The sequence below is a fragment of the Sphaerotilus sp. FB-3 genome, assembly GCF_023706025.1.
GTDB classification, from domain to species: domain Bacteria; phylum Pseudomonadota; class Gammaproteobacteria; order Burkholderiales; family Burkholderiaceae_C; genus Sphaerotilus; species Sphaerotilus sulfidivorans.
Genome location: NZ_BQWE01000006.1, coordinates 229,242 through 284,021, shown reverse-complemented (window position 1 = coordinate 284,021; position 54,780 = coordinate 229,242). Strand labels below are relative to the sequence as shown.

Below are 54,780 nucleotides of genomic sequence, written 5' to 3'. Positions count from 1 at the left end.
CACGCGAGAGTGCGGCAGCAATGCGCCCATCCTCTTCGATCAGCCAGGCCTGCATCAGCCCTTCGTGCAGCGCCAGGCCGGCCACCAGCCGGCGCGCCTGTCCCATGTCGCCCTGGCCGGTCGCCAGCGTCAGCCGGCCCTGCTCGAGGGCCAGCCGCTCGCGCAGGCGCTGCTGCTCGGTCTGCAGCACGCTGGCATCGAGTTCGCTGACACGCAGGCGATGGCCCAGCAGGCTGACCGCCAGCGCAAAGAGCAGCATCAGCACCGGCAGCAGCAGCCGGGCCGGCCAGCGCAGCAGCCAGCTGCCGCGTCCCGGCGATTCCACGGACTTCTTCTTCTCGCCGTTCATGGCTGACCCTTCGTGGCCGCACCGGCCTGCCACAGGCGCAGCGCCCGGTCGTCGATCAGCGTCTTCCAGTCGACCGGCCGGCTCAGCAGCTGCAGGCGCTGCAGCGTGTGCTCCATCAGCCGGCCATGCGCGGCCAGCGGACTGTGTCCATGCTCGTCCTGCCGCAGCTCCTGCAGGCTGATGTCCAGCGGCAGCAGCTTCAGCCCCTTCAGCGTCTGCAGATAGTCCGTCTCCGACAGGTCGGTGCCGATGGCCAGCAGCGCGACCGCAGCCGCGGGATCATGCTCGAGCGCCTGACGCCCGCGCTCCCAGGCCTGCAGCAGCGGCAGCAGCCGCTGCGGCGCGATGCCGCGGCGCACCACCAGCACATCGATGATCTCGCCCGGCATCTGCCTGCTGTCGAAGATGCGGCGCATGCCGACCTGCTCGAGCTGGCTGGCCATCGGCTCGAAGGTGATGACCGCGTCGACGCGGCCCGCGCGCATCATGTCCGCATGCTGGGCCGCCTCGACATGCAGGGTGCTCACCTCGTTCGGGCGCAGCGATCCTTCCTGCAGCAGCTGCTCCAGCACCACCGCCCCCAGCGCGGTCTTCTCCAGGCCGATGACGCGCCCGCGCAGATCGCTGGCCTGCAGCACATCCGGGCGCGCCAGCACCGCGTCTGCCCCTTCCGACTGGTTGATCATCGCGATGATCACCACCGGCAGGCCGCCGTCGGCCAGACGCAGCGCCTCGTCGAGCGTCAGCGCCGCACCATCGAGCAGGCCGTTGCGCAGCGCGCGCAGGCTGTCGGTGTTGGAGAACATGTCGATGATGCGCAGCACCTGGGCATCGACGCCGCCCTGGTCACGCGCCAGCACCAGCGGGTCGTAGCCGACCCAGGCATTGATGCCGATGCGCAGCGGCGCCAGCGGCATCTCGACGCATCCGCCCAGCAGCGCTGCGGCCAGCGGCGCGGCAGGGACTCGGAACAGGAAACTGCGTCGGTTCAGGGTCATGGCGGTGAAGGCTGAAATTCATCTTAGAACGTGTTCACGATCTCCTGAGAAGCAAGGCCAGGAAGGCGAGATGGACGAACTGCAGGCTGGTGTTGAGCCAGCGCTCGCAGTTCTTCCACAGGCGTCGGTTCTTCTCCAGCCAGGCGAAGCTGCGCTCGACGATCCAGCGCTGGGGCATGACCGCAAAGGTGTGCAGTTCGCTGCGCCGAGCAACCTCCACCGTCACGGACTCGCCCAGGATCTCGCGCACGCCGCGCTCGAACGGCCGGCCCGTGTAGCCGCCATCGACGAGCACCCGGCGCACCCCCGCCAGGGCCGCCTTGCCGTGCTCGAGCGCCTGCAGCGCTCCCTTGCGATCGGTGACCTCGGCCGTGGTCACCGCCACCGCGTGCGGCCAGCCCTGCGTGTCGACCGCGATGTGGCGCTTGATCCCCGAGACCTTCTTGCCCGCGTCATGGCCCTTGAACCCGGCCGTGTCCGCGTTCTTCACGCTCTGCGCGTCCACGATCAACAGTGTCGGCGTGGCGCTGCGCCCCTGTCTCATGCGGGCCGCGCCAACCTGATTTTTTTAAAGCCCGCTCCAGCGTGCTCACACCATCCGCATCGGGCTCGCTCCACTTGCGCCACCACGCGTAGACCGTGCTCCACTTCGGAAAATCCGCCGGCAGGAAGCGCCACTGGCAGCCCGTGCGCAGCAGGTACAGCACGGCGCAGAACACCTCGTACAGGTCCACCGTCGTCGGCTTGGTGCGCCGGCGCACTCCCCTCAGCAGCGGTTCGATCTCCGCAAACCGCTCTCGGCTGATGTCACTCGCGTAGGCTTTTCTCGTCGGCATCCCGGTATTTTCAGGGCAGTCGGGATCGTGAACACGTTCTTAGCAGCGCCACCGCAGCGTTCTTGTCCGGGCAGGCCCGCAGCTGCGGGCTTCTCCGTAGAATCCGGGCCCTTCTTTCCGTCGTCCGTCATCCGTCACCGCGAGCCGCCGCCATGCCCCTGCGTCCCGACATCGAACTGCTCTCCCCCGCTCGCGACGCCGACATCGGCATCGAAGCGATCAACCACGGCGCGGACGCGGTCTACATCGGCGGCCCGGCCTTCGGCGCGCGGGCCTCGGCCGGCAACCCGGTGGCCGACATCGAGCGGCTGGTGAAGCATGCGCACCGCTTCGGCAGCCGCATCTTCGTGACGCTCAACACCATCCTGCGCGACGACGAGCTGGAGCCCGCACGCCGCATGATCCGCCAGGTGCACGAGGCCGGCGCCGACGCGCTGATCGTGCAGGACATGGGCCTGCTGGAACTCGACCTGCCGCCGATCGACCTGCACGCCTCGACGCAGACCGACATCCGCACGCCCGAGAAGGCGCGCTTCCTGCAGGACGCCGGCTTCTCGCAGATCGTGCTGGCACGCGAACTCGCGCTGGAACAGATCCGCGCGGTGGCGGCACAGGTCGACCGCGCGACGCTGGAGTTCTTCGTGCACGGCGCGCTGTGCGTGGCCTATTCCGGCCAGTGCTATGTCAGCCACGCCCAGACCGGCCGCAGCGCCAACCGCGGCGACTGCTCGCAGGCCTGCCGCCTGCCCTACACCGTGACCGACACGCTGGGGCGCATCGTCGCGCACGACAAGCATGTACTGTCGATGAAGGACAACAACCAGAGCGCCAACCTCGAGGCGCTGGTCGACGCCGGCATCCGCAGCTTCAAGATCGAGGGCCGCTACAAGGACATGGGCTACGTGAAGAACATCACCGCCCATTACCGCCAGCTGCTCGACAGCCTGTTCGAGCGCCGCCCGGAGCTGCACGCCGCGTCGGCCGGCCGCGCCAGCTTCACCTTCACGCCCGACCCGGACCGCAACTTCAACCGCGGCAGCACCGACTATTTCGTCAACGGCCGCCAGGACGACATCGGCGCCTTCGACACCCCGAAGCATGCCGGCCTGCCGCTGGGCTGGGTGGTGCGCGTCGGCAAGGACCATCTGGACGTGCAGCTCGACGCCGGGGTCGATCCGCTCAACAACAACGACGCCCTGACCTACTACACGCTGCAGAAGGAGCTGACCGGCCTGCCGATCGACACCGCACAGCAGCTCGACGCGAAGCAGCGCCTCTGGCGCGTGGTCCCGAAGGAGCCGCTGGACACCTATCCCGACCTGCGCCGCGACACCCAGCTCAGCCGCAACCGCGACATGAACTGGGTGCGGCTGCTGGAGAAGAAGTCGGCCGAGCGGCGCATCGGCGTGACGATGCGGCTCGACGACACGCCGGACGGGCTGGCGCTGACGGTGAGCGACGAGACCGGGGTGACGGTCTGCGCCGAGATCGCGCTGCCGAAGAAGGAGCCTGCACGCGATCCCATCAAGGGCGAGGCCGCGCTGCGCGAGCACCTGGGCAAGCTGGGCGCGACGATCTTCCGCGCCGACGCCGCCGACATCGTGCTGGCGACGCGCCGGCCGTGGTTCGTGCCGCCGGGCGTGCTCAACGCGCTGCGCCGCGACGCCTTCGATCAGCTGGAAGCCGCACGCCTGGACGCCCATGTGCGCCAGACGCGCTGGCCCGAGGTCACGCCGCCCGTGCCCTATCCCGACGACACGCTCAGCTACCTGGCCAATGTCTACAACTCGAAGGCACGCGACTTCTACGCCCGCCACGGCGTCAAGGTCATCGAGTCCGCCTACGAGAGCCACGAGGCGCTCGGCGATGCCAGCCTGATGATCACCAAGCACTGCGTGCGCTTCTCGCTCAGCCTGTGCCCGAAGCAGGCCAAGGGCGTCACCGGCGTCCAGGGCACCATCCGCGCCGAGCCGCTGACCATCACGCACGGCGACGAGGTGCTGCAGCTGCGCTTCGACTGCAAGCCCTGCGAGATGCATGTCGTCGGGCGCATGAAGAAGAACGTGCTCAACCGCGCCGCGCGCGAGGAGAAGGCCAGCCTGGCCACCGGCGTGCCGATGCAGTTCTACCGGACGCGGCCGGCGGCGGCCGGGCGCTGAAGCGCCCCCCTCCCGGCATCCCCGCGCCCGGCTCAGCGTGTGCAGTCCAGCAGCAGCTTCACCAGCGCCTCGGGCGCGCTGATCATCGGATCGTGGCCAGTGGCCAGCTCGACCACTTGCCAGCCAGGCTCGCGGCGCACCCGCTCGCGCATCACCGCGATCGTCGGCAGGGCCGGCGCGGTGCAGTCGATGAAGGTGCGCGGCAGCGTGGCGATGCGCGCGGCGTCGAAGTCCAGTCGGTCCTGGTAGACGCCTGCCGGCTGCGGCGTCTGGCGGCGGTTGACCCAGTCGCGGTCGGCGCCGTCCAGGCCGAAGACGGCCGCATCCGGCGGCGGCATCGCGCCGTCGGGGCGCTGCGCGGCGGCCTCCAGGCGGGCCCGGACCGTTTCCGGCGCGTGCTGGCTGGACCAGGATTCGCCCGGATGCGGCGTCACCGCGTCCACATAGACCAGATGGCGCGGCTTCAGCCCGCGGGCCAGCAGCGCATCGGCCACGCCGGTCATCACCAGGCCGCCGTAGCTGTGGCCGACCAGCACCAGATCGTCGCCCAGCTCCTCGGCATCGATCAGGCCGAGCACGTCGGCGATGTGGTCGCGCAGGCGCAGGTCGGGGCGCAGCAGATGTGCCCGCTCGCCCACGCCGGTGAGCGTGACCGCATGCGCCTCGTGCCCCGCCGCCCTCAGCCCCGGCAGCACCCGCCGCCAGCACCAGGCGCCGTGCCAGGCCCCGTGGATCAGCACCAGCGCGCTCATCGCGGGGCTCCGGTGCCGGCGCGGGCCATGTCCACGCCGCGGTTCGCCAGCTCGTCCGCCTTCTCGTTGCCCGGATCGCCTGCATGGCCCTTGACCCAGCGCCACTCGATCCTGTGCAGCTGCGACAGCGCGTCCATGCGCTGCCAGAGTTCGACGTTCTTCACCGGCTGCTTGGCGGCCGTCTTCCAGCCGCGCGCCTTCCAGCCGTGAATCCAGGTGGTGATGCCGTTCTTGACGTACTCGCTGTCGGTGTAGAGCACCACGTCGCAGGTGCGCTTCAGGCTGGCCAGCGCCTCGATCACCGCGGTCATCTCCATGCGGTTGTTGGTGGTGCCGTTCTCGCCGCCGCACAGCTCCTTCTCGTGGCCGTCGCTGCGCAGCCAGGCGCCCCAGCCGCCCGGGCCGGGGTTGCCCTTGCAGGCGCCGTCGGTGTAGATGATGACCTGGGGCCGGCGGATCGGCGCCCGCACCGGGGGCGCGCTGTCTTTGCTGTCGTTCATCGGTCCTCGCAACGCGGCACGGGTCGGCCGCGGGTGACGACGGCCGGAGCGGCCGCCCGGCGTCGTCGGTTGATCTTCCACTGCGGCCCGCCGAGCAGGCGCACCGCCCTCACCCGCTTGACCGCCACCATCAGGTACACCGAGCCCAGCACCGGCCACCAGCGCTCGCCCGCCGCATCGCACCAGGCGCTGCGCTCGAGCCAGCGCTGCGTGCTGAACGGCGGCCGGTAGCAGCCGAAGCGCCCCGATTCCACCTCCAGCCCCAGCAGCCGCAGCCAGTCGCGCAGCCGGCGCCAGCCGATGAGCTCGCCGGTGCCATGCGCCGGCAGTCCGGTGCGGCCGCGCCAGCCCGGCACGCCCAGCCGCTCCAGGCCATGCGCGGCGCCCCACAGGCTGAGCGGATTGAAGCCGACGATGACCACCCGGCCTTCGGGCATCAGCACCCGCTCGACCTCGCGCAGCGTCTGGTGCGCGTCGCCGCTCATCTCCAGCGTGTGCGGCAGCACCACCAGATCCAGGCTGCCGGACGGAAAGGGCAGCGTCTCGAAGGCGCTGAGCACGCTCACCGCCAGCGCGCCGCCGCCCTCGGGCGGACTGCCGCCCGCGCCCAGGCCGCCCGGCGGCAGCAGCGCCAGATCCGGCCCGGCCTCCAGCGTGCCGTCGTTGAGCAGCCAGCGGTGGCTGATGCGGCTGGCCCGCAGGGCCTGCACCATCGGCCAGCCCAGCTGCACTGCGTGATAGCCGAAGATGTCCGCCACCACATGGTCGAGCTGGCGCTGCTCCCAGGCCAGCAGATAGCGTCCGGCCGGAGATTCCAGCCAGGGGGCCATCTCTATAATCAGCGAATCCTGTGCCATGAATCTGATCGCGCTGCCCGCCTTTGCCGACAACTACATCTGGATGCTCCACGACGGCCGGCAGGCCCTGGTGGTGGATCCGGGGGATGCCACGCCGGTGCTCGAGACGCTCGAGCGGCTGGGGCTGCATCTGAGCGGCATTCTAGTGACTCACCATCATGGCGATCATGTCGGCGGTCTGCAGGCCCTGGCCGGCTCGGCGCACGGGTGCACCGCGCGCATCCTGGGGCCCTCCGACGAGCCGATGCCGGTGCCGGTCGAGCCGGTGCATGACGGTGACCGTTTCGAGATCGGCCCCTGGTCGATCACGGTCTTCGAGGTGCCCGGCCATACCCGCGGTCATCGGGCCTTCGTGATTCGCCCGATCTGCGAAAATCATGGCATGACTCCCGTGCTCTTCTGTGGCGACACCCTCTTCTCGGCCGGCTGCGGCCGGCTGTTCGAGGGCACGGCCGCGCAGATGCACCGCTCGCTCGTGCGGCTTTCGGCGCTGCCGGAGGACACGCAGGTATGCTGTGCGCACGAATACACGCTGGCCAACCTGCGCTTCGCACGCGCGGTCGAGCCTGACAATCTGGCCGTGGTCCGCCACGAGACGCAGTGCAAGAGCCTGCGCGAACGCGGTCTCCCGACGCTGCCGAGCACGCTCGGCCTCGAGCGGGAGATCAATCCCTTCCTGCGCTGCGAGCAGCCCGGGGTGATCGAGAGTGCGGCTGCGCAAGGTGCGGCCGCCCTGGATCCGGTCTCGGTCTTCGCTGCGATCCGACAGTGGAAAGACACCTACCGATGAACCGCTCTCCCCGCCGTGCCACCTTTGCCCTGTCGACGCTGATGATGGCGCTTGCCGGCTGCGCCACCGTCGACGACGGCGTGCAGCCGCCGCCCCAGATCACCACCGTCGGCTCGCGCGATCTGCCGGCCCAGGGCCGCAGTGCGGAAGGCCCGCTGGCCCCGCTGCCCGTACAGGTCGCGGCCGCGCCGGCCGCCGCACCGGTGCTCGAGGATCCTCGTGATGCCGCCGGCATGCCGGTCGATCCGCTGTCGCCGGATGGCCAGGGCGTGATCGATGCCGAGAAGGCACGCAAGGATCTCTGGGTGCGCGTGCGCACCGGCTTCGGCATGCCGGATCTGGACAACGAGCTGGTCCGCCAGCACGAGCGCTGGTATGCCAGCCGTCCGGACTATGTGCAGCGCATGACCGACCGCGGCTCGCGCTACCTCTACCACATCGTCGAGGAAGTCCAGCGCCGCGGCATGCCCACCGAGCTGGCGCTGCTGCCCTTCATCGAGAGCGCCTTCAATCCGCAGGCACTGTCCTCGGCCCGCGCCTCGGGCATGTGGCAGTTCATGCCGCTGACCGGCAAGGACTACGACCTCAAGCAGAACCTCTTCCGCGACGATCGTCGCGACGTGCTGGCCTCGACCCGCGCCGCGCTCGACTACCTGAGCCGGCTCAACAAGATGTTCAACGGCGACTGGCAGCTGGCGCTGGCCGCCTACAACTGGGGCGAAGGCAACGTCAAGCGCGCCATCGCCCGCAACGAGCGCGCCGGCCTGCCCACCGACTACGAGAGCCTGTCGATGCCGGCGGAGACGCGCCACTACGTGCCGAAGTTCCAGGCGGTCAAGAACATCGTGCTGGCACCGCAGAACTTCGGTCTGGCGCTGCCCAAGCTCGAGAACCATCCCTATTTCCTGAGCGTGCCGATCCGTCGCGACATCGACGTGGCGGTGGCGGCGCGACTGGCCGGACTGCCGCTCGAGGAGTTCAAGGCGCTCAATCCGCAGATGAACAAGCCGGTGATCCTGGCCGCCGGCACGCCGCAGATCCTGCTGCCCTACAGCAGCGCCGACACCTTCGTGAAGCGCCTGGCCTCGCACCAGGGGCCGCTGGCGAGCTGGACCGCCTGGGTCGCGCCGAGGACGATGAAGACCGCCCAGGCGGCCGAGCTGGTCGGCATGAGCGAGGCAGAGCTGCGCGAGATCAACCGGATCCCGCCGAAGATGCTGGTCAAGGCCGGCTCCGCGCTGCTGGTGCAGCGTGCCGAGACCCGTGCGGCCGATGTGCCCGAGCATGTCGCCGACAACGCCCACATGGCGCTGGCGCCGGACGTGCCGCCGCTGCGCAAGGTGGCCATCCAGGCCCGCAAGGGCGATACCGTGGCCGCGCTGGCCAAGCGCTACCGGGTGAGCGCGAACCAGATCGCTGCCTGGAACCGCATCGACGACGGCACCCGCTTCCGCAAGGCGCAGGCGCTGGTCATCTGGGTGCCGACCGGCAGCAGGATCGCACCGGTGGCCGAAGGCCGTGCGCTGGCCAAGGCCAAGGCGGGCAAGCCGGTGCGCATGGCGGCCGCCAGCCCGAACCGGGGCGGCGCCGCCAAGGGCATGAAGATCCGCCCGACCCGCCTGGCGCGCAAGTAAGCCGGAGCCTTCGCGTTCAGCGCCTTTCCGAGAAGGCGTGCGCGATGGTGCCGAGATCGACGTACTCGAGCTCGCTGCCGATCGGCACGCCACGCGCCAGGCGCGTCACCCGCACGCCTTCCAGCGGACGCAGCGCCTCGGCCACCGCATGGGCGGTGACCTCGCCCTCTGCAGTGAAATTGGTCGCGACGATCACTTCGCGCACCTCGCCCTCGCGCACCCGCGCCAGCAGCTCGGGCAGGCCGATGTCCTGCACGCCCACGCCGTCGAGCGGGCTGAGCCGCCCCATCAGCACGAAATAGAGCCCGCGGTAGGTGCCGGTGCGCTCGACCGCGGCCTGGTCGGCCGGGGTCTCGACCACGCACAGCAGCCGGGTGTCGCGCGCCGGATCGAGGCAGGTCGCGCAGACCGGCTGCTCGGTGAAGGTGTGGCAGCGCTCGCAGTGGCGGATGCCGTGCACCGCATGGTCGAGCGCCTGCGACAGCCGCAGCGCGCCGTCGCGGTCATGCTGCAGCAGGTGATAGGCCATGCGCTGCGCCGACTTGACGCCCACGCCGGGCAGCCGGCGCAGCGCCTCGACCAGCGCAAGCATCGCGTCGGGCGGTGCGGCGGAGCCTGTCATCGCGGAGCGCGCGGTGCGGTGCGGCTCAGAACGGCAGCTTCATGCCCGGGGGCAGCGGCATGCCGGCGGTCAGCTTGCCCATCTTTTCCTGGCTGAGTTCCTCGGCGCGGCGCACCGCGTCGTTGAAGGCCGCGGCCACCAGGTCTTCCAGCATGTCCTTGTCGTCGGCCAGCAGGCTCGGGTCGATGGTGACGCGCTTGACATCGTGCTTGCAGGTCATGACGACCTTGACCAGGCCGGCGCCGGACTGGCCCTCGACCTCGATCAGCGCGAGTTCCTCCTGGGCCTTCTTCAGGTTGTCCTGCATGGCCTGGGCCTGCTTCATCAGGCCGGCGATCTGTCCTTTGAACATGGATGTTCCTTTCTTGGAGGGAGCGAGAAAAAAGATCGGATCCGCAAGGATCGAAGCGTCGTTCAGTCGTGCTGGAGTCGATGCTGCCGGCCGGTTCAGTTCGGTCGGATCGAGCCGGGCACGATGCGCGCGCCGGGATAGCGCGCGAGCAGCTCCTGCACCATGGGGTCGTCGGTGATCGCCCCTTCGGCCTCATGCTGGGCACGCTCGCGGCGCTGGGTCTCGCGCCGCGACGGGCTGTCGGTGACCGCACCGGGCGTGATCTCCAGCATGACCGGCTGGCCGACCAGCTCGGTGATCGCCGCCTGCAGCCGGTCGCGGTGACCGCTCTGGCGCAGCGACTCGCGCTCGACCCGCAGCACGCAGCGCAGGCTGCCCGCACCGGGCTCGATGGCGATGCACTGCGCCTGCCAGGCCAGCTCGCGCACCAGGCCGTTGACCAGGGCACGCTCGCTCAGGCGCTGGAACAGATCGCACCAGCGGGTGACCAGCGGGTCGTCGAGCACCTCGTCCATCTGCACCGGGCGCGGGCGCAGCGACGCCGGCGCAGCCGTCGGCTCGGACGCCGGGCGCACGGGCTCGTCCTGAGACAGCACCGCCGCCGGTGCGTTCTCGTCGGCGGGCGGGATGTCGTCCCAGCCGGGCGGCTCGTCCTCCCACGGCGGCACCGAGGCGCGGGCCGCCGGGGCCCGGACGGGCGCCGGCGTGGCCTGCGGCTCGACCGGCATGCGGGCTCGCGCCTCCAGCGGCCGGCGCAGCTCGCGCGAGACACGCGGTGCTTCCTGCGCTGCGGGTTCAGGCGCAGAGACGGGCGCAGGTGCAGGCAGGGGGGCCGGTGCCGGCGCGGCCACAGGCGCAGGGCGAGCCACAGGCGCGGAAGGCGCGGCGGGCGCCGGTGCCACCTCGGCGGGCAGCTCGACCCGACGCGGCGCGGCGCCCTGCGGCCGGAAGGCCAGCAGGCGCAGCAGCACCATCATCAGGCCGCCGTATTCGTCGGGCGCCAGGGAGAGCTCGGCGCGGCCGTGCAGCGCGATGCTGTAGAGCAGCTGCGTCTCGTCCGGGTCGAGCAGCGGCGCCAGCGCATGCACGGTGGCGGTCTCGGGGTCGGCCGGATCGAGCGCGGCCGGCACCGCCTGCGCCAGCGCCATCTGCTGGGCCAGCGTGGCCAGATCCTCGAGCGTGCCGGCGGCCGACAGACCCAGGCCCCGCAGCTCGTCGACCGCACGCACCAGCGTCGCGCCGTCAGCGGCGCCCAGCGCCTGCACGATGCGCACGACATGGCTGCGATCGACCGAGCCCAGCATCTGCCGCACCGCCGCCTCCTGCAGCGCGCCGCCGCCAAAGGCGATGGCCTGGTCGGTCAGCGACAGCGCGTCGCGCATCGAGCCGCGCGCGGCGCGCGAGAGCTGGCGCAAGGCGCCGGCCTCGGCCTCGATGCCTTCGGCCTGCAGCACGGTGCCGAGGTGGCGCTGGACCGTCTCGGGCGCCATCGGGCGCAGGTTGAACTGCAGGCAGCGGCTCAGCACCGTGACCGGCACCTTCTGCGGATCGGTGGTGGCCAGCACGAACTTCAGGTACTCGGGCGGCTCCTCGAGCGTCTTCAGCATCGCGTTGAAGGCGGTCGTCGAGAGCATGTGCACCTCGTCGATCATGTAGACCTTGAAGCGCCCGGCCACCGGCTTGTAGACCGCCTGGTCGAGCAGCTGGCTGATCTCGTCGACGCCGCGGTTGGAGGCGGCGTCCAGCTCGACATAGTCGACATGGCGGCCGGCGTCGATGTCGCGGCAGGCGTTGCAGACGCCGCAGGGCTCGGCGGTGATGCCGCCCTGCCCGTCCGGACCGGTGCAGTTCAGGCTCTTGGCGAGGATGCGCGAGACGGTCGTCTTGCCGACGCCGCGGGTGCCGGTGAACAGGTAGGCATGGTGCAGTCGCTGGCGGGTCAGCGCGTTGCCCAGGGCCTGCACGACATGCTCCTGCCCCACCATCTCGGTGAAGCGGCGCGGCCGGTACTTGCGGGCAAGGACGATATAGGACATGGGGGCGGATTGTAGGCGGCCCGGCTGACCGATAATCCCGCCCCATGAATCAAAACGCCGCTCCCTCCCACGACCCGAACGGCACGCTCAGCTACGAGCAGGCCGGCGTCAACTACGACCTGATCGATCCGCTGAAGGTCACCGCGCAGCGCGCCGCTGCCGCCACCGCCCGCCATCTGGCCGCGCACGGCTTCACCGAAGTCGCGGCCTCGCGCGGCGAATCGGCCTATGTCGTCGACGTCGGCCCCTTCTACCTGGCCTCGATCGTCGAGTGCCTGGGCACAAAGACCCTCGTCGCCGACGAGATGGCGAAGCTCACCGGCCGCAGCTTCTACGACGGCATCGCGCAGGACACCATCGCGATGGCGATCAACGACCTGATCACCGTCGGCGCCACGCCGCTGGTGGTGCAGGCCTACTGGGCCGCCGGCGGCTCGGACTGGTTCGGCGACAACCAGCGCGCCCAGGCGCTGGTGGCCGGCTGGAAGCGCGCCTGCGAGGTCTGCAGCGTCGCCTGGGGCGGCGGCGAGACCCCGGCGCTGGCCGGCATCGTGGAAGAAGGCCGCATCGACCTGGCTGCCTCCTGCACCGGCCTGATCAACCCGAAGGAGCGCCTGTCGGTGGGCGACCAGCTCGGCGCCGGCGACGCGATCATCCTGCTGGAATCCAGCGGCATCCACGCCAACGGCCTGTCGCTGGCGCGCAAGCTGGTCGAGCGCCTGCCCCAGGGCTACCTGACCGAGATCGCCCCGGGCGTCACCTATGGCGAGGCGCTGCTGGCGCCGACCGTGCTGTACTCGCCGGTCACCGAAGCGCTGTGGAAGGCCGGCGTGGCGCCGCGCTACTGCGCCAACATCACCGGCCACGGCTGGCGCAAGCTGCTGCGCCACCCCAGCGAGCTGACCTACCGCATCCACACCGTGCCGCCGGTCACGCCGGTGCTGAAGTTCATCCAGGAGCAGGCCAAGCAGGACGACCGCGAAGCCTACTCGACGCTGAACATGGGCGCCGGCTTCGCGATCTTCGTGAAGCCTGAGGACGCCGAGCGCACCGTCGAGATCGCGCGCACCCAGGGCATCGCCGCCTGGCACGCCGGCACCGTCGAGGCCGGCCCGAAGCGCCTGCTGATCGAGCCGCTGGGCATCGAGTTCGGCAACGACGACCTGCAGCTGCGCTGAACCGACAGGCACGCGATCGATGATCGACTGGCTGCCCGACGACGACGACGGCAGCCTGCCGTTCCCGCCGCTCGAACGCGCGCTCGGCCCCGACAGCGAGGCGCCGGGCCTGCTGTGCGCGGGCGGGCGCCTGACGATCGCGCGGCTGCGCCAGGCCTACCGGCGCGGCATCTTCCCGTGGTACAGCCGCGGCGAGCCCATTCTCTGGTGGTGCACCGCGCCGCGCATGGTGCTGAAGACGGCCGACTTCCGGCTGCACCGTTCGCTGCGCAAGACGCTGCGGCGCTTCATCGCCACGCCGGGCTGCGAGATCCGCATCGACGCGGCCTTCGACCGGGTGATCGCCCATTGTGCAAGCACGCCCCGGGACGGCCAGGTCGGCACCTGGATCGTGCCGGAGTTGATGCGCGCCTACCGCCAGTGGCATGCCGCCGGCGAGGTGCATTCCTTCGAGACCTGGATCGACGGCGAGCTGGTCGGCGGCCTCTACGGCGTCTGCCAGGGGCGGATGTTCTACGGCGAATCGATGTTCGCGCGCAGCACCGACGCGTCGAAGATCGCGCTGGCTGCGCTGGTGGCCTTCTGCCGGCGGACGGGCATCGACTGGATCGACTGCCAGCAGCAGACCCGCCATCTGGCCTCGATGGGTGCGGCACCGGTCGCGCGCGAGGTGTTCGTCAGCCATCTGGATCAGGTGGTGGAGCTGCCATCACCCGGCCAGTGGACCTATCATCGCGAACTGTGGCGGCAGCTGCCGCTCGAGGCCGGCCCCGAGGCCGATCCACTGATGAACCGTCTGCCCGATCCCGCGTGACGCACCCTCAGGATCTTCCCCTCGCCGAACTGCAGTTCTACGCCACCGCGCCGTATGCCTGCAGCTATCTGGCCGACCGCATGGCGCGGTCGCAGGTGGCCACGCCATCGCACCTGATCAACGCCGACACCTACTCCGGTCTGGTGGCCGCGGGCTTCCGCCGCAGCGGCCTGTTCACCTACCGGCCGCACTGCGATGGCTGCCGCGCCTGTCTGCCGCTGCGCATTCCGGTGAACGATTTCCGCGCCAGCCGCAGCCAGCGCCGCGCCTGGCGCGATCATGCCGACCTGCAGGTGGCGGTCACCCGGCTGCGCTTCGTGCCGGAGCACTACGCGCTCTATCTGAAATACCAGACCGCCCGCCACAGTGGCGGCGGCATGGACCAGGACTCGGTCGACCAGTACACCCAGTTCCTGCTGCAGAGCCGGGTCAACTCGCGGCTGGTGGAGTTCCGCGCGCCGCCACTGGCCGATGGCCGGCCGGGCGCGCTGAAGATGGTCTCGATCCTGGATGTGCTCAACGACGGCCTGTCGGCGGTCTACACCTTCTACGACCCGGACGACACCGGTGCCAGCTACGGCACCTTCAACGTCATGTGGCAGATCGAGCAGGCGCGCGCCCTGAAGCTGCCCCATGTCTATCTCGGCTACTGGATCGAGAGCAGCGCCAAGATGGCCTACAAGGAGCGCTTCCGGCCGCATGAGCTGCTCAGCGCCGGACACTGGATCCGGCGCGGCTGAGCCCGCCCGTTCAGTTCAGTTCAGATCAGGTCAGATCAGCGGCACGCCGGTCTTCGACTGGATCTCCTCGCGGGTCACGCCCGGTGCCAGCTCGACCAGCTTCAGACCTTCGGGCGTCACGTCCATCACGCCCAGATCGGTGATGATGCGGTCGACCACGCCCTGGCCGGTCAGCGGCAGCGTGCACTGCGGCAGGATCTTCAGGTCGGTGGTGCCATCCTTCTTGCGGGCGACATGCTCCATCAGCACGATCACGCGCTTGACGCCGGCGACCAGGTCCATCGCGCCGCCCATGCCCTTGACCATCTTGCCGGGAATCATCCAGTTGGCGAGATCGCCCTTGTCGGTGACCTGCATCGCGCCCAGGATGGACAGATTGATCTTGCCGCCGCGGATCATCGCGAAGCTCTCGTGGCTGCCGAAGATCGACGAGCCCTTGAGCGTGGTGACCGTCTGCTTGCCGGCGTTGATCAGGTCGGGATCGACCTCGTCGTCGTACGGGAAGGGGCCGATGCCCAGCATGCCGTTCTCGCTCTGCAGCCACACCTCGATGTGGTCGGGCACGTGGTTGGCCACCAGCGTCGGGATGCCGATGCCGAGGTTGACGTAGAAGCCGTCCTGCAGTTCCTGCGCCGCACGGGCGGCCATCTGGTCTTGGGTCCAGGCCATGATGAATGCTCTCCTAGGGGGCTTCGAATTACTTGCGATCGCGAATGGTGCGCTTCTCGATGCGCTTCTCGGGCGTCGGGTTGTGCACGATGCGGTGCACATAGATGCCCGGCAGATGCACGTCGTCCGGCTCGATCGCGCCGGTCGGCACGATGCGCTCGACCTCGACGACGCAGATCCTGCCGGCCATCGCCGCGGCCGGATTGAAATTGCGGGCGGTCTTGTTGAAGCGCAGATTGCCCGACATGTCGGCGACATCGGCCTTGACCAGCGCCACTTCGGGCGTCAGCGCGCGCTCCATCACATAGGTCTCGCCATCGAACTGGCGCAGCTCCTTGCCCTCGGCCACCAGCGTGCCCACGCCGGTCTTGGTGAAGAAGGCCGGAATGCCGGCGCCGCCGGCGCGCAGCTTCTCGGCCAGCGTGCCCTGCGGCGTGAACTCCAGCTCCAGCTCGCCGGCCAGGTACTGGCGCTCGAACTCCTTGTTCTCGCCGACATAGCTCGAGATCATCTTCCTGATCTGGCGCGTCTCGAGCAGCTTGCCCAGACCGAAGCCGTCGACGCCGGCATTGTTCGAGATGACCGACAGGTCCTTGACGCCGCTGTCGCGCAGCGCGTCGATCAGGGCCTCGGGAATGCCGCACAGGCCGAAGCCGCCGACGGCGATCAGCTGACCATCGCGGACGATGCCTTCCAGCGCCGCTGCGGCGCTCGGGTAAACCTTGTTCATGCGCTCTGTCTCCGGAAAATTCGGACGGGCAGACTGTAATGCGTAATGCCTTACGTAGGGGCTACGTAGAATTGAGTAATGGTTGAGCTGGATTACCGGATTGCCTTCGATCTCGCCCCTGTCGGCCTGGTGCTGTCGCGCCATAGGCTGATGGTGGACTGCAACCGCCTGGTGCTGGACATGTTCGGTGCGCGCCGCGACGAGCTGATCCACCAGAGCTTCGAGGTGCTCTACCCGAGCAGCGCCGAGTTCGAGCGCACCGGCCAGCGCATCGTCGCCAGCCTCGATGCCGAGGGCCGCTATGCCGACGACCGGGTGATGAAGCGCCTGCATGCCGCGCCCGGCCAGCAGGAGCTGTTCTGGTGCCATGTCAGCGGCCGCGCGCTCGATCCGCAGGATCCGCATGCGGCCGGCATCTGGACCTTCGAGGACCTGTCGCAGAAGCGCCGCATCCAGTCCGACCTGACCCCGCGCGAGCGCGAGATCGCCGCGCTGCTGGTCGAGGGGCTGACCAGCAAGCTGATCGGCCGGCATCTGGGCATCAGCCCGCGCACCGTCGATGTCTACCGCGCCCGGCTGATGCGCAAGTACGAGGCGGCCACCACGCCGGAGCTGGTCAATCGGCTGCTGAGTCGATAGCGGCCCAAGGCCGTCTCAGTCCGGCAGCGCGAACATGCGCGAGGCGTTGTCCCAGGTCGCGCGCGCGACCGTCTCCAGCTCCAGCCCCTTGATCTCGGCGAGCTGCCGGGCCACGAAGGGCACCAGCGCCGGGGTGTTGAGCTTGCCGCGGTGCGGCGCCGGCGCCAGATAGGGGCTGTCGGTCTCGATCAGGCAGCGCTCCAGCGGCACCAGCGCGGCGATGTCGCGCAGGTAGGCGGCATTCTTGAAGGTCAGGATGCCCGAGAAGGAGATCGAGAAGTTCAGGTCCAGCGCCGCGCGGGCGACCTCGAGGGTCTCGGTGAAGCAGTGGAAGACGCCGCCGACCTCGGCCGCGTTCTCCTCGCGCAGGATGCGCAGCGTGTCCTCGGCGGCGCTGCGGGTGTGGATCACCAGCGGGCGACCCAGCTCGCGCGCGGCGCGCACATGGGTGCGCAGGCGCTCGCGCTGCCACTCCATGTCGGCCAGCGTGCGCTCGCCCAGGCGGTAGTAGTCCAGGCCGCATTCGCCCACCGCCACCACCCGGTCGCGCCGACCCAGGCGCACCAGCTCGGCCACGTCGGGCTCGTGCACATCCTCGTTGTCCGGATGGACGCCGACGGTGCACCAGAGAAAGTCGTGCTGCGCGGCCAGCGCGTGCACGGTGTCGAACTCCTCGATCGTCGTGCAGATGACGATGGCGCGCTCCACCTGCGCCGCGCGCATCGCCGCGCGGATGTCGTCCCAGCGCTCGCGCAGCTCGGGGAATGTCAGGTGGCAGTGGGTATCGATGAACATGGGAACAGGGATGGAGACGAAGTTCGGCTTCAGATGGTCTGCGTCGGCTTGGGCGAGTGGATCGCGGTGCCGAGGATTTCCTCGATGCGCACCCGCAGCACCCGGGTCTTCTCGTCGACGGGAAAGCGCACGCCCACGCCCTGGGTGCGTCCGCCCGAGGCATTCGGCGGCGTGACCCAGGCGACCTTGCCGGCCACCGGATAGCGCTGGGGATCCTCGGGCAGCGTCAGCAGCAGGTAGACATCATCGCCCAGCCGGTAGTCGCGGGTGGTCGGCACGAAGAGGCCGCCTTCGGCGAACAGCGGGATGTAGGCCGCATAGAGCGCGCCCTTTTCCTTGAAGACCAGCTGGATGACGCTGGGCCGCGGTGCGGGTGGCGGATTGGCGCCAGCGGCGGGCTGAAACGGCATCGAGCCGGACCGGGAATTGAATTCGCTGCTCATGGGTGTGCTTGATCGGGGGAGTGCGCAGGAGGGTAATGCATCGTTCGGCGCAACGGCGGTCCGCTTGCGCTCAGAGCGGCCGTGACCGTGCGTCCAGCGCGCTGCGGGTGCGCTGCAGCAGCGCCTCGATCGCCAGCGGCGCGCTCCACGGGTGATCGGCCTGGGCGGCGCGGGTGCGCAGCCAGGCGGCGGTCTCGGTCAGCGTGGCGATCATGCGCGTGGTCGCCACCGGTGCCTTCAGCGGCTCGAGCTGCGGGAAGGAGCGCGCCGGCAGACCGAGCGCCTGACGCAGCCGGTCCTCGCACAGGCGCTGCAGCGCCTCGACCAGCACCGGCAGCGGCCAGCCGGCCAGGCCCGCACCGTCGCCCTGCATCACCTGCGACGGAAAGCGCCGCCACGCCTCGGCATCGCGGCCCTCGCGGGCCTGCTCGAGCGCGCGCAGCGGCTCGCCACCGCAGGCATCGAGCACGATCGCCGCATCCTGCAGCCCTTGCGCCTGCAGCCAGGCCAGCGCGGCCTCGCGGTCCGGGCGCGGCAGCACCACGCTCTGGCAGCGGCTGCGCAGGGTCGGCAGCAGCGTCTGGGGCGCACCGCAGCCCAGCACGAAGCGCATCGGGCCGGGCGGCTCCTCCAGCGTCTTGAGCAGCGCATTGGCCGCGACCAGATTGAGCTCCTCGGCCGGATGGATGAGCAGCACCTTCAGGCCCGCCCGCGACGGGGTCAGACCGATGAACTCGAGCGCCGCGCGCACCGCGTCGACCTTGATCTCGCGGCTGGGCTTGCGGGTCTTGGCGCTGCTGCTCTCGCCCGCCTCGTCGGCCGGCAGGCCGGCGGCGGCCCGCAGCGACTCCGGCACCAGCAGACGCAGGTCCGGGTGCGAGCGCTCGTCCACCAGATGGCAGCCGCCGCAGCGGCCGCAGGCCAGTCCGCCCGGCCGCTGGCGGGCCGGGGTCTCGCACAGCCAGGCCCGGGCCAGCGCGATCGAGAAATCCAGCGGCCCGCGGTCCTGCGCGCCCTGCACCAGCAGCGCATGGGCCTGCTGATGCGACAGCGCCTCGCGCAGCGGCGTGTCCAGCCAGGGATGCAATGCCGAACTCACCACCCGCGCGCCTCCAGCGCGGCATCGATCTGCGCGGCGACCGCTTCGGGCGTGCATTCCGCGTCGATGCGGGCGACACGCTGCGGCGTGGCGTCGAAGCGCCGCGCATAGCCCTCGCGCACCGCGGCGAAGAAGGCGATGTCCTCGCTCTCGAAGCGGTCGGGCGCGCGGGCGGCAGCGCGGCGGCGCGCGGCGATCTCGGGCGCCAGATCGAACCAGAAGGTCAGGTCGGGCTGACGGCCCTGCTGGACCCAGTGCTCGAGCTGCGCCAGCACCGCCAGGTCGAAGCCGCGCCCGCCGCCCTGGTAGGCGAAGGTCGCATCGGTGAAGCGGTCGCACAGCACCACCGCGCCGCGCGCCAGCGCCGGCTCCACCACCTCGCGCAGATGGTCGCGACGTGCGGCGAAGACCAGCAGCGTCTCGGTCAGCGTGTCCATCGTGCGGTGCAGCACCAGCTCGCGCAGCGATTCGGCCAGCGGCGTGCCCCCGGGCTCGCGGGTGCGCACCACCTCCAGGCCGGCCGCACGCCAGCGCGCGGCCACCCGCTCGACCTGGGTGGACTTGCCGGCACCGTCGATGCCCTCAATGGTGATGAAGCGTCCGGCCAGCAAGGCGGGATCGGGAGCGGCACAGGACTGGGACATGAAGCGGTCAAGTCGGCGGAAAACGACGGAAGAAGATGGAGCCGCACCGCCTCAGCGGGCGGCCGCGCCGCGCTGGTAGCGGTCGACGGCGCGATTATGGTCGGCCAGCGTCTCGCTGAACTGGCTGCTGCCGTCGCCACGGGCGACGAAGTAGAGCGCCCGGCTGCTCGCCGGCCAGATCGCCGCCTCCAGCGACTGCTGGCCCGGCATCGCGATCGGCGTCGGTGGCAGACCCTTGCGGGTGTAGGTGTTGAACGGGGTGTCGGCCTGCAGATCGCGCTTGCGCAGATTGCCGTCGAAGGACGGCCCCAGGCCGTAGATCACCGTCGGATCGGTCTGCAGCGGCATGCCGATTCTCAGCCGGTTGATGAAGACGGCGGCGACCAGCGGCCTGTCCTCATGGCGGCCGGTCTCCTTCTCGATGATCGAGGCCAGCGTCAGCAGCTCGGCCGGATCGCGCAGCGGCGAGTCGGCCGGGCGCTGGGCCCAGACCGCCTGCAGCCGGCGCTCCATCGCCGCATGCGCGCGGCGCAGCACCGCCAGATCGCTGCTGCCCGGCGCATAGGCATAGGTGTCGGGAAAGAAGCGGCCTTCGGCGGCGGTGCCGGCCGTGGCGCCGATCGCGCTCATCAGCTGCTCGTCGCTCATCGCGCTGCTGTCGGGCCGCAGCGCCGGCGCGCGTGCCAGCTCGGCGCGCAGCTGGCGCAGCGTCCAGCCCTCGATCAGTCGCACCCGCGCCAGCGTCTGGTCTCCGTCGACCAGCTTGCGCAGCAGCTCGCGCGGGCTGGTGCCGGGCTCGATCTCGTAGCTGCCGGCGCGGATCAGCCGGGCATCGCCCGACCAGCGGAACCACTGGTAGAGCAGCCAGGGCGAGACCTGCAGACCGGCCTCGACCGCATCGGCGGCGATCTGGCGCGGCGAGCGCCCGGGCTGCACATCCAGCTCGACCGCAGCGCCCGACTGGCCCGGCGGCGACACCTGAGGCATCGGCGACAGCACCCAGCTGGCGGCGGCGGCCAGCGCCAGGACCAGGGCGATGGCCAGCGCGGCCCCGCCGATCACCCAGCGACGAAACCGTTTCATGACAGATCGCGGGCCGCCATGACAGCCGGGGATGACAGAGTGACAGCACGATGCATAGCCGCTCATCATAATGACGCTCATGGACACCTCGACCCCGAACTCTCCCCTGCCGTCCGGCGGTGCCTGCCGCCTGACCGACCGTGGCGTCATTCGCGCCGTCGGCGCCGATGCCGCCAGCTTCCTGCATGGCCAGCTCAGCAACGATGTCAGCCGGCTCGGCAGCGCCCAGGCGCGTCTGGGCGCCTACTGCAGTCCGCAGGGCCGCATGCTCGCCAGCCTGGTCTTCGCCCGCAGCGGCCCCGAGGAGCTGTGGCTGAGCCTGAGCGCCGATGTGCTGGCGCCCACGCTCAAGCGCCTGTCGATGTTCGTGCTGCGCGCCAAGGCGAAGCTGTCGGACGCCAGCGCGGAGCTGGCGGTGGTCGGCCTGGCCGGCGCCCGTGCCGCCGCCTGGCTGGGCGAGAGCGCACCGGCCGCGCCCTGGGACAAGGCCGATCGCGACGGCGCGATGGTCATCCGGCTGCAGCCGGCCCGGCTGGACGGCGCCGACGTGCCGGTCTGGCTGTGGATCGGCCCGATCGCGCAGGCCGAGGCGGTGCTGGCCGCGCTGCCGGCGCTGCAGCCGTCGCAGTGGGCGCGTCTGGAGCTGGCCACCGGCGTGGCACAGGTGAACGCCGCGACCTCCGGCCAGTTCGTGCCGCAGATGCTGAACTACGAGCTGGTCGGCGGCGTCGACTTCCGCAAGGGCTGCTATCCCGGCCAGGAAGTGGTGGCGCGCAGCCAGTACCTGGGCAAGCTCAAGCGGCGCGGCTTCCTGCTCGGGGCCACCGTGCCCATGCAGCCCGGCCAGGAGATCTTCTGGAGCGAGGATGCCGGCCAGCCCGCCGGCGTGATCGCCGCGGCGGCGCCGGAGCTGTCCGGCAGCAGCCATGCGGCGCTGGCCGAGCTGAAGATCGCGGTCACGCAGTCGGGCACGCTGCATCTGGGCGCGGCCGACGGCCCGCTGCTGGCGCTGCTGCCGCTGCCCTACGCGCTGCCGCACGAGGCCGCTGCCCCGACATCGGCCTGACAACCATCGACCCGCGTTGCCGCGTGGAGCTCTACATCTACTACCGCATCGCCGAGGCGGATGCCCAGGCCTTCGCCTCCGAGCTGGACGAGCTGGTACCTCGGCTGGCGGCTCGCTGCCCGGGCCTGCGCAGCCGGTGGTTGAGAAGGCCGGAATCCCGTGATGGAATGCTCACCATCATGGAGATCCACCACCATCCGGACGGCTTGCAGGCGGCGATGGTGACGGATATTGAGGAACTGCTGTCGTCGTGGCCCTCCACCCGGATCGGTCCGCGGCATGTCGAAGTCTTCACCGAGCTGTTCACCGAACTGCCCCACCCCGATGTGCATCGCCGTTCTTGCGATTGACCACAGCCGGCGCTTTCCGCTGGTGCTTGTCTCGAACCGCGACGAGTTCTTCGACCGACCGGCGACGCGCATGGGCTGGTGGATGCCGCCCGCCAGCGAGACCGAGGTGCTGTCGGGGCGCGACCAGTCCTCGGGCGGCACCTGGCTGGGCCTGAGCTCGGCCGGCCGGCTGGCGCTGCTGACCAATGTGCGCAACCCGTCGCGCCATGAGGACACGGCGCCCTCGCGCGGTCGCCTGGTGCCGGAATGGCTGACGACCGAGAGTCCACCCGACCGCTTCTGGGTGCGCAGCGCGCTGCGCGGCCACAACGGCTTCAACCTGATCGCGGCCGACTTCGCGCGCGGCGACTGCTGGTGGATGAGCAACCACGCCCGCTCGCCGGTGCGTCTGGAGCGCGGCCTGTTCGGCCTGTCCAACGGCGGTCTCGACGAGCCCTGGCCGAAGGTGTCGCGGCTGCGCGCCCAGGTCGATGCCGCGATGGCCGCAGCCACCGCCGAGGCGGCTGGCAGCGCCGCCGCCGCCCCGGCCGCCGACCTGCTGGCCCAGCAGCTGCTGGCGCTGCTGGCCGATCGCCAGATCGCGCCCGATGCGCAGCTGCCCTCGACCGGCGTGCCGCTCGCGCTCGAGCGCGAGCTGTCGTCGATCTTCGTGCGTACCGCCGACGGCCGCTACGGCACCCGCTGCTCGACGGTGCTGATCACCGAGCGGGTCGGCCGCCATCTGCTCACCCAGGTGTACGAGCGCAGCCATCCGGCCGGCCCCGGCCTGGCGCTGATGCGCCGTGCCACGCTGAAGGACTGGCCGCCGCGCTACCAGACCGAGCCGGTGCTGGTCGAGACGCGCATGCGTGCGCACCGCGGCAGCCTCGACTCGCCGGTGCGCGACGAGGCGCTCGACGAGCGCGACAGCGCCGAGACTGCCGCCGCACCGACCGCCCGGGTGGTCATGCCCCGGGTGCGCGGCCTGCTCAAGCCGGCCCGCCCGAGAGCACCGGCGAGCCCCTCCCGGCGCTGAGATCATCCAGGCGGCGCACCATCGTCACATGCACGATGCCCGCTTCCTCATGGTGCGGTCCGGTTTCGACAAAACCGAAGCGACGGTAGAACGGCACCGCCGACTGCTGGGCATGCAGCAGCACGGTGTGGTCGCCCTGATCGTGCGCGGCCTGCAGCAGCGCGCGCACCACCCGGCTGCCGACCGAGCTGCCTCGCATCGACGCCACCACCGCCATGCGCCCCATGCGCGAGACGCCCGGCTCCAGCCGGGTCAGCCGGCCGGTGGCCAGCGGCATGCCCAGATGGTTGATGACCAACGCATGCACCGCGGTCTGGTCCGCCTCGTCGAGCTCCAGATCCTTCGGGATGCCCTGCTCGCGTACGAAGACCTCCTCGCGGACCTCGCGAGCTGACAGCCCGAGCTGCGGCCAGGGGCCGACCTGGATGTCGAGCATCTCGGCGCCGGCCTCGAAGTCGAGCACCAGATCGCGCAGGCTGGTCGGGATCGGCCGGCTCTGCTGGGTCTGCGGATCGGCGAAGACATAGACCAGCTCGCCGCTGACCAGCAACGTGTCGGCGCGGTAGGCCACGCAGTGCATGCGCATCGAGGTGTTGCCGATGTGCTCGCAGCGCACATGGATGTCGAGCAGCTCGTCGTAGCGTGCGCTGGCGTGGTAGTCGAGCGTGGTCTTGCGCACATAGAGATCGCCGCCGAGCCGCGCCATCGCCGATTCGTAGGGCAGCCCCAGCGCGCGCCAGTACTCGCCCATCGCGGTGTCGAAGTACATCAGATAGTGCCCGTTGAAGACGATGCGCTGGGCATCGACCTCGGCCCAGCGCACGCGCAGGCGGTGGGTGAAGCGGTGGTGTCGTCGCAAGGTCATCGCGGGCCTTCCAGTCTGCTGGCGTCCAGGGGCCAGCTGTCGTCCATTTGTATCAGATTTGTTCGCGCTTAAGCCAAGGCTCAGCATGAATGTCGATCGCCGGCGATCCGGGAAAACCTTAATTTTTGCTCTCCAGACTGCAATGAAACAGACATGCATGGAGGCCGGTTCTGAAAGATTCGCCAAGCACCCGGGAGTATCGCCGAGCGGCACCGCATTCACGGCGGCGCATGCAGGCCCGGTCCATCCTGAGCGGCCTGTTCGTCATCGCCCAGACCTTCGGTGCGGCCAGCGCTGCCCTGGCCTTCGGCTTCGACGAGGTCGCGGCCGAGGCCCGCGCGCTGGCGCTGCAGCCCTGGCGAGACGCGCCGCCCAGCCGCCACCGCGCGCTGCTCGACCTGAGCTATGACGACTACCGCGACATCCGCTTCCGCCCGGAGCGGGCGCTGTGGCAGGACCGGCCCTTCGAGCTGATGTTCTTCCATGCCGGACGGGGCTTCTCGCAGCCGCTGCAGATCGAGGAGATCGACGCGCAGGGCCGGGTGCAGCCGCTGCAGGTGCCGGCCTCCGCCTTCGACTACGGCCGCAATGCCGCAAAGCTGCCGGCGCTGGTCCGCCCGGGTGCGGCGGCCGAGGTCGCGGGCTTTCGACTGCACACCGCGCTGAACCGTCCGGACTACCGCGACGAGCTGATCGTCTTCCTGGGCGCGAGCTATTTCCGCGCGCTGGGGGCCGGCCAGCAGTACGGCCTGTCGGCCCGCGGCCTGGCGGTGGACACCACCGGCGGCCAGGGCGAGGAATTTCCGCGCTTCGACCGCTTCTGGCTCGAGAAGCCTGCGCCCGACGCGACGCGCATGACGCTGTATGCGCGCCTGGTCGGGCCGCGGGTGACCGGCGCCTACCGCTTCGACATCACGCCGGGCCGCCGCCCCGAAGGCACGACCCGGGTGGAGGTGCAGGCGCGGCTGTTCCTGCGCGGCCGGGTCGCCACGCTGGGTCTGGCGCCGCTGACCAGCATGTTCCTGTCCGGCGAGAACCAGCCACGTCCTGGCGACTTCCGCCCCGAGGTGCATGACTCCGACGGCCTGCAGATCCTGACCGGCCGCGGCGAGTGGATCTGGCGGCCGCTGAACAATCCGCGCGCCGGCGCCTTCGTCACTTCCTTCATGCTCGACGGGCCGCAGGCGCTGCGCGGCTTCGGCCTGCTGCAGCGCGACCGCCGGTTCGCCAGCTACGAGGATCTGGAGGCGCACTACGAGCGCCGCCCGAGCGCCTGGGTCGAGCCCCGCGGCGACTGGGGCCCCGGCCGCGTCGAGCTGCTGCAGTTCCAGACGCCCGACGAGACGCACGACAACATCGCCGCCTACTGGGTGCCCGAGACGCTGCCGGCGCCGGGCGCGCCGCTGCAGCCGATCGATCTGGCCTACACGCTGCACTGGTTCAGCGAGCAGCCGCCGGCGCGTCCGGGCGGCTGGACGGTGCAGACCCGCCGCGGCCACGGCTACGACACCGCCCAGGGCGACGAGCTGCAGTTCCATGTCGACTTCGCCGGTCCGGCGCTGGACGCGGTGCGCACCGGCGCCGGTGCCGAGCCGGTGCGCCCGCAGGTCGAGGCGCTGGCCAATGCCCGCATCCGCGAGGTGCGGGTCCAGCCGCACCCGCAGGCGGGCGGACAGGCTGGAGGACAGACGCCGGGCTGGCGCATGACGCTGCGCGCCGAGCGCCTGCGCGCCGACCGGCCGGTCGAGCTGCGCGGCTACCTGATGCAGGGCCGCGACGTGCTGACCGAGACCTGGAGCCTGGCGCTGCCACCCGAGGGAGAACAGAAACGATGACAAAGCACTTCAGGACATCCGTCATGCCATCCGCCATGCCGGCGCTGGTGCGCGGCCACATGACGCCGCAGCCGTGGCAGGGCTGGCGCCGCGGGCTCAAGGGGCTGGCCGGCCCGGCCCGCGACCTCGGCCCGCCGCCGGCCTGGCAGGGCGCGGCGCAGCGCCGGCGCGGCGCGCTCGGCCTGGCCATGCTGGCGGTCACGCTGCTGGCGCTGGGCCTGCAGTGGTCGCATCGCTCTCCGGCCGAGATGGGTCTGGCCGAGCTGGCCCGCTCGGCGCTGCTGGCGCTGCTGTTCGCCTGGGTCTCGGCCGGCTTCGTGACCGCGCTGATGGGCTGGCGCCGGCTGCTGACGGGCGATGCGCAGGCGCTGTCGGTCCGCACCGACGGTGTGCCCGACCCAGCCGCACGCACCGCCATCATCATGCCGATCTGCAACGAGGATGTGGAGGCGGTCTTCGCCGGCCTGCGCGCCACCGCCGAGTCGCTGGCGCGCACCGGGCGCAGCGCGGGCTTCGAGTTCTTCGTGCTGTCGGACACCCGCGACGCGGGCCTGCTGGCCGACGAGCAGCAGGCCTGGCAGCGTCTGGCCGCGCAGGCACGCCAGGACGGTCTGCCGCCGGTGCACTACCGCTGGCGCCGGCGCCGCAGCGGCCGCAAGGCCGGCAATGTCGCCGATTTCTGTCGGCGCTGGGGCCGCGCCTTCCGCTACATGGTGGTGCTCGACGCCGACAGCGTCATGACCGGCCGCTGCCTGACGCAGCTGGTCGACCTGATGGAAGCCCACCCGCAGGTCGGCATCGCCCAGACCGCGCCGGTGGGCTGCGGCCAGCAGAGCCTGCATGCCCGTGCGCAGCAGTACGCCAGCCGGGTGCTCGGCCGGCTCTATGTGCATGGCCTGCAGTTCTGGCAGCTCGGCGACTCGCACTACTGGGGCCACAACGCCATCCTGCGCGTCGAGCCCTTCATGAAGCACTGCGCGCTGGCGCGGCTGCCGGGCCGCGGCGGCCTCTCGGGCGAGATCCTGTCGCACGACTTCGTCGAGGCGGCGCTGATGCGCCGCGCCGGCTTCGAAGTCTGGCTGGTGCCCGAGCTCGACGGCAGCTACGAGCAGCTCCCCGGCGACCTGCTCGACGAGCTGCAGCGCGACCGCCGCTGGTGCCAGGGCAATCTGCAGAACGCCCGCCTGATCGCCGAGCCGGGGCTGCGCCCGGTGCACCGCGCGCTCTTCGCCACCGGCGCGATGTCCTACCTGAGCGCGCCGCTGTGGCTGGCCTATGTGGTGCTCGGCCTGACCGGCGGCGACGCTGCGCTGCTGCCGGGCAGCAGCGAGAACCCCGCGATGCTTGGCCTGTGGCTGATGACCGGCGTCATGCTGCTGCTGCCGCGCCTGCTGGGCGTGCTGGCGGTGTGGCAGCGCGGCGAGACGGCGGCCTTCGGCGGGCGGCGCGCGCTGCTGGGCGGCGCACTGCTCGAGGCGCTGCTGGCCACGCTGCAGGCGCCGGTGCGCATGGTCGCGCACTCGCTGTTCGTGCTGGTGGCGCTGGCGGGCTGGAAGCTGGAATGGAAGTCGCCGCTGCGCCGCAGCCATGCCATCGACTGGCGCGAGGCCTGGCAGCGTCTGGGCCCGTGGACGCTGGGCGCGACCGCACTGACCGCCGTGCTGGTGCTGATCGAGCCGGCGATGGCGCTGCGGCTGGCGCTGCTGACGGTGCCGCTGATGCTGGCGGTGCCGCTGGTGGTGGCCACCAGCCAGGCGGCGCCGGGCCGCTGGTTCGGTCGGCTCGGTCTGTGGCGGGTGCCTCAGGAGCGGCGGCCGCCCCAGGTGCTGCGCCGCTCGGCGGGCCTGCAGGGGCTGCGGCTGGCGCCGATCTCGTCCGCGCCGCGCCGTCTGGCCGAGCCGCCACGGCAGCGCGCCCGCTACCGTCTGCACCGCCGCCTGAACCGGCTGCCCGCCCTGGCGCTGGGTCTGCCGATGCTGGCGCTGGCGCTGGGCACGCCGGCCACCAGCGATCTGTCCTCGGTCCTGGTGCCGGCTGCCGCACCGGTCGAACTGCTGCCGACCGCAGTCGGCGCGGCCACCGCGGTGCGGCAGCTCGATGTCCGCCTGGCGCGACAGGCCGCGACGGCGACTGCGGGGGGCAAGACACGCAAGAACCGGCCGATGCGCTCAAGCCGCAGCAGGGCCTGAGCCCGCCGCGTCAGCCGCGCATTTCAGGCACCGGCGTCTTCGCGCCCTGCCCGGTCGCCAGCAGGCCGATCAGGTTGTCAGCGGCCAGGTTGGCCATCGCGCGGCGGGTGGGCTCGCTGGCACTGGCGATGTGGGGCGTGAGCACGGTGTTGGGCAGGTCCAGCAGCGCCGGATGCACCGCAGGCTCGCCCTCGAAGACATCCAGGCCCGCTGCGCCGATGTGGCCCGAGCGCAGTGCCATCGCCAGCGCGGCATCGTCCACCACGCCGCCGCGCGCGATGTTGACCAGCACCGCGCCGCGTCTCATGCGCGCCAGCTGGGCCGCGCCGATCACATGGTGGGTCGCCGGGCCGTAGGGCACGACGATCATCAGATGGTCGCTGCGCTCGAGCAGCGCGTCCAGCTCGACCCGCTCGGCCCCGCCCAGCGCGGCCTCGGTGTCCTGCGGCAGGCGCGAGCGGTTGTGGTAGATCACCTTCATGCCGAAGCCCAGCGCGCCGCGTCGGGCGATGGCCTGGCCGATGCGGCCCATGCCGAGGATGCCCAGCGTCGCGCCATGCACGTCGGCGCCGGCCATGAAGTCGACCGACCATTTCGTCCACTCGCCGCGGCGCAGCAGCCGCTCGGCCTCGCCGACGCGGCGCGCGGCCGCCAGCAGCAGCGCGAAGCCGAAGTCGGCGGTGGTCTCGGTCAGCACGTCGGGCGCGTGGGTCACCATCACGCCGCGCGCCCGGCAGGCGGCCACATCGATGTTGTTGTAGCCCACCGCCATCGAGCAGACCGCGCGCAGCTCCGGGCAGGCCGCCAGCAGACCGGCGTCGATCGGCTCGGACGTGGTGACGAAGACGCCCGCCTTGCCCTGCAGCCGCGCGATCAGCTCGTCGCGGCGCCAGACGGCGTCGGCCTCGTTGGTCTGCACCTCGAAATGCTCGCGCAGGCGCGCGACGACCTCGGGAAAGATGCGGCGGGTGATCAGCAGGGCTGGGCGTTGCTTCATGGCATGGGCGGTGCGGCGTGGACGACAGGCCCGCGTGATGCGACGTGATGCGCTCAGCGGAACCAGATGAAGGACATCAGCACGAACAGAGGCACCAGGATGCCGAAGCTCCAGACCATGTAGCCGAAGAAGCTGGGCATCTTCACGCCGCGATCTTCCGCGATCGCCTTCACCATCAGGTTGGGTGCGTTGCCGATGTAGCTGTTGGCGCCCATGAAGACCGACCCGGCCGAGATGGCCGCCAGCACCGGCGCCAGCGTGGTCATCATCACCTGCGGATCGCCGCCGGCCAGGTTGAAGAAGACCAGATAGGTCGGCGCGTTGTCCAGGAAGGACGACAGCAGGCCCGAGGCCCAGAAGTACATCAGCGGCAGCGGCTGGCCGTCCGGCCCGGTGACCGCGCGCACGACTTCTGCGAACGCGCCTTGCTCGCCGGCCTTGAGCATCGCCAGCACCGGCGCGATCGTCAGGAAGATGCCGGCAAAGAGCTTGGCGACCTCCTCCATCGGCGCCCAGTTGAACTGGTTGGCCTCGCGCACCGCCTGGGTGGTGAGCTTCAGCGACAGCACCGTCACCACCACCAGACCGAGGTCGCGCACGATCTGCTCGAGACCCAGTCGGGCGCCCGCCACCTCCAGCCCGGTGCCCGGCTTCCACAGGCCGCTCATCAGCACCAGCGCGACCACCGCGCCCAGCAGCGCCAGGTTGATGCCGCCTTCGAGGCCGAAGCGCGGATCATCCGGCGTCGGATCGGCGCGGGTCACGCCTTCGCGGCGGTAGATCACCGTGTCGATCGCCAGGAAGATCGCCAGCAGTGCGCCGACCAGGAACAGCGTTTCCGGGAAGATGTGCTGTGCGGTCCAGAAGAAGTCCACGCCCTTCAGGAAGCCCAGGAAGAGCGGCGGATCGCCCAGCGGCGTCAGCGAGCCGCCGGCATTGCTGACGATGAAGATGAAGAAGACGAAGACATGCGCGTTGTGGCGGCGGTTGTCGTTGGCCCGGATCAGCGGACGGATCATCAGCATCGAGGCGCCGGTGGTGCCCATGAAGCTCGCCAGCACCGCGCCGATCACCATCAGCAGCGCATTGAAGCCGGGGCTGCCATGGAAGTTGCCCCGGATGTGGATGCCGCCGGCCACGGTGTAGAGCGCGGTCAGCAGGATGATGAAGGGGATGTACTCGGCCACCAGCGCATGCACCAGCGTCACGCCGGCCATGCCGGCGCCGAAGACCGCCGCAAAAGGCAGCAGGAAGGCCAGTGCCCAGCCCGCGGCGATCTTGCCGTAGTGGTGATGCCAGACCGAGGGCACGATCAGCGGACACAGCGCGATCGACAGCAGCAGCCCGGCGAAGGGCACCGCCCAGGCGGCCGAGAGCGCGGCGCCGTCGATCTCGGCCGCATGGGAGAGGGTCGGCAGCGACAGCGCGGCCAGCAGAAGCAGTGTGCGCGGCAGCGCACCGCGCAGGAAGGACAGGAGACGCATGGCAGGGATTCCGGTTCCGATCGGCAATGGCGCGCGATGGTAGCGGCTGGATCCGTCGGCGCCGATCGGCTCCGTCCCGTACGTGTTGTTGACGTGCCGTAGCGCTTCAGCGCGGAAATTCAGTCGTGGAAGCGCGTGAACTCGGCCACCGGCGCACGCTCGGTCACCAGGCGGTTCTCGATCGCGTCCGGATCGGCCCGGCCCAGCGCCATGCCGCAGACCACCATTTCACCCGCACCCAGGCCGAGTTCCTCGGCGATCAGGCGGTGGTAGGGCGTGAAGGCGGCCTGCGCGCAGGTGTCGAGGCCGCGCCCGCGTGCGGCGATCATGATGTTCTCGAGGAACATGCCGTAGTCGAGCCAGGAGCCCTGCGCCATCACCCGGTCGATGGTGAAGATCAGGCCGACCGGCGCGTCGAAGAAGACATAGTTGCGGCCGTGCTGCGCGTGCATGCGCGCCTTGTCGGTCTTGGCGATGTCCAGCAGACCGTAGAGATCCCAGCCGACCTTGCGGCGGCGGTCGATGTAGGGCGAGACCCACTGCGAGGGGTAGTAGGCGTATTCCTCGGTGTGCGGGCCGCTGGCCTGCGGGTCGTCATGCGCGGCCAGCAGCCGCTCGCACAGGCGCTGGCGCGCCGCGCCGGTCAGCACATGCACCTTCCACGGCTGGGTGTTGGTGCCCGACGGGGCCCGCGCGGCCACCTGCAGGATGGCCTCGATCGTCTCGCGCGGCACCGGCTCGGGCAGGAAGGCGCGGATCGAGCGGCGCGAGGTGATGGCCTGGTCGACCGCGGCGCGGCGTTCATCGTCGGTGAGCATCGGGAACGGTCCTTTCCTGGATTCATTGAGGAAACCTCAGGACGCATCATTGACGCACCGCAGCATCCAGGGCAACTGGGGTTTGCAGGAATGGTCGATGATGGTCGATGTCCGTTTCGAGGAAGGCTCAGATCGGCCCCGGATCAGACGGGCCGCCAGGCCTCCCAGGTCTGGAGCGCGGCGCGGAAGGTGCCCATCTGCACCTCGACCGTCTCGGCAATCACATGGCCGTAGCCGCCGCCCATCGTCAGCACCACCGGAATGCCGCGCTCGCGGCAGGCCGCGAAGACGCGGCGGTCGCGCTCGGCCAGGCCGGCGGCGCTGATCTTCAGCCGCCCGAGCCGGTCGCCCTCGAACGGGTCGGCGCCGGCCTGGTAGAGCACCAGGCCCGGCGGCGTGTCGCCGTGCGCCTGCCACATCGCCTCCAGCGCGCGGTCGAGCGCCTCCAGGTAGGGCGCGTCGGTGCAGCCGTCGGGCAGGTCGATGTCGAGGCACGAGGGCACCTTGCGGAAGGGATAGTTCTTCTCGCCGTGCATCGACAGCGTCCAGACGCTGGCGTCGCCCCGGAAGATCGCAGCGGTGCCGTTGCCCTGGTGCACGTCCAGGTCGACCACCGCCACCCGCAGCGGCTGGCGCGGATGCAGGCGCAGCCACTCGGCCTGCATCAGCCGCGCGGTCACCGCCAGATCGTTGAAGACGCAGTAGCCGCCGCCAGCGTCCGCGCTGGCATGGTGCGTGCCGCCGGCGAGGTTGGCGGCGATGCCCTCGGCGAAGGCCGCGCGGGCCGCCTGGATGGTCGCGCCGACCGAGCGCCGGGCGCGCTCGGCCATCATCGGCGTCCAGGGAAATCCGATCTCGCGCTGCGCGGCCGCCGGCAGCGTGCCTTGAAAGACGCCGTCGATGTAGGCCGGCGCATGCGCCAGGGCCAGCTCGCCGCGGCTGGCCGGCAGCGCCTCGGCCAGCCGCACCTGCGGCAGCTCGGCGGCGATGCGGTCGCGCAGCATGCGGTACTTCTCCATCGGGAAGCGGTGCCCGGCGGGCAGAGGAAGCACGAAGTGATCGGCATAGAAGGCTTGCATGCAGGAATTGTCAGCTCTGTCACGAATGATCGCCTCCTGAAGGCTGATGCAGGTCAGCCAGAGCGGCGACCCGACTTGCCAGCCGGTCACTCCGGGCCTACAGTGCGCCGCATTCCGGCGGTTTGCTGCACGGCAGCATGGCGCCGCCCCGTCGTGCCCTGCATGAACATCCTCAGCCGGAGTGCTTCGCCATGTTGACCCCCGAACAGCTGGCCGCCGCCAACAAGGCCGGTCTCGACGCCTTGGTCGAGCTGACCCGCAAGAGCTTCGAAGGCATCGAGAAGCTGGTCGAGCTCAATCTGCGCACCATGCGCGGCACGATCGGCGACAGCCTGTCCCCGAACGCAGCCGGCCGCATGCCCGCGATGGCCGAGACGGCGGGGGCCTACAGCCGCGAGCTCTGCGAGATCGCGCTCGGCACCCAGAAGGAAGTGCAGCGGCTGGTCCATGCGCAGCTGGCCGCGGCGCAGCAGACCATCCTGGTCATGGTCGACACCGCGGTGAAGAACACGCCCGAGGCCAGCGACTCGACCGAGATGGTCCGCACCGCCGTCAGCGCAGCCAGTGCCGCGATGGAGCGGGTGCAGCAGGCCGCGCGTCAGGCGGTCGATCGCACCGGCGCCCAGGTCGACGCGATCGTCCAGCCCCCTGCCCCGCCGAAGACCCCGGCCCGGTCCGAGGCGGTCGGGCCTTGAACTTTTTCCAACCGGGCGCATCTGTCCTGGGCATGCTCCTCTCCGGGAGCATGTGACTGGTTGTCTCCTCGGTACCCCGGCTTCCTGTTTCCAGGTTGGCTGACCGGTACCTTGTTCCCCGGTGGAGGTTCGCTTCCACCGGTTTTTTTTGCCCGTTTTTTTCCTGTTTCAGATCTCTTCGCGGGTGCGACTGCGGGTCATGCCGCGCGGCATCTCGCCGGCCACATAGACCAGCTGGGTGCTCAGGCGCACCCGACGGCCCGCCTCACGGGCGATCATGCCGGTGCGGCGCATGCTCGAGATCACCCGAGAGACGGTCTCGGGCGCGATGTCGGTGAGCGCAGCCATGTCGGACAGGCGCGGCAGCTCGCAGCTCATGCGGTCGTCCTCGGCCCCGGTGGGCTGCTGGGTCGAGCGCAGCGGACCATAGGTCGCCCGGCCGGCCAGCAGCAGCAGCAGCGCGCGAATGCGCTCCGGCGCCGGACCGAAGCGCAGCCGGCCGAGCTGCGCCGCATGCTCCTGGCGCACGATCAGCCGGTTGACCAGCAGTTCGCGCCAGGCCGCGTCCGGCATCGGACCCAGCGGCGCGATGATGGTGTCGACGATCGCCCGGCCGAAGGTCGACTGCGGCCGGCCATGCAGCTGCTCGAGACCGAGCAGATCGCCGGGCAGCGCAAGCAGCACCGTGCTGTCGTCCGCGGTGGGATGGTCGAGCCGGATCGCGCCATCGACGATCAGGAAGGGAGTGACAAAGCGGCCCGGCCGAAAGATCAGCGCGCCACGGGCATGGCGCTCATGCGCGGGCGAGTTCGTCTCGCGCAGCACACCCTCGACCGCCGACGAGGCGGGGGCCAGATCCAGAGCGTCGATCAGGTTCATCGTAGACTAGCGGAATACCCTAGGTGGCGGATTCTATCTTCTTGGTGTTCAGAAATTTCTGAAATTCAAGTACACAATTGACGAACATCACCTCCTTCAAAGGCAGTTCGTGTCATGCCCGCCCCTTCCGAGCCTTCCGACCTGATGAGCCCGCTGGTGCGCAGCTTCGTCGCCCACTTCGGCGAGATGGGCAGCCGCTGGGGCATCAACCGCACGGTCGGCCAGATCTACGCGCTGATCTATGTCTCGCAGCGGCCGCTCAACGCCGACGAGATCACCGACGCGCTGCAGATCAGCCGCTCCAATGTCAGCATGAGCCTGAAGGAGCTGCAGTCCTGGCGTCTGGTGCAGATGCGCCATCAGCCCGGCGACCGGCGCGACTACTTCGAGGCCCCGGCCGACACCTGGGAGATCTTCCGGCGTCTGGCCGAGGAGCGGCGCCGCCGCGAGGTCGAGCCGACGCTGACCATGCTGCGCAACGCGCTGCTGGAGGTGCCGACCTGCGAGGCCGACCGCCATGCCCAGGAACGCATGCGTGGCATGCATGAGCTGATCGACATGCTCAGCACCTGGTTCGACGATGTGCAGCATCTGGACCCGCGCACGCTGTCGCAGCTGATGCGCATGGGCTCGCGGGTCGGTCGGCTGCTGGAACTCACCTCGGCGCTGCGCGGCCAGGGGCAGAGCCGGAACCAGGAAAGCAGTCTGGATTCATGAAATTTCAATTAGGGTTTGCAACCTAATAATGTTGCGGCGCAGCATCTGGTCTTGAATTCGCCGGAGCGGCTCCTATACTGCGATCCATGCTGCACCGCAGCAAAAATCTGGGATCGCGATCAGAGACGACCTGACCCCGGTTCTGACCTGATCGTGCACTCCGCCCGGTCACCGCTCGCTTCACCATCACGACCAAGGACACGCTCATCATGTTCAACACCGAACAATTCACCGCTGCTGGCAAGGCCAACCTGGACGCTGCTGTCGAGATCGGCCAGAAGGCCTTCGGTGGCATCGAGAAGCTGGTCGAACTGAACCTGCAAGTCACCCGCGCCGCGCTCGACGAGTCGGCTGCCCACGCCAAGGCGCTGCTGGCCGTCAAGGATCCGCAGGAACTGCTGGCCCTGCAATCGGGCGCGCTGCAGCCGGCCGCCGAGAAGGCCACCGCCTACGGCCGTCAGGTCTATGAAATCGCCTCCAGCACCCAGGCTGACATCAGCAAGCTGCTGGAAGCCCAGGCCGCCGGCGCCCAGGAGAAGTTCCAGGGCTTCGTCGAAGCCGCGATGAAGAACGCCCCGGCGGGCAGCGAGAACGCCGTCGCGATGATGAAGCAGGCGATGAGCGCCACCAGCGCCGCCGTCGAAAGCGCCCAGAAGGCCGCCAAGCAGGCCGTCAGCAGCGCCGAAGCCAACATCCAGTCGATCACCAAGGCTGCCAAGGCCGCCTGAGTCCACGGATTGTCTCCTCGGTACCTTGCGGGGTACCTTTCCATTGACCCGGCTCTCGCCAGAGACGCCGGGTCTTTTCTTTGTGGCTTCTTTGTGGCCTCTTTCTGGCGGGCGCTGACGGGCTCCTGGCGCTTCAGCGCCGCGCCAGGCCGCGACCGACGACCGAGGCCGACACGATGCCCAGCACCATCGCCGCCGCCGCGCCGAAGAAGATCGCGCCGTCCAGATGGTGGTCGAGCAGCAGGCCGAAGACCGGCGCGGCCAGCGCGAAGCCGGTGTCCAGGCCCGAGTAGACGGTGCCATAGACGCGGCCGGTGGCGCCCGGGGGCGCGGCGCGCTTGATCAGCATGTCGCGGGACGGCCCGGCCAGGCCGGTGCCGAAGCCGGCCAGCGCGACGGCGGCTGCGGCCGCCAGCCCGGGCAGCCAGCCGGTGCCGGCCAGCATCAGCAGCAGTCCGGCCAGCGCCATCGCCGCGGCGATGGTGCGCTCGAGCCGCTCGACGCGCGCCACCAGGAAGCCGCCGATCACCATGCCGACCGCACCGCACAGCATGTAGCCGGTCACCACGAAGGCGGTCAGCGATTCGGGCAGGCCGTACATCCGGTTCAGCGCCGGGCTGGCGAAGCTCTGCACCGCGCTCAGCGCGGCAGTCGTCCAGAAGAAGAACGAGAAGCACAGCCAGACCGAGGGCAGCTTCAGGAAGGCCATCGGATGCTCTTCGGCCGTGGCCACGGTGCCGGCAGCGCCGGCCGTGCGGGGCGGCGCAGCGCCTGCAGCCGCACTGACTGCCGGGCTGGCCCGGTCATCCAGATCGGCGCGCCGCAGCCACAGCACCGCCAGCACCACGACAGCCACCAGCGCCGAGCCCAGATAGGCCGCACGCCAGCTGTCGAAGGCGCCGCTCAGGCCGATCAGGAAGACCGGCGCCAGCGCCCAGCCCAGATTGCCGCTGATGCCATGCACCGAGAAGGCATGGCCGAGCCGCTGCGGCGAGACCCGCCGGTTCAGGATGGTGAAATCGGCCGGATGAAAAGGCGCGTTGCCCAGGCCGGCCAGCGCGGCGGCCAGCATCAATCCGCCGTAGCCCTGCGCCAGCGAGCCCGCCAGCGAAGCCAGCAGGAAGCTGATCAGTGCGCCGAACAGCACCGGCCGGGCGCCCACCCGGTCGACCAGAAAGCCGGACAGCGCCTGGCCCACGCCGGAGATCACGAAGAAGACCGTCACCAGCAGGCCCAGCTCCGAATAGCTCAGCCCGAAGTCGCGGATGAAGGCCGGGAACAGCGGCGGCAGCAGCAGATGGTGGAAATGCGAGGTGCCATGCGCCAGGCCGATCAGGCCGATGGTGGTCGCGTCGCGGCGCAGCTGCTCGCGCTCCGGGTCGGGCCGAGTGGCCGCCGGCGTGGGAATCGTGGTCGTCGAGTTCATCACCACACTGTACGGAGGCGTGAGGCGGCATACTTTCGCCAGCCAGCCAAGTTCTGTCGAGATCACGCCAAAGCGCAGGCCGCACCGAACCTTCCGATGAGCCCGATCTTTCCGACCATTCCCCCGCTCGATCCGCAGCGCTTCGCGCCGCGTGCGCACTGGCCGGTGCGCGCCAAGCTGCGCCCGCTGCGCGCGAGCTCGCGGGTCGAGCCGCACCGCCATGGCTGGGCGCAGATGTCCTTCTCGCTGACCGGCGTGTCGCGCATCCTGACCAGCCAGATGACCTGCATCGTGCCGCCGACCCGCGCGGTCTGGATTCCGCCGCAGGTCGAGCATGCGGTGGCGGTGCTGCGCGATGCCGACATGCTCACGCTCTATCTGCATCATCCGCCGGATGCGGCGCCGCACTGGCAGCGCTGCCGGGTCGTCGAGGTCTCGCCGCTGCTGGCCGAGCTGGTGCGCCAGCTCGCCCGTGACGATCCGGCCCAGGCCGGACCGGCCACGCTGCCGGCCGCGATGCCGGCACGCGCCCGCGCGATGGCCGAGCTGATCGGCGACGAGCTGCTGCGTGCGCGCTCGCTGCCGCTGGGCATCGCGCTGCCGCAGGACAAGCGGCTGCGCACGCTGTGCGAGGCGCTGATCGAGGAGCCGACCCGCCATGCCCGGCTGGCGGACTGGGCCGCCGGCTCGGGCGCCAGCGCGCGCACGGTGGCGCGGCTGTTCCGCGACGAGCTGGGCACCAGCTTCCAGCAATGGCGCCAGCAGGTGCTGCTGGCCCGTGCGCTGGTGCTGGCCACCGAGGGCCGGCCGATGGGCGTGATCGCCGCCGAGCTGGGCTATGCCAGTCCGAGCGCCTTCAGCGCGATGGTCACCCGCACCGTCGGCATGGCGCCAGGCCGCTTCTTCGCGCCGGGCGGCGCCATCGCCGAGGCCGCGCTCAGCGCAGCAGCCAGCCCGCTGCGGTGATCGCGCCGATCATCACCGGCTGATGCAGCATGTACCAGGACAGCGCGTGCCGGCCCATCCAGACCAGCGCATCGGCGGGCCGCCCGGCCGGCAGCGGCCCCTGCAGCAGCGCAGGCCAGCGCGCCAGAACGCCCAGCCCGATCGCCTGCCCCCAGGCGGCCACGCCCAGCCAGGGCAGCAGCGGCACATAGTCCTGCGTCACCGGCAGCCGGGTCACCAGACCGATCCAGTTCGTCCAGCGCCCGTCGAACCCGGGATGCGCGACAAAGGCCGGCAGCAGCAGCGCCACCGTGCCCAGCACCGCCCAGCCGATGGCACCCAGCGGCAGCCAGCGCAGCAGCGGCAGCATCACCGCCACCGCATGCAGCACGCCGAAGCTGATCCAGCTGTTCGGGAACATCCACATCGAGCCCAGGCTGACCAGCACCGCACAGCCGGCGATCTGCAGCCAGCGGCGCAGAAAGCGCCGCGTCGGCACCTGCGCCTGACGCGCCACCGCCTGCGACAGCCCGACGCACAGCAAAAAGATGCTGACGATCACCAGCCGCTGCCCGGTCCAGAACGGATCGTCGGTGAAGCTCTGGCGCGGCTGCAGCCAGCCGGCCTGGTTCAGGTCGAAGCAGAAATGAAAGACGGTCATCCAGACCATTGCCAGCCCGCGCAAGGCGTCGAGCCTCAGGAATCGGGGCGCTGAAGTCATGATCGTGCTCAGCACGGGGCCAGCGCCGCCCTCACCGCCTCGCCCAGCGCCTGCTGCGCCCGCCGCGCCTCGGGAATCGCCCGGCCCATCTTGATGAAGTCGTGCGTGACGCCGCGCCAGATCTCCAGATCGACCGCCACGCCCGCCAGCCGCAGCCGGTCGCCGTAGGCCACGCCCTCGTCGACCAGCGGATCGCACTCGGCCAGGCCGATCCACGCCGGCGCCACGCCCTCCAGATCGTCCGCCTCCAGCGGCGCGAAGCGCCAGTCGCTGCGCTGCGCGCGGTCGATGTACTGGTCGAAGAACCAGTCGATGCCGGCCTTCTCGAGCAGGAAGCCCTCGGCGTAGACCGCGTGCGAGGCGGTGTCGGCGTGGGCGGTGGTGCCCGGCGTGATCAGCGCCTGCAGCGCGAGCTTCAGGCCGGCGTCGCGCGCCAGGATCGCCGCCACCGCCGCCAGCGTGCCGCCGGCGCTGTCGCCGGCGATCGCCAGCCGGGCGCCGTCCAGACCCAGCGCCGCCGCGCCCGGCCCGGCCAGCCACTGCAGCCCGGCCCAGGCATCCTCGACCGCAGTCGGAAAGCGGTGCTCGGGCGCCAGCCGGTAGTCCAGCGCCACCACCGCCGCGCCGCTGTGCAGCGCGATCTGGCGGCACAGGCTGTCGTGCGTCTCCAGGCTGCCCACCGTGAAGCCGCCGCCGTGCAGGTAGAGCAGCACCGGCAGCCCGGCCTCGGTCGACGCGGCATAGAGCCGCGCCGCACGCGCCACGCCCGGCGCCACGGGAACATGCAGGTTCTCGACCCGCGCCAGCGGCGCGCGCGGCAGGTCCAGGATCTCGGCCGAGGCGTCGTAGTGGCGGCGCGCGTCGGCAGCGTCCATCAGGTGCATCGGCGTGCGGTTGGCGCGGCGGATGCGCTGCAGCAGGTCGCGCATCGCCGGGGTCAGGCGGTGAAAAGGCATGTCTGGGGGTCAGGGAGAGTCGGATTCCAGCGCTTCGACCCGGTCGGCCGGACAGCCGTCGTCGAGCCATTGCGCGAACTCGTCGGCCAGGCGCCGGCTTTCGGCCACCGCGGTGCGCCAGGCACGCATGCGACTGGCGACATCATGCTGCCAGACCTTGAAGTCCTGCCGGTCGGGCAGCTTGGCGCCGGGCAGCGTCGCGATCCAGGCGGGGCTCGGCGCCAGCACGACGAGATTGTCCAGCGCCGGCGTCGGCCGGTGGCGCCAGCGCAGCGCCTTGTCCAGCCAGCCCGGCACCAGCCGCGACTGGAAATGCGGATAGAGCACCAGCCCGGCCGAGTCCGGCTGCGCGGCGATCTGCTGCCAGGGCCAGTGCAGGTGGTAGTCGGTGATGCCGCCGTCCCAGTAGGCGCCGCGCGGCGCGCCCTCGATGTCGTGCACCGCCTCGAGCCAGAACGGAATCGAGCCCGAGCCGACGATGCTCGGCTGCAGATTGGCCGGTGTCAGGGCGACCCGGCGGGTGGGCAGGTCGGACAGCGTCAGCGGCAGCGCCTCGCGCGGGTCCGAGAACACCACCCGCTCCAGCCACAGCCCGAGCGCGCGCCGACTCAGCAGATTGCAGCCGAAGGCCGCCAGATAGCCCGCATGCGTGATCCCGGGACGCTCGCGCCGCAGCAGGTGGCGGCCGCGGCTGGTCAGCACATGCAGCCGCAGCCGCGGGTGCGCCAGCAGCTCCGCCTGACGCCCGTCGAGCTGCGCCTCGAGCAGCGCCGCGAAGCGCGCACTGATGTTGCGCGCCGACTGGCGCTCGCCGGTCGGCGGCGCGTAGCTCTCGGCGATGTAGTCCTCGGCCAGTCGCGCCAGCGCCGCATCCGCATCGGGCAGACAGGCGCAAGCCAGCCGCCACGCGCCGATGCTCGCCCCGGCCAGGTGCACGCTCGGTCCCGGCCCGGTCAGCCAGTGGCCGAACAGGAAGCGGTCCAGCGGATTGAGGATCAGCCCCTTCGGGCCGCCCGCCGCGGCAGGGACGGCCCGGATGTCGGCCGCGCGCAGGCCGTGACGCGCCACATGCGCCCGGGCTCTCGGGCCGGCCAGCAGTCTCAGGGCGCGCATGGAATCAGGCCGAATGCCAAATTTTTCACGGATCTTGAAATGGAAAAATGTGATCTATTCACATCGATGCTATGGCCGCCGCGATTCACACCAAGAATTTCAGAGATGTCAATTTCGGCATCGGCAATTTTCCGGATTTTCGCGATAAATCCGGGAGCAAGGGGTGGATGATGGCAACAAGGACAGGCACGGCAGGCAACGACTCGCTGGTCGGCACCACGGGTGCGGATATTTTCGACGGTCTGGGCGGCAACGACACGCTGGTGGGTGGTGCAGGCGACGATATCTACTACTTCGGCCGTGGGGGCGGCAAGGACATCATTGCTTCATCGTATGACTCGCGGGCGACCCGGTCGGAAAAGCTGATCTTCAAGGCCGGCGTGCTGCCGACGGACATCCAGGCGTCCTTCGTGGGCAAGGATCTGGTGCTGGCGATCAAGGGCACCAGCGACTCGATCACGATCCAGGACTTCAAGTTCGGCGATACCCCGGCCAATGTCTGGAATCCGGTCCAGCAGGTGAGCTTCACCGGCAGCACCACGGTGTGGAACACCACTCAGATGATCACCGAGGCGCTGCGGGGCACCGCAGGCGCGGACAGCCTGGTCGGCACGAGTCTGAACGACACCTTCTCGGGCAGCGCCGGCAACGACACGATGGTGGGTGGCGCGGGCGACGACACCTACTACTTCGGCCGCGGCGAAGGCAAGGACATCATTAGCTCCTCGAACTACGATCCGCGGGCAACCCGGTCGGAAAAGCTGGTCTTCAAGGCCGGCGTGCTGCCGACGGACATCCAGGCGTCCTTCGTGGGCAAGGATCTGGTGCTGGCGATCAAGGGCACCAGCGACTCGATCACGATCCAGGACTTCAAGTTCGGCGATACCCCGGCCAATGTCTGGAATCCGGTCCAGCAGGTGAGCTTCACCGGCAGCACCACGGTGTGGAACACCACCCAGATGATCACCGAGGCGCTGCGAGGCACCGCAGGCGCGGACAGCCTGGTCGGCACCGACCTGAACGACATCTTCTCAGGCAGCGCTGGCAACGACACGATGGTGGGCGGTGGGGGCGATGACACCTACTACTTCGGTCGGGGTGAAGACAAGGACATCATCGCCTCGACCTATGACACGCGGGCAACCCGGTCGGAAAAGCTGGTCTTCAAGGCCGGCGTGCTGCCGACGGACATCCAGGCGTCCTTCGTGGGCAAGGATCTGGTGCTGGCGATCAAGGGCACCAGCGACTCGATCACGATCCAGGACTTCAAGTTCGGCGATACCCCGGCCAATGTCTGGAATCCGGTCCAGCAGGTGAGCTTCACCGGCAGCACCACGGTGTGGAACACCACCCAGATGGTCACCGAGGCACTGCGGGGCACGACAGGCGCGGACAGCCTGGTCGGCACCGACCTGAACGACATCTTCTCGGGCAGCGCCGGCAACGACACGATGCTGGGCAATCGTGGTGATGACACCTATTACTTCGGCCGCGGCGAAGGCAAGGACCTCATTGCCCAGGGCTACGACACGCGAGCGACACGAGCGGAGACACTGATCTTCAAGACCGGTGTGCTGCCGACGGACATCCAGGCCAGCCTGTCGGGCAGCAATCTGGTGCTGGCGATCAAAGGCACGACGGACTCGGTCACCATCCAGAACTTCAGCAGCAGCGCCTGGAACCCGATCCAGCAGGTCCGATTCGCCAATGGAACCACCTGGAGCCTGGCCACGCTGCGCTCGAAGGTCGGCCTGTCGACGACCGCAAGCGGTGCGTCGGCGGCAATGAGCACCCAGATCGATCAGCTGGTCAGCGCGATGGCGACGATGGCGCCGGGTGGGCTCGCTGCCAGCGCGATGCAGCTGCGCCCGAGTGCCGAGGCCTCGCCCTTGCTGCTGGCGGCCTCGACCTGAGCCCCTTCGCTCAGCGCCCGCCCTGCGCGATCACGCCGCAGGCGATGCGTGCGCCCGAGTTCCCGGTCGGCTGCGTCTTGTAGTCGTCCGGGCCGACATGCACGATCACGCCCTTGCCCATCAGGCTGGTCGGGCCGTCCTTCAGCGTGACGCCGCTCAGGTGGAAGGTGACATCGGCCTGGCCGTTGGCATCCGCCTTCAGGCTGGGCATGTCGCCGGCGTGGTGGTCGCCGTCCTGCGGGCCGTGCGGCTTGCCCGTGGGATTGAAGTGGCCGCCGGTGCTCATGCCGTCGCCGCTGGAGCAGTCGCCCTTCTCGTGCACATGGAAGCCGTGCTCGCCGTTCGGCTTCAGGCCGCTCACCTTGGCGTGCACCATCACATGGTCGCCGTGCTCATGGAACATCACCATGCCGCTGACGGCGTTGCCACGGGTGGCCTCGAGCTTGGCCATGGCCATTGGCCCCTTGTGCATGTCGTGCATGCCGCCGTGGTGAGCATGGCCACCGCGGCCCATCATGCCGGCGCAGCCGCCCAGAGCAAGGGCGGCTGCAGCGGTGGCGATCAGCTTGGGAAGGTGGGAAAGCGTCATTCGGAGTCTCCAGGCAGGTTGAGGATCTTTCATCCTAAGCCCTGCCTGGAGGCTGCGCATCCCCGTGAGATCAACGCCCGGACTTCAGCTTCGCGAAGGCGGCGGCCATCGCGTTCTGCGAGGCCGGCGCGGGCGCCCCCCGGCCGCCCTGCCCGCCACGCTGCGGCTGCTCGCCCCGCGCGGCCGGACGGAAGCGGTTGTCCGCGTCCCGCTCGGCGCCGCCGCCCTTCTGGGCCGGCGCGTCGAGCTTCATCGTCAGCGAGATGCGCTTGCGCGCCACGTCGACCTCGAGCACGCGTACCTTGACGATGTCGCCGGTGCGCACCACCTCGCGTGCGTCGCTGACGAACTTGTTGGAGAGCTGGCTGACATGCACCAGCCCGTCCTGGTGCACGCCCAGGTCGACGAAGGCGCCGAACTGCGCGACGTTGCTGACCGTGCCCTCGAGCACCATGCCTTCCTTCAGGTCCTTGATGTCCTCGACGCCGTCGTTGAAGCGTGCGACCTTGAAGTCCGGCCGCGGATCGCGCCCGGGCTTGTCCAGCTCGGCCAAGATGTCGCGCACCGTGATCGCGCCGAACTTCTCGTCGGCGAAGGCCTCGGGCTTGAGGCTTTTCAGCACGTCGCTGCGGCCCATCAGCTCGCCGATCGGGCGGTTGACCGCCTTGAGCATCTTCTCGACCACCGGGTAGGTCTCGGGGTGCACGCCGGTGATGTCGAGCGGGTTGTCGCCGTCGCGGATGCGCAGGAAGCCGGCGGCCTGCTCGAAGGTCTTCGGCCCCAGGCCGGTGACATCGAGCAGCTGGCGGCGGTTGCGGAAGGCGCCGTTGGCATCGCGCCAGCGCACCACGCTGGCCGCCACCGACGCGCTCAGGCCAGACACCCGCGACAAGAGCGGCGCCGACGCGGTGTTGAGATCCACGCCGACCGAGTTCACGCAGTCCTCGACCACCGCATCGAGCGTGCGGGCCAGCTCGCCCTGGTTGACATCGTGCTGGTACTGTCCGACACCAATGCTCTTCGGGTCGATCTTGACCAGCTCGGCCAGCGGATCCTGCAGCCGCCGCGCGATCGACACCGCGCCGCGCAGGCTGACATCCAGATCGGGCAGCTCCTTCGACGCGAATTCCGACGCCGAGTAGACCGAGGCGCCGGCCTCCGACACCACCACCTTCTCGATCGCGCGCTCAGGCGCGAGCTGCTGCAGGCGCTTGATCAGGTCGCCGGCCAGCCGGTCGGTCTCGCGGCTGGCGGTGCCGTTGCCGATGGCGATCAGGTTCACGCCGTGCGCGGCGCAGAGCTTCGCCAGCGTGTGCAGCGAGCCTTCCCAGTCGCGGCGCGGCTCGTGCGGGTAGACGGTCGAGGTGTCGAGCACGCGGCCGGTGTCGCTGACCACCGCGACCTTCACGCCGGTGCGGATGCCCGGATCCAGCCCCATCACCACCCGCTTGCCGGCCGGCGCGGCCAGCAGCAGATCGCGCAGGTTCTCGCCGAAGACCTTGATCGCGGTCGCCTCGGCCGTCTCGCGCAGCCGGGTGAACAGGTCGCGCTCCAGGCTCAGACTGAGCTTGACCTTCCAGGTCCAGGCGATCGTCTTGCGGATCAGGTCGTCGCCGGGGCGCTTCGCATGGCTCCAGCCCAGGTGCACCGCGATGCGCCCTTCGGCGATCGTCGGCTGGCCCGGCACGACCTCCTCGTCGACGACGAGCTTGACGTCGAGCAGATCCAGCGTGCGGCCACGGAACACCGCCAGCGCGCGGTGCGAGGGCACCCGGCCGATCGGTTCGTCGTAGTCGAAGTAGTCGCGGAACTTGGCGGTGTCGGGGTGGTTGGCGTCCTTGCCGTCGAGCAGCTTCGAGCGCAGCAGGCCCTCGCCCCACAGCCACTCGCGCAGCAGGCCGACCAGCGCGGCGTCCTCGGCCCAGCGCTCGCTCAGGATGTCGCGCACGCCGTCAAGGACAGCCAGCGCGTCGGCGAAGCCCGCCTCGGCGTTGATGAAGGCGGCGGCCTCCAGCTTCGGGTCCAGCGTCGGGTCGGCGAACAGCCTGTCCGCCAGCGGCTCCAGGCCGGCCTCGCGGGCGATCATGCCCTTGGTGCGACGCTTGGGCTTGTAGGGCAGGTAGAGGTCTTCCAGCTCCTGCTTGGTCGGCGCAGCCAGCACGGCGGCGCGCAGTTCGGGCGTGAGCTTGCCCTGCTCGTCGATGCTCTTGAGGATCGCGTCGCGACGCGTCTCCAGCTCGCGCAGATAGGCGAGGCGGCTTTCCAGCTCGCGCAGCTGGATGTCATCCAGGCCGCCGGTGGCTTCCTTGCGGTAGCGGGCGATGAAGGGGACGGTGGCGCCGCCGTCGAGCAGCTCGATGGCCGTCTGCACCTGGGCCGGGCGAACCTGCAGTTCCGCGGCGATCTGCTGGAGGATCTTCTGGGCGTGTTCCAAACCGGGGGGACGCCGCAAGGGCGTGGCAGTTGCGGGAGGCGGCGGAGTTTGCCACAGCGGGCGCCAACGTCGCGGCACTCGCGCCCTGCAAGCCCGGCCAGCCCTTCACGGTTTCTTCGCGCCCGGCATCTGGTTGATGTTCATGCGCTGGTTCGTGCCCGGCAGCTCCATGTCGCCGGGCTTCCATCCGGCCGGACAGGCGCCCTTGAAACGCTGTGTGATCGTGGTGCTGGACTGGGCCTGGCCCATCAGCGGCGGATCGTAGCGGGCATCCACGGTCATTCGGATCTCGCTGCCAAAGTCGCCGGTGACGGTGCTGCGGCTGGTGATCGTGGTCTTGCCCAGGGTGCAGACCGACTCGCCCGCCCAGCCGCTGCCCTGGCGCTGCGTCACGTTCTTCGAGCAGTTGCCGTCCATCACGCCCTGCCCGGCCTTCTGCAGCCGCGCGTCGGTCTGCGCGTCGATGCACTGGCGGCTGGTCATCACCGGCTCCTGGTCAGACTTGATCTGGATTTCCCAGAAACCCGGCTTGCGCACGGGCAGGTCCTGGGCGCCCGCAGGCAGAACCGCAGCCAGGGCGAGAAGCCCGGCCAGGCCCTCCCTCAAAGGCAACAGGCCGAAACGCTGAATCGTGAGCACGGACATGGTCGACTCCGGTCGGCAAGGGAACAGGGCACCAGCCTAGCACCGTGAGCCGAGCCCCGGCAGCGCCGGAAGTCATCCGTTCAGCCGTTCAGCGTGGGCCCTCGCCTTCGCGAGGGTGACGACTCTCAGCCGGGTGACAGCGCTCAACCGGGTGAGGGCTCGCCATCTTTCAACGCCTGCCGCAATCGCTCGCCGACCTCCGGGCGTTCGGCGAAGGGGTCGCTCGGGTTGCGGCCCTGGACGATGTCCTCGGCGCGGGTAGCGACGATGCCGACCGCCTGCGGGTGGCTGTAGATGTAGAACTGCCCGGCCAGCACCGCGTCGATGACCTTGCCCGCCACGTCGGCCGCGCTGACCTTGCCGGCGGTGACGGCCTTGGCCGCCATCGCCTGGCCGACGAGCTGGCTGCGGGTGGGCGCGGCGGCGGGCAGCGCGTCGGGGCGCACCCGCTCGCTCTGGTGGATGCCGGTCGGCACGAAGTACGGGCACAGCACGCTCGCCGCCACCTGCGTCGTCACCAGCCGCAGGTCCTGGAAGAGCGTCTCCGACAGGCTCACCACCGCGTGCTTGCTGACGTTGTAGGCGCCCATGTTGGGCATGTTGACCAGCCCGGCCATCGAGGCGGTGTTGACCACATGGCCTTCCCAGTCCGGGTCGGCCGCGGCGGCGGCCAGCATCATCGGCACGAACACCCGCACGCCGTGCGCCACGCCCATCAGGTTGACGCCGATCGTCCAGTCCCAGTCGGCGCGGCTGTGCTCCCAGATCAGGCCGCCGATGCCGATGCCGGCGTTGTTGAACACCAGATGCGGCGCACCGAAGCGTTCCAGTGTGGCAGCGCCCAGCGCCTCGACCTGATCGGCCTTGGACACGTCGAGCCGAAACGCCAGCACTTCCGCGCCGCTCGCCTGCCCGAGTGCGGCGACCTCGGCCGCGGCGCGGTCGAGCGCGTCCTGCTGCACGTCGGCCATGACGATCTTCATGCCCAGGCCGGCGCACCGCCGCGCCAGCTCCAGCCCGAAACCGGAGGCGGCGCCGGTCAGCACCGCGGTCCTGCCCTGCAAGGTCTTCATGACAGGCCTCCCGACTCAGACCAGCTTCACCAGCTGCTTGCCGAAGTTGCGGCCCTTGAGCAGGCCGATGAAGGCCTCGGGCGCGTGCTCCAGCCCCTGGGCGATGCTCTCGCGGTATTTCAGCCTGCCGGTGGCGACGCCCGCGCCCAGTTCCCTGAGCGCCTCCGGCCAGACCGCCATGTGCTCGCTGACGATGAAGCCCTCGATCTTCATGCGGTTCACCAGGATCAGCGCCGGATTGGCCATCGGCAGCGGCTGGCCGTCGTAGCCGGCGATCATTCCGCACATCGCCACCCGGCTGAAGGCATTGGCACGCAGCATCACCGCGTCCAGGATCAGACCGCCGACATTCTCGAAATGGCCGTCGATGCCCGCCGGGCAGGCCGCCTTCAGCGCCGCCGACATCGACTTCAGGTCCGGATGCCGGCGGTAGTCGATGCAGGCGTCGAAGCCGAGTTCGTCGACCACATGGGCGCATTTTTCCGCTCCGCCGGCCAGGCCGACCACCCGGCAGCCGCGCGCCTTGGCCAGCTGGCCCACCGCCGAGCCGACCGCGCCGCTGGCCGCCGACACGGTGATCGTCTGCCCGGGCTGCGGGTCGATGATCTTGACCAGCCCGTACCAGGCCGTGACCCCCGGCATGCCGACCGCGCCCAGGTAGGCCGACAGCGGCACCTGGCGGGTGTCGACCTTCTGCAGCACGCCGCGCTGCGTGGCGTCGACCAGCGCGTGTTCCTGCCAGCCGCCCATGCCCACGACCGCGTCGCCGACGGCGAAATGCGGATTGCGCGACGCGATCACCTCGCCGGCGGTGCCGCCGATCATCACCTCGTCCAGCGGCTGCGGCTGCGCGTAGCTGCGGCTGTCGTTCATGCGACCGCGCATGTAGGGGTCGAGGCTCAGGAAATGGTGGCGCACCAGCACCTGGCCGTCGGCCAGCTCGTCGGGGCCGGGCAGCGCCGTCTCGACCAGGCGGAAGTTGTCGACGCCGGCCTCGCCCTGCGGGCGCGAGGCGAGCACGATCTGGCGGTTCATCAAGGGCATGGGAGACTGCCTTTCTGCAGCGGGAGGGCCGGCCGATAATGGCCGGGTCGAAGGAGAGCCTGATGGGATACGCAGCGCGCCAGCCGGTCATGACCGGCGACGAATACCTGGTCTGGGAGGCCGGGCAGACCGACCGTCACGAACTCGTCGACGGCGAGGTCTACGCGATGGCCGGCGCCGAGGCAGGGCATGTCACGACAGCAGGCAACCTCTACATGGCCTTGCGCCAGCACCTGCGCGGCACGCCCTGCATGACCTTCATCAGCGACATGAAGCTGCATGTCGCGGCGCGCGACAGCTATTTCTATCCGGACGTGTTCGTCACCTGCGCCGAGGCCGATCGCGCCAGCCGGCTCGTCATGCGCGAGCCGGTGCTGGTCATCGAGGTGCTGTCGCCGGGCACCGCCGCCTTCGACCGCGGCGACAAGTTCGCCCACTACCGCCAGATCGCGTCGCTGCAGGAGATCGCGCTGGTGGACATCGGCAGCCGGCGCTGCGACGTCTACCGCCGGCACGGCGAGGGCGAAGGTCTGTGGCTGCTGCATCCGTTCGAGGCGGGCGAAGGGGTGACGTTCGCGAGCGTGGACCTGCGGCTCAGCGCGGCCGATCTGTTCGCGGATGTGGATCCTGAGCCTGCGCCTCGTCCTCGCCCGGCCGGTTCAGCGCCTTGATCGCCCGCCCGCCGTGGCCGGCAGGCAGGCGCTTGACGTACTTGAAGGTGCCGGTGGCGTGCGCGCACAGCTCGCCGTGGCCGCCGTAGACGTGGCCTTCGGTGAAGGCCATCGTCGCGGAGCGGTGCAGCAGCCGGCCGACCGCGCGCAGCCGACCTTCGCCGGGGCGGAAGAAGCTGGTCTTCATCTCGATCGTCACCGCGCCGCTGTCGGGCACGCTGCTGCGCGCGGCGTGCGCCATGACCACGTCGAGCAGCGTCATCGAGACGCCGCCGTGCGCGACCATGAAGGAGTTCAGCAGCTCCGGGCGCAGCTCGAGGTGGATCTCGGCCTGGCCGTCGGCGAAGCGGACCAGCTCGAAGCCGAGGTGGTCGACGAAGGGGATGGGGACGGGGAATTGCATCGGGGCGGGCGGGTGGATTCCCGCTTTCGCGGGAATGACGGATGGGGCACGGGCGGTGCCCGTCACGCAGCGGACGGGAATCAGCCGCCGTGGACGGCGCTGACGCCGCCGTCGACCGCCAGGATCTGGCCGGTGATGTGCTTGCCGGCCGCGCTGGCGAACAGGACGGCGGCGCCCTTGAGGTCGTCATCATCGCCGAGGCGGCGCAGCGGCGCCTTCTCGGCCAGCGCGTCCTCGCCCAGGCGCGCCAGCGTGCCGCGCGTCATCCGGCTCGGGAAGAAGCCCGGCGCCAGCGCGTTGACCGTGATGCCGTGGCGGCCCCACTCGCCGGCCAGCGCGCGGGTGAAGTTGATCACCGCGCCCTTGCTGGTGTTGTAGGCCAGCGTGGTCATCGCCGGGCCGTTGCCCGACAGGCCGGCAATCGACGCGACATTGACGATGCGGCCCGCGCCGCGCGGGATCATGCAGCGCTTGCCGACCGCCTGGCTGATCAGGAAGACCGCGCGCACGTTCAGGTCCATCACCTTGTCCCAGGCCTCGAGCGGATGGTCCTCGGCCGGCGCGCCCCAGGTGGCGCCGGCGTTGTTGACCAGGATGTCGATGTCGCCCAGGCGCTCGCAGGTCTCGTCGACGATCCGCGCGACGCCCTCGGGCGTGCTGGCGTCGGCAGCGACCCAGCGCGCGTCGATGCCGCGCTCGCGCAGCGCACCGGCGGCGGCCTCCAGCTCGTCGGCCTTGCGCGCGGTCAGCATGACCCTGGCGCCGGCGTCGCCGAGCGCCTCGGCGATCTGCAGGCCCAGGCCGCGCGAGCCGCCGGTGACCAGCGCGATGCGGCCCGTCAGGTCGAAGAGCTGATTGATCGGTGTTCCCATCAGAACCACTCCTCCTGCATCGTCAGGCAGGTGTTGTCACGGTCACGGACCACCGCGAGCCAGGCGTCGATGCGCGGCAGCTCGTGGCGGAAGAAGAAGCGGCAGGCGGCGTGGCGCCCCTGCCCCGCGGCGCTGTCGCGGTCGCTGGCCAGCGCCACCTCCAGCCACATCCACGCGATCACCACATGGCCGAAGGCCTGCAGGTAGGGCACCGCGTTGGCCAGTGCCTCCTCCGGCACGCCGGTGGCCCAGGCCGCCTTGGTGGCCGCGCCGAGCTGCTGCAGCGCCTGCGCCAGCCGCGACGCGAAGGGCTGCAGCAGCGCGTCGGGCAGCGCGCGCTCGATCGTCGCGTTGACCGCACGCGCCAGCGCCATCAGCCCGGCGCCGCCGTCCATCGTCACCTTGCGGCCGAGCAGGTCCAGCGCCTGGATGCCGTGCGTGCCCTCGTGGATCATGTTCAGGCGGTTGTCGCGCCAGTGCTGCTCGACAGGATAGTCGCGGGTGTAGCCGTAGCCGCCGTGAACCTGGATCGCCAGGCTGTTGGCCTCCAGGCACCACTCGCTCGGCCAGCTCTTGGCGATCGGGGTGAGCATCTCCAGCAGCAGCGCGGCGTCCTTCGCGGCCTGCGCGTCGCCGGTGTGCTGCTCGTCGACCAGGCGGGCGCAGTACAGCGCCAGGGCCAGGCCGCCCTCGACATAGCTCTTCTGCGCCAGCAGCATGCGGCGCACGTCGGCGTGGCGGATGATCGGCACCTGCGGCTGGCGGGCGTCCTTGCCGGCCGGACCGATCGGGCGGCCCTGCGGACGGCCGCGCGCGTAGTCGAGGCTGGCCTCGTAGCCGGCCGCGCCCAGCATCACCGCGCCGAGGCCGACCGCGATGCGCGCCTCGTTCATCATGTGGAACATGCCCTTCAGGCCCTCGCCGGGCGCGCCGACGCGGTAGCCGATCGCGCCTGAGGCGCCGCGCACCGGATATCGGCCCTCGCCGAAGTTCAGCAGCGTGTTCGGAATGCCGCGGTAGCCGAGCTTGTGGTTCAGGCCGGCCAGCGCCACGTCGTTGCGCTCGCCGGTCAGCGCGCCCTCCTCGTCCACCAGCCACTTCGGCACGATGAACAGCGAGATGCCGCGCACGCCCGGCACCAGCCGGCCGTCCGGGCCGGGAATCTTCGCCAGCACCAGATGGACGATGTTCTCGGCCAGCTCGTGATCGCCGTTGCTGATCCACATCTTGTGGCCGCGCAGGCGGTAGCGGGGGCCGAGCGGGTCGCCGTCGGCGCCCTCGCCGTCCGGCTCGGCGCGGGTGGCGATGTCGGAGAGGCTGGAGCCGGCCTGCGGCTCGCTCAGGCACATCGTGCCGAAGAATCGGCCGGCGAATTCCTGGTGCGCGAAGACGCGCTGCTGCGTCGGCGTGCCGTGCGCCATCAGCAGGTTCGCATTGCCGGAGGTCAGCATGTGCCCGCCCAGGCCGACGCCCGCCTTGGCGAAGAAGCTGTTGGCGGCCATCTCGACGACGCAGGGCAGCTGCAGGCCGCCCAGCGCGGCGTCCTGCGCCGCGGCCAGCATGCCGGACTCGACATAGGCGCGGCTGGCCGCGTGCGTCGAGGCGGGCAGGATGACCTTCTCGCCGTCGAAGCGCGGCTCCTCCAGGTCGGCGGTGCGGTTGGCCGGCGCGAACTTCTCGCGGGCGATGCGCTCGCAGGTGTCGAGCACCGCGGCGAAGGTCTCGCGGCTGTGGTCGGCGAAGCGGGCGCGCGCGGTCAGCGATTCGACGCGCAGCCAGTCGTGGAGCAGGAAGTCGAGGGTGGCGCGCATGGGGCGAACCTCAGAGCACTTCGAACACGCCCGCCGCGCCCATGCCGCCGCCGATGCACATCGTCACGCAGACATACTTGGCGGCGCGGCGCCGGCCTTCGATCAGCGCGTGGCCGACCAGGCGCTGGCCGCTCATGCCGTAGGGGTGGCCGAGCGCGATGGCGCCGCCGTTGACATTGAGCCGCTCCATCGGGATGCCGAGCCGGTCGGCGCAGTACAGCACCTGCACCGCGAAGGCCTCGTTCAGCTCCCACAGGTCGATGTCGTCGACCGTGAGCCCCAGGCGCGCGAGCACCTTCGGCACCGCGAACACCGGCCCGATGCCCATCTCGTCGGGCTCGCAGCCGGCGACCGCGAAGCCGAGGAAGCGCCCCAGCGGCTTGAGGCCGTGGCGCTCGGCGTAGCGCTCGTCCACCACCACGCAGGCGCCGGCGCCGTCGCTGAACTGGCTGGCGTTGCCGGCCGAGACCACGCCGCCGGGCTGCGCGGTGCGGATCGAGGCGACCGCCTCGACCGTCGTGCCCTCGCGCAGGCCCTCGTCGACGCTGACGGTGAGCTGCTGCGTGCGCAGGCCCAGCACCTTGTCGGCCACGCCGGCGGTCACGGTGATCGGCGCGATCTCCTCGGCGAAGCGCCCGGCCGCCTGCGCCGCGCAGGCCTTCTGCTGGCTCTCGGCGCCGAACTGGTCCATGCGCTCCTTCGGGATGCCGTAGCGCTTCGCGACGTTCTCGGCGGTCTGCAGCATCGGCCAGTAGATCTCCGGCTTGTGCTGCTTCAGCCAGGAGTCGACGAACATGTGCTGGTTCATCTCCTGCTGCACGCAGGAAATGCTCTCGACGCCGCCGGCGACCTGCACCTCGCCCTCGCCGGCGATGATGCGCTGCGCGGCCAGCGCGATCGTCTGCAGGCCGCTGGAGCAGAAGCGGTTGACCGTCAGGCCCGAGACGCTCACCGGCAGGCCGGCGCGCAGCACGATCTGGCGGGCGATGTTCCAGCCGGTGGCGCCCTCGGGGTTGGCGCAGCCCATCAGCACATCCTCGACCGCGCCGGGCTCGATGCCGGCGCGGCGCACGGCCTCGGCCACGACATGGCCGCCGAGCGTGGCGCCGTGGGTCATGTTGAACGATCCCTTCCAGCTCTTGGCCAGCGGGGTGCGCGCGGTGGAAACGATGACAGCGGTGGTCATGGGGCGAACTCCGTCGTATTCTGGTTCAGGCCGGGTTGAAGGTCTTGCCCTCGGCGACCAGGCGCGCCAGCAGCGGCGCCGGCTGCCAGAACGCCGCGTCGTCGTGCGGGTTGCGGGCGAAGCGTTTCATGTCCTCGACGACGTTGAAGAGGCCCTGCGTGTCGGCGTAGCACATCGGGCCGCCGCGGTGCAGCGGGAAGCCGTAGCCGGTCAGGTAGACCATGTCGATGTCGCTGGCCTTGGCCGCGATGCCTTCCTCGAGCAGCCGCGCCGCCTCGTTGACCAGCGAATACACCAGCCGGTGCACGATCTCCTCGTCGCTGATCCGGCGCGGCGTGATGCCGAGCGCGGCGCGGTGGTCGGCGATCATCTGCTCGACCACCGGGCTCGGGATCGCGTCGCGCCGGCCGGGCGGGTAGTCATGCCAGCCCGCGCCGGTCTTCTGGCCGAAGCGGCCCATCTCGCACAGCAGGTCGGCGGTGCGGCTGTAGCGCAGGTCCGGCTTCTCGAGGTAGCGGCGCTTGCGGATGTACCAGCCGATGTCGTTGCCGGCCAGGTCGCCCATGCGGAACGGGCCCATCGCGAAGCCGAACTTCTCGATCGCGCGGTCGACCTGGGTCGGCGTGCAGCCCTCTTCCAGCAGGAAGCCGGCCTGGCGGCTGTACTGCTCGATCATGCGGTTGCCGATGAAGCCGTCGCACACGCCGGAGACGACGCAGGTCTTCCTTATCTTCTTGCCCAGCGCCATCACGGTGGCCAGCACATCCCTGGCCGTCTCGGCGCCGCGCACGACTTCCAGCAGCTTCATCACGTTGGCGGGGCTGAAGAAATGCGTGCCGATCACGTCCTGCGAGCGCCGGGTGAAGGAGGCGATGCGGTTCACGTCCAGCGTCGAGGTGTTGGTCGCCAGGATCGCGCCGGGCTTCATCACCGCGTCGAGCTGCTCGAAGACCGCCTGCTTGACCGCCATGTCCTCGAAGACCGCCTCGATCGCCATGTCGGCGTCGCCGATGTCGGCATAGCTCAGCGTGGTCGACAGCAGCGCCATGCGCTGCTCGTACCTGTCCTGTTTCAGCTTGCCCTTCCTGACCTGGGCCTCGTAGTTCCTGCGGATGGTGGCCACGCCGCGCTCGAGCGCCTCCTGCTTCATCTCCAGCATCACCACCGGGATGCCGGCGTTCAGGAAGTTCATCGCGATGCCGCCGCCCATCGTGCCGGCGCCGATGACCGCGACCCGGTCGACCGGGCGCAGCGGCGTGTCCTCGGGCACGTCGGCGATCTTGCTGGCGGCACGCTCGGCGAAGAAGGCATGGCGCAGCGCCTTGCACTCGGGCGTCCACATCAGGCCCAGGAAGGTCTCGCGCTCGAAGCGCATGCCCTCGTCGAAGGAGGCCTTGACCGACTTCTCGACGCAGTCGACGCACTTGACCGGCGCCGGAAAGTGCCGCGCCATCGCCCGCGCGGTGTTGCGCGCGAACTGGAAGTAGGCGTCGGCCTCCGGGTGGGCGGCCTTCAGGTCGCGCACCCGCGGCAGCGGACGCA

At 70.3% G+C, this 54,780-nt stretch carries 54 protein-coding genes (2 of these 54 running past the window's edge); 18 read left to right on the top strand and 36 right to left on the bottom strand.

Annotated features, from left to right (window positions below):
- The 3 genes from NFT33_RS02810 to NFT33_RS02800 all read right to left on the bottom strand — a co-directional run.
- Positions 1-349, bottom strand: partial view of a PAS domain-containing protein gene (locus NFT33_RS02810; RefSeq protein ID WP_251673003.1) — the 5' portion only. The gene continues 2,012 nt to the left of window position 1, outside the view; 349 of the gene's 2,361 nt are visible here — the first part of the coding sequence; it begins with the start codon at positions 347-349; its stop codon lies off the left edge, out of view.
- A complete protein-coding gene (locus NFT33_RS02805; protein ID WP_251673001.1) occupies positions 346-1,347 on the bottom strand; it encodes an ABC transporter substrate-binding protein in 1,002 nt (333 codons plus the stop codon). Before NFT33_RS02805 ends, NFT33_RS02810 begins: the two co-directional genes overlap by 4 nt.
- Positions 1,348-1,381: 34 nt before the next feature.
- Positions 1,382-2,183 (bottom strand): IS5 family transposase gene (locus NFT33_RS02800; RefSeq protein ID WP_376744114.1). Its coding sequence is split into 2 segments (ribosomal slippage): positions 1,382-1,906 and positions 1,908-2,183, totalling 801 coding nucleotides; the frame shifts between segments, so codons are not numbered across the junction.
- Between the two features lie 152 nt (positions 2,184-2,335).
- Here NFT33_RS02800 and NFT33_RS02795 point away from each other — a divergent pair.
- Positions 2,336-4,342 carry a peptidase U32 family protein gene (locus tag NFT33_RS02795; protein ID WP_251672997.1) on the top strand — a complete coding sequence of 669 codons (2,007 nt, stop codon included), beginning with the start codon at positions 2,336-2,338 and terminating at the stop codon, positions 4,340-4,342.
- Positions 4,343-4,374: 32 nt separating this feature from the next.
- Here NFT33_RS02795 and NFT33_RS02790 read toward each other — a convergent pair whose 3' ends face one another.
- The 3 genes from NFT33_RS02790 to NFT33_RS02780 are packed head-to-tail and all read right to left on the bottom strand — an operon-like array spanning position 4,375 to position 6,424.
- A complete protein-coding gene (locus NFT33_RS02790; protein ID WP_251672995.1) occupies positions 4,375-5,094 on the bottom strand; it encodes an alpha/beta fold hydrolase in 720 nt (239 codons plus the stop codon).
- On the bottom strand, positions 5,091-5,594 hold the full coding sequence (rnhA, locus tag NFT33_RS02785) for a ribonuclease HI (RefSeq protein WP_251672993.1): 504 nt from the start codon (positions 5,592-5,594) through the stop codon (positions 5,091-5,093). Before rnhA ends, NFT33_RS02790 begins: the two co-directional genes overlap by 4 nt.
- Entirely contained in the window at positions 5,591-6,424 is an 834-nt protein-coding gene (locus NFT33_RS02780; protein WP_244954484.1) for a class I SAM-dependent methyltransferase, read from the bottom strand. The genes rnhA and NFT33_RS02780 overlap by 4 nt, the downstream gene beginning before the upstream one ends.
- A 25-nt stretch (positions 6,425-6,449) precedes the next feature.
- Between NFT33_RS02780 and gloB the strand changes: the two genes are divergently transcribed.
- Both gloB and NFT33_RS02770 read left to right on the top strand, forming a co-directional pair.
- On the top strand, positions 6,450-7,241 hold the full coding sequence (gene gloB / locus NFT33_RS02775) for a hydroxyacylglutathione hydrolase (protein WP_220787446.1): 792 nt from the start codon (positions 6,450-6,452) through the stop codon (positions 7,239-7,241).
- Positions 7,238-8,875 (top strand): transglycosylase SLT domain-containing protein, encoded by a 1,638-nt coding sequence (locus NFT33_RS02770; protein WP_251672991.1) that lies wholly within the window; start codon positions 7,238-7,240, stop codon positions 8,873-8,875. The genes gloB and NFT33_RS02770 overlap by 4 nt, the downstream gene beginning before the upstream one ends.
- Positions 8,876-8,891: 16 nt before the next feature.
- Here NFT33_RS02770 and recR read toward each other — a convergent pair whose 3' ends face one another.
- The 3 genes from recR to dnaX all read right to left on the bottom strand — a co-directional run bounded on the left by recR (position 8,892) and on the right by dnaX (position 11,885).
- Positions 8,892-9,497, bottom strand: coding sequence for a recombination mediator RecR (gene recR / locus NFT33_RS02765; RefSeq protein ID WP_220787447.1), 606 nt, complete (start codon positions 9,495-9,497; stop codon positions 8,892-8,894).
- A gap of 25 nt (positions 9,498-9,522) precedes the next feature.
- A complete protein-coding gene (locus NFT33_RS02760; RefSeq protein WP_037478571.1) occupies positions 9,523-9,849 on the bottom strand; it encodes a YbaB/EbfC family nucleoid-associated protein in 327 nt (108 codons plus the stop codon).
- A 95-nt stretch (positions 9,850-9,944) separates the two neighbouring features.
- On the bottom strand, positions 9,945-11,885 hold the full coding sequence (gene dnaX, locus NFT33_RS02755; RefSeq protein WP_251672989.1) for a DNA polymerase III subunit gamma/tau: 1,941 nt from the start codon (positions 11,883-11,885) through the stop codon (positions 9,945-9,947).
- 44 nt (positions 11,886-11,929) lie between these two features.
- Here dnaX and NFT33_RS02750 point away from each other — a divergent pair, with 44 nt between their 5' ends.
- From NFT33_RS02750 to NFT33_RS02740, 3 genes are read left to right on the top strand one after another with little or no spacing between them, the layout of a single operon-like run.
- A complete protein-coding gene (locus tag NFT33_RS02750) occupies positions 11,930-13,063 on the top strand; it encodes an AIR synthase-related protein (protein WP_251672987.1) in 1,134 nt (377 codons plus the stop codon).
- 19 nt (positions 13,064-13,082) lie between these two features.
- Positions 13,083-13,877, top strand: coding sequence for a leucyl/phenylalanyl-tRNA--protein transferase (gene aat, locus NFT33_RS02745; protein ID WP_251672984.1), 795 nt, complete (start codon positions 13,083-13,085; stop codon positions 13,875-13,877).
- Positions 13,874-14,617 (top strand): arginyltransferase, encoded by a 744-nt coding sequence (locus tag NFT33_RS02740; RefSeq protein ID WP_149503581.1) that lies wholly within the window; start codon positions 13,874-13,876, stop codon positions 14,615-14,617. Before aat ends, NFT33_RS02740 begins: the two co-directional genes overlap by 4 nt.
- 30 nt (positions 14,618-14,647) lie before the next feature.
- Here the strand turns inward: NFT33_RS02740 and NFT33_RS02735 are convergent, their stop codons facing one another.
- Positions 14,648-15,286: a CoA transferase subunit B gene (locus NFT33_RS02735; protein WP_251672982.1), complete on the bottom strand. Its 639-nt coding sequence runs from the start codon at positions 15,284-15,286 to the stop codon at positions 14,648-14,650.
- Positions 15,287-15,314: 28 nt separating this feature from the next.
- A complete protein-coding gene (locus NFT33_RS02730; RefSeq protein ID WP_149503583.1) occupies positions 15,315-16,016 on the bottom strand; it encodes a CoA transferase subunit A in 702 nt (233 codons plus the stop codon).
- Positions 16,017-16,094: 78 nt separating this feature from the next.
- Between NFT33_RS02730 and NFT33_RS02725 the strand changes: the two genes are divergently transcribed.
- Positions 16,095-16,655, top strand: a complete 561-nt coding sequence (locus tag NFT33_RS02725; RefSeq protein ID WP_149503584.1) for a LuxR C-terminal-related transcriptional regulator — start codon at positions 16,095-16,097, stop codon at positions 16,653-16,655.
- A gap of 15 nt (positions 16,656-16,670) precedes the next feature.
- Here the strand turns inward: NFT33_RS02725 and NFT33_RS02720 are convergent, their stop codons facing one another.
- The 5 genes from NFT33_RS02720 to mltG form a co-directional block, all read right to left on the bottom strand.
- Positions 16,671-17,450, bottom strand: a complete 780-nt coding sequence (locus tag NFT33_RS02720; protein ID WP_251672980.1) for a TatD family hydrolase — start codon at positions 17,448-17,450, stop codon at positions 16,671-16,673.
- 29 nt (positions 17,451-17,479) lie between these two features.
- Entirely contained in the window at positions 17,480-17,860 is a 381-nt protein-coding gene (locus NFT33_RS02715; protein ID WP_251673056.1) for a PilZ domain-containing protein, read from the bottom strand.
- Between the two features lie 103 nt (positions 17,861-17,963).
- On the bottom strand, positions 17,964-18,992 hold the full coding sequence (locus NFT33_RS02710) for a DNA polymerase III subunit delta' (protein ID WP_251672978.1): 1,029 nt from the start codon (positions 18,990-18,992) through the stop codon (positions 17,964-17,966).
- Positions 18,989-19,603, bottom strand: a complete 615-nt coding sequence (gene tmk, locus NFT33_RS02705; RefSeq protein WP_251673054.1) for a dTMP kinase — start codon at positions 19,601-19,603, stop codon at positions 18,989-18,991. Before tmk ends, NFT33_RS02710 begins: the two co-directional genes overlap by 4 nt.
- Positions 19,604-19,687: 84 nt before the next feature.
- Positions 19,688-20,719 (bottom strand): endolytic transglycosylase MltG, encoded by a 1,032-nt coding sequence (gene mltG, locus NFT33_RS02700; protein ID WP_251672976.1) that lies wholly within the window; start codon positions 20,717-20,719, stop codon positions 19,688-19,690.
- Between the two features lie 79 nt (positions 20,720-20,798).
- On the opposite strand from mltG, the gene ygfZ reads away from it, so the two are divergent.
- Genes ygfZ through NFT33_RS02685 form a run of 3 tightly spaced genes read left to right on the top strand, consistent with a single transcriptional unit; the run spans position 20,799 to position 23,150 of the window.
- Positions 20,799-21,785 carry a CAF17-like 4Fe-4S cluster assembly/insertion protein YgfZ gene (ygfZ, locus tag NFT33_RS02695; RefSeq protein ID WP_251672974.1) on the top strand — a complete coding sequence of 329 codons (987 nt, stop codon included), beginning with the start codon at positions 20,799-20,801 and terminating at the stop codon, positions 21,783-21,785.
- Positions 21,786-21,808: 23 nt separating this feature from the next.
- Positions 21,809-22,135, top strand: coding sequence for a DUF4936 family protein (locus NFT33_RS02690; RefSeq protein ID WP_251672972.1), 327 nt, complete (start codon positions 21,809-21,811; stop codon positions 22,133-22,135).
- Complete coding sequence (locus tag NFT33_RS02685) at positions 22,110-23,150, top strand: NRDE family protein (RefSeq protein ID WP_251672970.1); 1,041 nt, start codon at positions 22,110-22,112, stop codon at positions 23,148-23,150. The genes NFT33_RS02690 and NFT33_RS02685 overlap by 26 nt, the downstream gene beginning before the upstream one ends.
- Here NFT33_RS02685 and NFT33_RS02680 read toward each other — a convergent pair.
- Positions 23,104-24,015 carry a YbgC/FadM family acyl-CoA thioesterase gene (locus NFT33_RS02680; protein ID WP_251672968.1) on the bottom strand — a complete coding sequence of 304 codons (912 nt, stop codon included), beginning with the start codon at positions 24,013-24,015 and terminating at the stop codon, positions 23,104-23,106. The genes NFT33_RS02685 and NFT33_RS02680 overlap by 47 nt on opposite strands.
- 230 nt (positions 24,016-24,245) lie before the next feature.
- Here NFT33_RS02680 and NFT33_RS02675 point away from each other — a divergent pair, with 230 nt between their 5' ends.
- Positions 24,246-25,850 (top strand): glucan biosynthesis protein G, encoded by a 1,605-nt coding sequence (locus tag NFT33_RS02675; protein WP_251672966.1) that lies wholly within the window; start codon positions 24,246-24,248, stop codon positions 25,848-25,850.
- A 23-nt stretch (positions 25,851-25,873) separates the two neighbouring features.
- Positions 25,874-28,039 carry a glucans biosynthesis glucosyltransferase MdoH gene (gene mdoH / locus NFT33_RS02670; RefSeq protein WP_251672964.1) on the top strand — a complete coding sequence of 722 codons (2,166 nt, stop codon included), beginning with the start codon at positions 25,874-25,876 and terminating at the stop codon, positions 28,037-28,039.
- A gap of 10 nt (positions 28,040-28,049) precedes the next feature.
- Here mdoH and NFT33_RS02665 read toward each other — a convergent pair whose 3' ends face one another.
- The 4 genes from NFT33_RS02665 to NFT33_RS02650 all read right to left on the bottom strand — a co-directional run bounded on the left by NFT33_RS02665 (position 28,050) and on the right by NFT33_RS02650 (position 32,417).
- Positions 28,050-29,036, bottom strand: coding sequence for a 2-hydroxyacid dehydrogenase (locus tag NFT33_RS02665; protein WP_251672962.1), 987 nt, complete (start codon positions 29,034-29,036; stop codon positions 28,050-28,052).
- A 53-nt stretch (positions 29,037-29,089) separates the two neighbouring features.
- A complete protein-coding gene (locus NFT33_RS02660) occupies positions 29,090-30,520 on the bottom strand; it encodes a sodium:proton antiporter (RefSeq protein WP_251672960.1) in 1,431 nt (476 codons plus the stop codon).
- Between the two features lie 119 nt (positions 30,521-30,639).
- Entirely contained in the window at positions 30,640-31,338 is a 699-nt protein-coding gene (locus NFT33_RS02655; RefSeq protein WP_149503595.1) for a nitroreductase, read from the bottom strand.
- A 143-nt stretch (positions 31,339-31,481) separates the two neighbouring features.
- On the bottom strand, positions 31,482-32,417 hold the full coding sequence (locus tag NFT33_RS02650; protein WP_251672958.1) for a histone deacetylase family protein: 936 nt from the start codon (positions 32,415-32,417) through the stop codon (positions 31,482-31,484).
- 191 nt (positions 32,418-32,608) lie between these two features.
- Here NFT33_RS02650 and NFT33_RS02645 point away from each other — a divergent pair, with 191 nt between their 5' ends.
- Entirely contained in the window at positions 32,609-33,112 is a 504-nt protein-coding gene (locus NFT33_RS02645) for a phasin family protein (protein ID WP_220787463.1), read from the top strand.
- Between the two features lie 168 nt (positions 33,113-33,280).
- Here NFT33_RS02645 and NFT33_RS02640 read toward each other — a convergent pair whose 3' ends face one another.
- Complete coding sequence (locus NFT33_RS02640; RefSeq protein WP_251672956.1) at positions 33,281-33,991, bottom strand: helix-turn-helix domain-containing protein; 711 nt, start codon at positions 33,989-33,991, stop codon at positions 33,281-33,283.
- A 114-nt stretch (positions 33,992-34,105) separates the two neighbouring features.
- On the opposite strand from NFT33_RS02640, the gene NFT33_RS02635 reads away from it, so the two are divergent.
- The gene (locus NFT33_RS02635; protein ID WP_251672954.1) at positions 34,106-34,708 is read left to right on the top strand and encodes a GbsR/MarR family transcriptional regulator; all 603 of its coding nucleotides are present in this window, start codon (positions 34,106-34,108) and stop codon (positions 34,706-34,708) included.
- Between the two features lie 209 nt (positions 34,709-34,917).
- Positions 34,918-35,436: a phasin family protein gene (gene phaP / locus NFT33_RS02630; RefSeq protein WP_309296102.1), complete on the top strand. Its 519-nt coding sequence runs from the start codon at positions 34,918-34,920 to the stop codon at positions 35,434-35,436.
- A 133-nt stretch (positions 35,437-35,569) separates the two neighbouring features.
- Here the strand turns inward: phaP and NFT33_RS02625 are convergent, their stop codons facing one another.
- A complete protein-coding gene (locus tag NFT33_RS02625; protein ID WP_251672952.1) occupies positions 35,570-36,862 on the bottom strand; it encodes an MFS transporter in 1,293 nt (430 codons plus the stop codon).
- A gap of 96 nt (positions 36,863-36,958) precedes the next feature.
- Here NFT33_RS02625 and NFT33_RS02620 point away from each other — a divergent pair, with 96 nt between their 5' ends.
- Positions 36,959-37,828 (top strand): AraC family transcriptional regulator, encoded by an 870-nt coding sequence (locus NFT33_RS02620; RefSeq protein WP_220787467.1) that lies wholly within the window; start codon positions 36,959-36,961, stop codon positions 37,826-37,828.
- On the opposite strand, the gene NFT33_RS02615 is transcribed toward NFT33_RS02620, so the two are convergent.
- Genes NFT33_RS02615 through NFT33_RS02605 form a run of 3 tightly spaced genes read right to left on the bottom strand, consistent with a single transcriptional unit; the run spans position 37,800 to position 40,597 of the window.
- Positions 37,800-38,528 carry an acetyltransferase domain-containing protein gene (locus tag NFT33_RS02615; protein ID WP_251672950.1) on the bottom strand — a complete coding sequence of 243 codons (729 nt, stop codon included), beginning with the start codon at positions 38,526-38,528 and terminating at the stop codon, positions 37,800-37,802. The two genes, NFT33_RS02620 and NFT33_RS02615, sit on opposite strands and share 29 nt — an antisense overlap.
- An 8-nt stretch (positions 38,529-38,536) precedes the next feature.
- Positions 38,537-39,484, bottom strand: coding sequence for an alpha/beta hydrolase (locus tag NFT33_RS02610; protein WP_251672948.1), 948 nt, complete (start codon positions 39,482-39,484; stop codon positions 38,537-38,539).
- Between the two features lie 9 nt (positions 39,485-39,493).
- Complete coding sequence (locus NFT33_RS02605; RefSeq protein WP_251672946.1) at positions 39,494-40,597, bottom strand: patatin-like phospholipase family protein; 1,104 nt, start codon at positions 40,595-40,597, stop codon at positions 39,494-39,496.
- Between the two features lie 71 nt (positions 40,598-40,668).
- Here NFT33_RS02605 and NFT33_RS02600 point away from each other — a divergent pair, with 71 nt between their 5' ends.
- Entirely contained in the window at positions 40,669-42,510 is a 1,842-nt protein-coding gene (locus NFT33_RS02600) for a calcium-binding protein (RefSeq protein ID WP_251672944.1), read from the top strand.
- Positions 42,511-42,520: 10 nt separating this feature from the next.
- On the opposite strand, the gene NFT33_RS02595 is transcribed toward NFT33_RS02600, so the two are convergent.
- The 5 genes from NFT33_RS02595 to NFT33_RS02575 form a co-directional block, all read right to left on the bottom strand.
- The gene (locus tag NFT33_RS02595; protein ID WP_251672942.1) at positions 42,521-43,099 is read right to left on the bottom strand and encodes a superoxide dismutase family protein; all 579 of its coding nucleotides are present in this window, start codon (positions 43,097-43,099) and stop codon (positions 42,521-42,523) included.
- 70 nt (positions 43,100-43,169) lie between these two features.
- The gene (locus NFT33_RS02590) at positions 43,170-45,533 is read right to left on the bottom strand and encodes a Tex family protein (protein ID WP_309296101.1); all 2,364 of its coding nucleotides are present in this window, start codon (positions 45,531-45,533) and stop codon (positions 43,170-43,172) included.
- 105 nt (positions 45,534-45,638) lie between these two features.
- The gene (locus NFT33_RS02585) at positions 45,639-46,178 is read right to left on the bottom strand and encodes a DUF3617 domain-containing protein (RefSeq protein WP_251672938.1); all 540 of its coding nucleotides are present in this window, start codon (positions 46,176-46,178) and stop codon (positions 45,639-45,641) included.
- 143 nt (positions 46,179-46,321) lie between these two features.
- Positions 46,322-47,251, bottom strand: a complete 930-nt coding sequence (locus NFT33_RS02580; protein ID WP_251672936.1) for an SDR family oxidoreductase — start codon at positions 47,249-47,251, stop codon at positions 46,322-46,324.
- A 15-nt stretch (positions 47,252-47,266) separates the two neighbouring features.
- Entirely contained in the window at positions 47,267-48,295 is a 1,029-nt protein-coding gene (locus tag NFT33_RS02575; RefSeq protein WP_149503612.1) for an NADP-dependent oxidoreductase, read from the bottom strand.
- A 62-nt stretch (positions 48,296-48,357) separates the two neighbouring features.
- Here NFT33_RS02575 and NFT33_RS02570 point away from each other — a divergent pair, with 62 nt between their 5' ends.
- A complete protein-coding gene (locus NFT33_RS02570) occupies positions 48,358-48,966 on the top strand; it encodes a Uma2 family endonuclease (RefSeq protein ID WP_220784467.1) in 609 nt (202 codons plus the stop codon).
- Here NFT33_RS02570 and NFT33_RS02565 read toward each other — a convergent pair.
- The 5 genes from NFT33_RS02565 to NFT33_RS02545 all read right to left on the bottom strand — a co-directional run.
- Positions 48,890-49,369, bottom strand: coding sequence for a PaaI family thioesterase (locus NFT33_RS02565; RefSeq protein ID WP_251672934.1), 480 nt, complete (start codon positions 49,367-49,369; stop codon positions 48,890-48,892). The genes NFT33_RS02570 and NFT33_RS02565 overlap by 77 nt on opposite strands.
- An 80-nt stretch (positions 49,370-49,449) precedes the next feature.
- The gene (locus tag NFT33_RS02560; RefSeq protein WP_220784465.1) at positions 49,450-50,241 is read right to left on the bottom strand and encodes an SDR family oxidoreductase; all 792 of its coding nucleotides are present in this window, start codon (positions 50,239-50,241) and stop codon (positions 49,450-49,452) included.
- A complete protein-coding gene (locus NFT33_RS02555; RefSeq protein WP_251672931.1) occupies positions 50,241-52,052 on the bottom strand; it encodes an acyl-CoA dehydrogenase in 1,812 nt (603 codons plus the stop codon). Before NFT33_RS02555 ends, NFT33_RS02560 begins: the two co-directional genes overlap by 1 nt.
- A 10-nt stretch (positions 52,053-52,062) precedes the next feature.
- A complete protein-coding gene (locus NFT33_RS02550; protein ID WP_251672929.1) occupies positions 52,063-53,238 on the bottom strand; it encodes an acetyl-CoA C-acyltransferase in 1,176 nt (391 codons plus the stop codon).
- A 25-nt stretch (positions 53,239-53,263) separates the two neighbouring features.
- Positions 53,264-54,780, bottom strand: partial view of a 3-hydroxyacyl-CoA dehydrogenase NAD-binding domain-containing protein gene (locus NFT33_RS02545; RefSeq protein ID WP_251672927.1) — the 3' portion only. It continues 583 nt past the right edge of the window; only the last 1,517 of its 2,100 coding nucleotides appear in the window; its start codon lies off the right edge, out of view; it ends in the stop codon at positions 53,264-53,266.

Excerpts from the sequence above, each read along its gene's own strand:
- NFT33_RS02615 (WP_251672950.1), bottom strand. The coding sequence starts at position 38,528 with ATGACTTCAGCGCCCCGATTCCTGAGGCTCGACGCCTTGCGCGGGCTG.
- NFT33_RS02565 (WP_251672934.1), bottom strand. The coding sequence starts at position 49,369 with ATGCAATTCCCCGTCCCCATCCCCTTCGTCGACCACCTCGGCTTCGAG.
- NFT33_RS02780 (WP_244954484.1), bottom strand. The coding sequence starts at position 6,424 with ATGGCCCCCTGGCTGGAATCTCCGGCCGGACGCTATCTGCTGGCCTGG.
- aat (WP_251672984.1), top strand. The coding sequence starts at position 13,083 with ATGATCGACTGGCTGCCCGACGACGACGACGGCAGCCTGCCGTTCCCG.
- mdoH (WP_251672964.1), top strand. The coding sequence starts at position 25,874 with ATGCCATCCGCCATGCCGGCGCTGGTGCGCGGCCACATGACGCCGCAG.
- NFT33_RS02560 (WP_220784465.1), bottom strand. The coding sequence starts at position 50,241 with ATGGGAACACCGATCAATCAGCTCTTCGACCTGACGGGCCGCATCGCG.
- NFT33_RS02750 (WP_251672987.1), top strand. The coding sequence starts at position 11,930 with ATGAATCAAAACGCCGCTCCCTCCCACGACCCGAACGGCACGCTCAGC.
- NFT33_RS02580 (WP_251672936.1), bottom strand. The coding sequence starts at position 47,251 with ATGAAGACCTTGCAGGGCAGGACCGCGGTGCTGACCGGCGCCGCCTCC.
- dnaX (WP_251672989.1), bottom strand. The coding sequence starts at position 11,885 with ATGTCCTATATCGTCCTTGCCCGCAAGTACCGGCCGCGCCGCTTCACC.
- NFT33_RS02725 (WP_149503584.1), top strand. The coding sequence starts at position 16,095 with ATGGTTGAGCTGGATTACCGGATTGCCTTCGATCTCGCCCCTGTCGGC.
- NFT33_RS02575 (WP_149503612.1), bottom strand. The coding sequence starts at position 48,295 with ATGCCCTTGATGAACCGCCAGATCGTGCTCGCCTCGCGCCCGCAGGGC.
- NFT33_RS02665 (WP_251672962.1), bottom strand. The coding sequence starts at position 29,036 with ATGAAGCAACGCCCAGCCCTGCTGATCACCCGCCGCATCTTTCCCGAG.
- NFT33_RS02655 (WP_149503595.1), bottom strand. The coding sequence starts at position 31,338 with ATGCTCACCGACGATGAACGCCGCGCCGCGGTCGACCAGGCCATCACC.
- NFT33_RS02770 (WP_251672991.1), top strand. The coding sequence starts at position 7,238 with ATGAACCGCTCTCCCCGCCGTGCCACCTTTGCCCTGTCGACGCTGATG.
- NFT33_RS02730 (WP_149503583.1), bottom strand. The coding sequence starts at position 16,016 with ATGAACAAGGTTTACCCGAGCGCCGCAGCGGCGCTGGAAGGCATCGTC.
- NFT33_RS02610 (WP_251672948.1), bottom strand. The coding sequence starts at position 39,484 with ATGCCTTTTCACCGCCTGACCCCGGCGATGCGCGACCTGCTGCAGCGC.
- NFT33_RS02595 (WP_251672942.1), bottom strand. The coding sequence starts at position 43,099 with ATGACGCTTTCCCACCTTCCCAAGCTGATCGCCACCGCTGCAGCCGCC.
- NFT33_RS02600 (WP_251672944.1), top strand. The coding sequence starts at position 40,669 with ATGGCCGCCGCGATTCACACCAAGAATTTCAGAGATGTCAATTTCGGC.
- NFT33_RS02735 (WP_251672982.1), bottom strand. The coding sequence starts at position 15,286 with ATGGCCTGGACCCAAGACCAGATGGCCGCCCGTGCGGCGCAGGAACTG.
- NFT33_RS02795 (WP_251672997.1), top strand. The coding sequence starts at position 2,336 with ATGCCCCTGCGTCCCGACATCGAACTGCTCTCCCCCGCTCGCGACGCC.
- NFT33_RS02620 (WP_220787467.1), top strand. The coding sequence starts at position 36,959 with ATGAGCCCGATCTTTCCGACCATTCCCCCGCTCGATCCGCAGCGCTTC.
- NFT33_RS02675 (WP_251672966.1), top strand. The coding sequence starts at position 24,246 with ATGCAGGCCCGGTCCATCCTGAGCGGCCTGTTCGTCATCGCCCAGACC.
- NFT33_RS02680 (WP_251672968.1), bottom strand. The coding sequence starts at position 24,015 with ATGACCTTGCGACGACACCACCGCTTCACCCACCGCCTGCGCGTGCGC.
- mltG (WP_251672976.1), bottom strand. The coding sequence starts at position 20,719 with ATGAAACGGTTTCGTCGCTGGGTGATCGGCGGGGCCGCGCTGGCCATC.
- NFT33_RS02550 (WP_251672929.1), bottom strand. The coding sequence starts at position 53,238 with ATGACCACCGCTGTCATCGTTTCCACCGCGCGCACCCCGCTGGCCAAG.
- NFT33_RS02635 (WP_251672954.1), top strand. The coding sequence starts at position 34,106 with ATGCCCGCCCCTTCCGAGCCTTCCGACCTGATGAGCCCGCTGGTGCGC.
- NFT33_RS02760 (WP_037478571.1), bottom strand. The coding sequence starts at position 9,849 with ATGTTCAAAGGACAGATCGCCGGCCTGATGAAGCAGGCCCAGGCCATG.
- phaP (WP_309296102.1), top strand. The coding sequence starts at position 34,918 with ATGTTCAACACCGAACAATTCACCGCTGCTGGCAAGGCCAACCTGGAC.
- NFT33_RS02555 (WP_251672931.1), bottom strand. The coding sequence starts at position 52,052 with ATGCGCGCCACCCTCGACTTCCTGCTCCACGACTGGCTGCGCGTCGAA.
- gloB (WP_220787446.1), top strand. The coding sequence starts at position 6,450 with ATGAATCTGATCGCGCTGCCCGCCTTTGCCGACAACTACATCTGGATG.
- NFT33_RS02625 (WP_251672952.1), bottom strand. The coding sequence starts at position 36,862 with ATGAACTCGACGACCACGATTCCCACGCCGGCGGCCACTCGGCCCGAC.
- NFT33_RS02585 (WP_251672938.1), bottom strand. The coding sequence starts at position 46,178 with ATGTCCGTGCTCACGATTCAGCGTTTCGGCCTGTTGCCTTTGAGGGAG.
- NFT33_RS02685 (WP_251672970.1), top strand. The coding sequence starts at position 22,110 with ATGTGCATCGCCGTTCTTGCGATTGACCACAGCCGGCGCTTTCCGCTG.
- NFT33_RS02660 (WP_251672960.1), bottom strand. The coding sequence starts at position 30,520 with ATGCGTCTCCTGTCCTTCCTGCGCGGTGCGCTGCCGCGCACACTGCTT.
- NFT33_RS02715 (WP_251673056.1), bottom strand. The coding sequence starts at position 17,860 with ATGCCGTTTCAGCCCGCCGCTGGCGCCAATCCGCCACCCGCACCGCGG.
- NFT33_RS02790 (WP_251672995.1), bottom strand. The coding sequence starts at position 5,094 with ATGAGCGCGCTGGTGCTGATCCACGGGGCCTGGCACGGCGCCTGGTGC.
- NFT33_RS02805 (WP_251673001.1), bottom strand. The coding sequence starts at position 1,347 with ATGACCCTGAACCGACGCAGTTTCCTGTTCCGAGTCCCTGCCGCGCCG.
- NFT33_RS02720 (WP_251672980.1), bottom strand. The coding sequence starts at position 17,450 with ATGTTCATCGATACCCACTGCCACCTGACATTCCCCGAGCTGCGCGAG.
- NFT33_RS02645 (WP_220787463.1), top strand. The coding sequence starts at position 32,609 with ATGTTGACCCCCGAACAGCTGGCCGCCGCCAACAAGGCCGGTCTCGAC.
- recR (WP_220787447.1), bottom strand. The coding sequence starts at position 9,497 with ATGACAGGCTCCGCCGCACCGCCCGACGCGATGCTTGCGCTGGTCGAG.
- NFT33_RS02650 (WP_251672958.1), bottom strand. The coding sequence starts at position 32,417 with ATGCAAGCCTTCTATGCCGATCACTTCGTGCTTCCTCTGCCCGCCGGG.
- ygfZ (WP_251672974.1), top strand. The coding sequence starts at position 20,799 with ATGGACACCTCGACCCCGAACTCTCCCCTGCCGTCCGGCGGTGCCTGC.
- NFT33_RS02640 (WP_251672956.1), bottom strand. The coding sequence starts at position 33,991 with ATGAACCTGATCGACGCTCTGGATCTGGCCCCCGCCTCGTCGGCGGTC.
- NFT33_RS02570 (WP_220784467.1), top strand. The coding sequence starts at position 48,358 with ATGGGATACGCAGCGCGCCAGCCGGTCATGACCGGCGACGAATACCTG.
- NFT33_RS02605 (WP_251672946.1), bottom strand. The coding sequence starts at position 40,597 with ATGCGCGCCCTGAGACTGCTGGCCGGCCCGAGAGCCCGGGCGCATGTG.
- rnhA (WP_251672993.1), bottom strand. The coding sequence starts at position 5,594 with ATGAACGACAGCAAAGACAGCGCGCCCCCGGTGCGGGCGCCGATCCGC.